A 56,529-nucleotide genomic window follows, 5' to 3' on the forward strand; every position below is an offset into this window, starting at 1 on the left:
CCACCCCGCGACCCCCGCGCCGACCCCCGGCGCTCCGCTGACCCGCCGCGAGGCCCGCGAGCGCGAGGGCCGCATCCGGCCCGCCGCTCCCGCGCAGCCCTCGGCTCCCGCCCCGGTGCACCCCGCCCCGGAGGGATCGTTCTCGTCCCGCCGCGACCGCCGCGAAGCGGAGGGGCACCGGCTCCGCACCGCGCCCGCCCGCCGCGGGGCCTCCTTCTTCCGCCCGTCCCCGCGCACGCTGGCGCTCGCCGTCTCCGGCGGGCTCGTCGTCGTGGCCGTCGCGTCGAGCCTGAGCCTCACCGTCGGCACCGGCTCCTCGGCCGAGTCGGCCACCGCGACGCCCTCCGCTGCTCCGACCTCGACCAGCGTCGCCGTGCTCCCCGCGACCACCGCCTCCGCCCGGGTCGTCCTCAGCTCCGTCTCCACCACCTCCGGCACCGTCGCCGGCGGCACGAGCGTGACGCTCGAGGGATCGAACCTGGACTCGGTCGCCACCGTCCGCTTCGGCGAGGCCGAGGGCAGCGTCGCGGTCGACAACCCCGACCAGATCACGGTCACCGCCCCTCCGGCCGACGGAGAGGCAGCGGGCGAGGTCCCGGTCGCCTTCTTCGACGCCGACGGTCAGGCCATCACGTTCGACGCGGTCACCGACTCCGCCGCGGCGGTCACCGTCGACGGGACCCCGGCCGACGCGGTGCAGCCGGCCGTCGACACGTCGGGCGCCGCGGAGGGCACGACGGCCGAGGCCTCGACCGACCTCGCCGCCCCGACCGCGACCGCCACTCCCAGCCCCGCCGCGACCGGCGTGCTCGCCAGCACGAAGGTCGTCGCCTCGGCGATCACCTTCGCCTACACGCCCGACCCGGCGATCGAGGCCGCGAAGGCCCAGGCCGCGCTGGACGCGAGCCGCCTGGCCTCGCAGCTCGACTACCTCTCCACCTACTGGAACGACTACAACTCGGCCCAGTACGGCGTGATCTCGGGCAACGACTGCGTCAACTTCACCTCGCAGTCGCTGATCGCCCGCGGCTGGGAGATGGACGGCGAATGGAGCTACTCCTCCTCCGGCGGGTACAGCTCCGCCTGGGCGTCGTCGACCGCGTTCAACGCCTACCTCGCCGCGCACCCCGAGCGCGCGACCGCGATCCCCGACTCCGAGCGGAGCCGGGTGAAGCCGGGCGACATCGTCCAGTTCGACTGGGACGGCTCGGGCGACTGGGACCACACGGGCGTCGTGACCAGCGTCGACGGTGACAGGATCCTCTACTCCTCGCACACCGCCGACAACCACGACCAGAGCATCGACGCGGCCTCCGCCGGCCGGATCATGTTCTGGGGCGTCTGACGCTCGACGCACCCGCTCCACGCACGACGACGGGGCCGCCACCGCTGATGCGGTGACGGCCCCGTCGAGGTTCCGGTCAGATCACTTCTTGAAGACGTCCTTGACGTCCTCGCCGACCTTCTTGGTGTGGGCCTTGGTCTGGTCGGCCTGGCCCTCGGCCTCGAGGCGCTCGTTGTCCGTCAGCTTGCCGACGGCCTCCTTGGCCTTGCCGACCAGGTTCTCGGCTGCGTTGCGGATCTTGTCGTCTGCACCCATGAGGGGCTCCTTCTGTTCGGTGTGACCATCCGCCGGCGGGCGCCGGGGAAGCTGCGGGACCGGGGTCAGGCGACCCGGTCCTCCTTGGAGAAGCCGGCCCGGGCGCTCGAGGCGACCTCGAGCAGGACCGGCAGGCGGGCGCCGAGGAGAGTGTCGAGAGCGTCGACCTCCTGGTGCACGGCGTCGACCACGGTGCGGGGCGAGACCCCGCCGCGGGGGAGGACGCGCACCTTCAGCGCGGTCTCGGAGCCGTGGCGGTAGGCCGCGACCGTGACGTCGAGGAGCTCCGTCCGCCCGGCGAGAGCCGTCTCGAGGACGTCCTCCGCGAAGCCGGTCGCGATCTCGATCCCTCCGGCGGGCGTGCCCTCGGCCTCGTCGCGGAGGACGGTGCCGGTGCGGCCGTGACCGTGGGCGAAGGCCATCACCAGCGCGAGGACGATGCCGAGGAGGCAGATCCCGACGACGGCGTAGAGCGGCCACAGGACGGCGGCATCGCTCCAAGCGGTGCCCTCCTCGGGGGAGAGGCGCGAGACCAGGGCCGCGCCCTCGCCGTCGGCGAAGGAGAGGACGGAGTCGCGGACCGGCTGCGAGACGGCGATCAGGACGGCTCCGGCGCTGACCAGCGCGAGCACGAGGCCCACGACGAGCAGGACGAGCCGGTTGACGAAGCGGTTGCTCGTGGTCATCAGATCCTCCCGGAGGTCGAGACGCGGACGGTGGAGCGCGGGGCGGGCTTCGCGCCGATGCGGGCGAGCTCCTCGTCGACGGCGCTCTGCACGGCGTCGCGGTCGACCGCGATGCCGGAGGCGGGGGTCACCTCGACCAGTGCGGTGCGCCGGCCGAGCGAGGCGCGGGTGTCCTCGCGGCGGGAGTGGGCGGCCGTGCGGGCTGCCCGAGCCAGGGAGGAGGCGATCACGCCGTCGTCCACGACCACGGCGAGGCGGTCGTCGTCCACGGTGTGGCGGGCCCGGGCCCCGGGCGCCAGTGCGAGCACCAGAAGGACCAGAGCGAGGACGCCCGCGCCGACGGCCACGCCGATGAGGGCGGGGTTCGCCAGCGACGCGACTCCGACGATCGCGCCCAGCAGGGCGGACGGTGCGGCGAGCAGGGGCGCGGCGCCGAGGATCGCGAGCACCGCCTCCGTGCCGACGTAGGCCGCGACCAGGGCGATGAGCACCAGGACGACGATCTGCGCGGCGGAGCGGGACTTGTGGGTCTCGCGACGGAGGTAGCGGCTGTAGCGGGTGTCGGGCGCCGACGGTGCGGGGCTCATGCGACTCTCCTCGTGCTTCGGGTGCGGGTGCCCGTGACCCGGATGTCGATCCGGCTGACGGTGCGCCCGGTCAGCGCCTCCATGCGGGAGGCGATGCGGGTGCGGTCGCCGTGCAGGCGCTCGAGCAGGGAGCCGCCGGCCGGGGCGGAGCCCGGCTCGACGACGACCGGCGCGGTCACCGCGAGGGCGAGGCCGCCCCGGTCGTCGGAGAGGCGGACGCGGATCGCGGAGACCTCCACGCCCAGCTCCTCGTGGACGATCGCCACGGCGGCGCGCTCGATGGAGCGGACGGTGATGGTGACGGTGCCCGCCACCGGCGATGCGGGACGCGTGTCGAGAGCGGTCACGGTGGGCTCCTAGCGGGAGGTGGTGCGGCCGCGGAACACGTCCACGAGGCTGCGCACGTCGAGGGTGCCGTCGGCGATGCGGGCGATCACGACGCCGAGAGCCATGAAGAGGGCGGTGAGGACGAAGCCCCAGAAGCCGAACATCAGGGCGGCGAAGGCCAGGATCGCGCCGACCACGACACCGAGCACGGTGCTGCGGCCGCCGGGGGCGGTGGGCGCGGGGCGCTGGAAGTCGCTCATCGGACGCGGCTCTCGGTGGCCTCGTCGTCCTTGTCGTCGCCGGGGATGTGCACGTCGACGACGGCGACGTTGATCTCGGAGACGGCCATGCCGACCAGCTCGGTGATGGCCTCGGAGACGGCGGCGCGGACGGAGTCGGCGACCTTCTGCATCGGCACGGGGTACTCGACGACGATGGTGACGTCGGCCGCGACCTGGGTCTCGCCGACCTCGACGCTCACGCCCTGGGCGTGGTCGGCGCCGCCGACGGCCTGGCGGATCGCGCCGAAGGCACGGGCGGCGTTGTTGCCGAGGGCGAAGACGCCGGGCACCTGGCGGGCCGCGATGCCGGCGACCTTGGCCACGACGCTGTCGTCGATGACCGTGGTGCCCTGGGCGGTGCCGGAGGTCCGGGAGCCGCCGAGGCTCGTGACCGTGTCGACGGAGGTCTTGTCGACGCGGGTGGTGGAGGGGGTGCGCGTGGTGTCGCTCATGAGGTCTCCTGGACGTCTCATCGGCTGCCGTTGCTGAGCAGACCGGGGTCGAAGGCCCGGCGGAAATCCGGTCGGGCTGTGCTTTCATGAGTGAGACGGAGCCCGGACGGCGTTCGTCACGGTGCTCGGCGGACTTTTTCCTGAGCGTCACCTGTAAGGCGGCCCGAGGCCGCGTGAGCGGAGAGGGAGGAGGCGCCGTGCCCGGACTGGAAGCGGCGAGCGACGCGCTGCTCGCCGAGCGCTCCGCCGAGGGCGACGTGCGCGCCTTCGAGGTGCTCGTCAAGCGGCACCAGTCGATCCTCCGCGCCTACGCCTGGCGCCTCACCGGCTCGCAGGCCGACGCCTCCGACGCCGTGCAGAACGCGCTGATCACGGTCTGGGCGCAGCTCCCGCAGCTCAAGGAGCCGGCGAGCGTGCGCAGCTGGATGATGCGGATCGTCAGCCGCTCCAGCGTCGACCTGCTGCGCCAGCGCCGCCCGACCGACGACGTCGACGCCGTGGAGCATCCCCCGGCCCGAGAGCCCGGCCCGTTCGAGGCCGCCGAGCAGAGCGACGCCATGCGGGCTCTCGCGCACGCCCTGTCCGAGCTGCCGGAGTCGCAGCGGCAGTGCTGGGTGCTGCGCGAGGTCGGCGGGGAGTCCTACAACGAGATCGCCGATCACCTCGGTCTCACGGTGACCGCCGTGCGGGGCAAGCTGGCCCGAGCGCGCGAGTCGCTGGTCGTGGCGATGGAGGACTGGCGATGAGGGAGCAGACGCGATGAACGCGGACCAGGGTCCCGGCGACGGGCCGGAGCGCGCGGGGGAGCACGACGTCGTGCTGCCGCCCGCGCTCGAGCAGGAGGCGGACGCTACGGAGCAGGAGGGCGACGGCATCGGCATCGACGAGCTGAGCGACTACCTCGACCGCGGGCGCACTCCGTACGACCCCGCCATCGAGGAGTCGCCGGAGCACCGGCGCACTCTGCGCGCCCTCGAGCGCGTGCGCGCCCTCTCCGGCGCGCTCATCGACGACGACGCCGCACGCCTGCCCGCGCCGGAGGAGAGCTGGTTCGGCTCGATCCTCACCCAGGTGCGCCGCGAGTCGCGGGCCGGACGCGACATCCCGCTGGCGAGCGTCCAGCCCGACGTGGCGCTCACGATCACCGAGGGAGCGGTCCGCGGACTCGTGCGCGAGGCGGGCGACAGCGTCGCCGGCGTGCTGGTCGGCCGCTGCCGCCTGGTCGGCGACATCGCCGAGCCGGGCGCGGAGGTCGTGGTGGAGCTGACGATCTCGGTCTTCTGGGGGGTGCCGATCGCCGAGGCGGCCCAGCAGGTGCGCGAGCGCGTGCACTCGCGGCTGCTGACCCAGACCGAGCTGCGGGTGTCGAGGATCGACGTCCGCGTGGAGGACGTCTACGTCCCCGGGACGGAGGAGTCGTGAGCGGCCTCGAGGCGGCGGCCCCGGTCGATCCGGTGTCCGCGCTCGCTGCGGAGCTGCGCGCCCTGGAGGGCGTCGCGACCCTGATGCCGGCCAGGCCCGAGGTGCGCGACGTGCTCGCGCACGCGGCGACGGCGCTGAGCGCGACCGGGATCGTGGTCGAGCCGCTGGGCACCGCGAGCGGCGGCACGTTCGCCGATCCGGTCCTGGTCCGCGTCGCGGGGGACGAGGTGTCCGTGGCCGTCGACCTCTGCGTGACCGCGGAGGCGTCCGCGCCGGACGTGGCGCGCGCGATCGGAGCCGCGGCTCGCGAGTGGTGCGTCCGGGTGCATCCGGAGCTGCGGCCGCGGGTGACCGTCCGGGTCGCCGCGATCGACTAGCCGGATCGGAGAGCGGGCGCGGCTGTCCGCACGCCGGGACGCCTCGCCGCGAGGAGCGGAGCCGGGACGGGCGCTCTCGTGCTTCTTCGGAGTGCACCGTGCCGACCGGAGCGACGGTGCTGCAGGGCGCCCGAGGCCTGTGTCCGCGCCGTCTCCCCCTGAGGAGCTCCCGCTCAGGCGCGCTCGGCGAGGAACGCGTCCGTCTCGGCCGCCGTCGGCGCGGACACCGCCGCTCCGGCGCGGGTGACCGAGATCGCCGCGGCCGCGCTCGCCCAGCGGGTGAGGGCGACCAGCTGCTCCGGATCGTCGAGCCGTGCTCCCGTGGCGGCGAGCCGGGCCGAGAAGGCGCCGCAGAAGGTGTCGCCGGCGCCGGTGGTGTCCACGGCCTCCACCCGGAAGGCCGGGGTGCGCACCGGCTCGCGGTCGCGGACCGCCACGACGACGCCGTCGGAGCCGAGGGTGACCAGCACGAGCGGCACCAGCGCGGTGAGGGCGGCGGCGAGCGCGTCGTCGTCGGTGGCGGTGATGCCGCGATCGGCGGCGAGCTCGCGGGCCTCGTGCTCGTTGACGATCAGCACGTCGAGCACCGCCAGCAGCTCCTCCGGCAGCGGGCCGATCGGGGCGGCGTTCAGGATCGACACCGTGCCGCCGGCGCGCGCGGCGCGGGCCGCCTCCGTCACCGTCGCTGTCGGGATCTCGAGCTGCATGAGCAGGGCGTCGGCCGCCGCCACCAGGGCCGACTCCTCTCCGGTCAGCCCGACCAGGGCGGCGTTCGCTCCGGAGTCGACGACGATCGCGTTCTCCCCGCGCTCGTCCACGGTGATCTGCGCGGTGCCGGTGCGGACGTCGCCGCGGCGGGCGCGCAGCTCCAGCGGCTCCTCGCCGAGGACCGCGGCGAGCCGGTCTCCCGCCGAGTCGCGTCCGAGGCTCGTGACGAAGACGGCGCCGGGCTCGGTCCGTGCGGCCGCGACGGCCTGGTTGAGTCCCTTGCCGCCCGGGAAGGTGCTCGCGTCGAGGGCGAGCACCGTCTCTCCGGGAGCGGGGATCCGGGCGACCCGGTGGACGTGGTCGAGGTTGGCGCTTCCGAGCACGAGGAGGGGCATGCCCTCGACGTTAGAGCACACGCAAGGGGGTCCGCCGCGGGCTCGGCCGCACCTACGGTGGGGGCATGGAAACTCGAATCCTCGGACGCACCGGCGCCCCCGTCTCCGTCGTCGGCCTCGGAACCTGGCAGCTCGGTGCCGACTGGGGGGACGTCGCCGAGACCGACGCCCTCGCCGTGCTCGACGCCGCAGTGGAGTCGGGGGTGACCCTCTTCGACACCGCCGACGTCTACGGCGACGGCCGCAGCGAGCGGACGATCGGCGCCTACCGCGCGGCGCACCCCGACGCGCAGGTCTTCGTCGCCACCAAGATGGGCCGTCGCGCGGAGCAGATCCCCGGCAACTACGTGCTCGACAACTTCCGCGCCTGGACCGACCGCTCGCGCGCCAACCTCGGCGTCGACACCCTCGATCTGGTGCAGCTGCACTGCCCGCCCACCTCCGTCTACTCCGACGACGCCGTCTACGACGCCCTCGACACCCTCGTCGCCGAGGGCGCGATCGCCGCCTACGGCGTCTCGGTCGAGCGCACGGAGGAGGCGCTGACCGCTATCGCCCGCCCGAACGTCGCGAGCGTCCAGATCATCCTGAACGCGTTCCGCCTCAAGCCGCTCGACGAGGTGCTGCCCGCCGCCCGCGAGGCCGGCGTCGGCATCCTCGCGCGCGTCCCGCTCGCCTCGGGCCTGCTCAGCGGCCGCTACACGACCGAGACCGTGTTCGCGCCGGAGGACCACCGCAGCTACAACCGCGACGGCTCCGCCTTCGACGTCGGCGAGACCTTCTCGGGCGTCGACTTCGCGACCGGCGTGGAGGCCGCGCAGGAGTTCTCCCGCCTCGCCGACGACCACGGCCTCGCCCCCGCGGCGGCCGCGCTCGCCTGGATCATCCAGCAGGAGGGCGTCACCTCGGTGATCCCCGGCGCCCGCTCGCCCGAGCAGGCCCGCGCCAACGCGGCCGCCGCCTCCGCCGCGCCCCTCGGCCCCGCCTTCATGGAGGCCGTGAACGCCCTCTACGACACCCACTTCCGCCCCACCGTCCACCCGCGCTGGTAGCCGGCCCTTTCCTCACCGCCGCTGAGTCGCCCGAGAAGGCTCGTTCTCCTGGGCGGGAACGAGCCTTCTCGGGCGACTGAGCGCAGCGCCTAGGAGTTCAGCGCCGCGTCCACGATCGTGCGCGCCTCGGCCTGGACCTCGTGCAGGTGGTCGAGGCCGCGGAAGCTCTCGGCGTAGATCTTGTAGACGTCCTCGGTGCCGGAGGGGCGCGCGGCGAACCAGGCGTCCTCGGTGACGACCTTGACGCCTCCGACGGCCGCGCCGTTGCCGGGCGCCTTCGAGAGCTTCGCGGTGATCTCGGACCCGGCGAGGGTCGTCGCCGCGATCGCGTCGCCGTCCAGCTTGCCGAGGGCCGCCTTCTGCTCCTTCGTCGCCACCGCGTCCACGCGCTCGTAGACCGGGTCGCCGAAGCGCTCGGTCAGCTCGCGGTAGAGCGCCGACGGGCTCTTCCCGGTGACCGCCACGATCTCGGAGGCGAGCAGCGCGAGGAGGATGCCGTCCTTGTCGGTGGTCCAGACGGTGCCGTCGAAGCGGAGGAACGAGGCGCCCGCGGACTCCTCGCCGCCGAAGCCGACCGAGCCGTCGACCAGCCCGGGGACGAACCACTTGAAGCCCACCGGGACCTCCCAGAGGCGCCGGCCCAGCGACTCCGCGACCCGGTCGATGATCGAGGAGGAGACCAGCGTCTTGCCGATCGCCGCGTCCTCGCGCCAGCCGGTGCGGTGGCGGTAGAGGTAGTCGATCGCGACGGCCAGGTAGTGGTTGGGGTTCATCAGCCCGCCGTCGGGGGTGACGATGCCGTGCCGGTCCGCGTCGGCGTCGTTGCCGGTGAGGATGTCGAAGTCGCCGGCGCGCGCGACCACCGAGGCCATCGCGCTGGGGGAGGACGGGTCCATCCGGATCTTGCCGTCCCAGTCGAGGGTCATGAAGCCCCAGGCCGGGTCGACCTCCCCGTTCACCACGGTCAGGTCGAGGCCGTGCATCTCGGCGATCAGCTGCCAGTAGTGCACGGAGGCGCCGCCGAGGGGGTCGGCCCCGATCCGCACGCCGGCCTTCCGGATCGCGTCGAGGTCGATGATGTTCGCCAGGTCCGCGACGTAGTGCGTGCGGTAGTCGTAGGTCTCGACCGCGGAGGGCTCGGCCGAGGTCACGCCGCGGTTGCCGTCGGCGATGAGCTCATTGGCCCGGTCGGCGATCCAGGTCGTCGCGTCGGAGTCGGCGGGGCCGCCGTGCGGCGGGTTGTACTTGAAGCCGCCGTCGCGGGGCGGGTTGTGCGAGGGGGTGACCACGATGCCGTCGGCCCGGTCGGTGTGCGCGGGGTCGTTGTTGTAGCGGAGGATCGCGTGGCTGAGCGCCGGGGTCGGCACGAAGTCGTCGAACTCGTCCACGAGCACGCGGACCTGGTTGCCCACCAGGACCTCGAGGGCGGTGGTGAGGGCCGGGCGGGAGAGCCCGTGCGTGTCGGCGCCGATGAACAGCGGGCCGGTGATGCCCTGCTCGGTCCGGTACTCGACGATCGCCTGGGTGACGGCGGCGATGTGGTCCTCGTTGAAGGCCGTGTCGAACGAGGATCCGCGGTGGCCCGAGGTGCCGAACACCACCTTCTGAGCCGGGTCGGAGACGTCCGGCTTCTTCTCGTAGTACGCCCTCACGAGGGCCTCGACGTCGATGAGATCGGAGGCCTGTGCCGGCTTCCCTGCGCGATCGGTCATGCGGTCCATAGTGGCAGTCCGGCCCCCTCCAGGGGTACCGCGGCTGGCTAGGCTTGCGCCATGCCCGACAGCGCCCCCGAGACCCGTGCCTACAGCTATCTCGGGCCCAGCGGCACGTTCACGGAGGCGGCCCTCGCGCAGGTCCCGGAGGCGCGCGGACAGCTGTGGCGCAGCGTCGCGAACGTGGGGGAGGCGCTCAGCGATCTGGTCACCGGACGCAGCGACGGTGCGGTGATCGCGATCGAGAACTCGGTCGAGGGCGGAGTGACGGCCGCGCAGGACGCGCTGGCGCGGATCCCGGGGCTGCGCATCGTCGGCGAGTACCTGGTGCCGGTGTCGTTCATCCTGGTCGGCCGCCCGGGGACGAGCCTCGAGGAGGTGCGCACCGTCGCCGCGCACCCCGTGGCCTACGGACAGTGCCGGGTGTGGCTCGACCGCGAGATCCCCAGCCACGAGCACCTGCCCGCCTCCAGCAACGTCCAGGCCACCGTCGACCTGCTGGGCGGATCTCCCGCGGACGCGGCCATCGCCCCTCCCGGGATCGTCGCCCACCACGACGTCGCGGTGCTGGCGGAGCGGATCGGCGACAACCCGAACGCCGTCACGCGCTTCGTGCACGTCTCGCGCTCGCACGCGCTGCCCGAGCCGACCGGCGCCGACAAGACCAGCGTGATCGCCGAGCTCCCGGCCGACCAGCCGGGCGCCCTGCTCGACATGCTCGAGCAGTTCGCGACCCGCGGGGTGAACCTGAGCATGATCCAGTCGCGGCCGATCGGCGACGCCCTCGGCCGGTACCGGTTCGTCATCGACCTCGACGGGCACGTCCAGGACGAGCGGGTCGCCGACGCGCTGATGGGGCTGCGGCGCTTCAGCCCGAAGGTGATCTTCCTCGGCTCGTATCCGCGCGCTGACCGCCGCCCGGTCACCTCCGTGCGACGCTACGACGACGAGGTGTTCCTCGAGGCCCGCGACTGGCTGCGCGGGATCCTCTCCCACGAGCCGGAGGTCGACGATGACCGGGGACGACGATGACGGGTCGCGACGATGACTGACGACGACGAACGGGTCGACCCGCGCTACGACCCGGCCTTCCAGCGCGGGTTCTCGGGACCGGCGGAGCGTCTGAGAGGCGACGAGCGGGCGTTCGCGAGGCCCGGCTCGGGTGCCGCCCCCGGCGCTCCCGCCGCCACGTCCGGAGCCGCCGCTCGTCCCGCGCTCCCGGAGTCGCGCGTGGTCCGCCCCGGCTCCTCGTCCGTGCCGGGACCGCGCCGCATCATGGCCCTGCCCGACATCGCCGGAGCCGCCGAGGGCCGGCGGTCGCACCGCCTCGGCGCCGAGACCGCGCCCGCACCCCTGTCGGAGCCGGCCGCCGACCCCGCTCCCGCAGCTCCCGCCGAGCCCGTGCGCGAGGCGCCCCTGCTGAGGAACCCGTGGCTCCTCGTGCTCCTGCTCGCCGGCCTCGCGGGGACCCTGATCGGCCTCGCGCTCCTCTACACCGGCTACTCCTCGCCGCCTCCGCCCTACTACGGTGACTCCGACGTGCCCTCGCCCGCGTGGATCCAGCGGCAGCTCCTCTACTACTCCTGCATCCCCCTGCTGGGCTGCCTGCCGGCGTCGCTGCTGCTGGCGGTCGGAGTGGCCGCGCTGCGGTGGCGCGGCGTCGTCGTGCGGCCCCGCGCCGAGGAGCCGCGCGAGTCCGCGCAGCTCCTCGAGGCCGAGGCTCAGACTCCGGACGCGCCGAAGAGCAGGCCGAGGAGGTAGGTCACCAGGGCCGCGCCGTAGCCGATCCCGAGCTGGCGCAGCGCCCGGGCCAGCGGCGGGGCGCCCGAGAGCAGCCCGACGACCGCGCCGGTGGCGAGCAGGGCGATGCCCACGAGCACGCAGGCGACGACCACCGCGGCGAGCCCCGTCAGGCCGAGCAGGTAGGGCAGCACCGGGATGATCGCGCCCGAGGCGAAGAAGCAGAAGCTCGACAGCGCCGCGCCCATGCCCGTGCCGATCGACTCGTGCTCGTCGACGTCGGGGTCTCCTGCGGGACCGCCCAGCGTGATGGGGGAGGTGACGGCGCCGCCGCGCAGGCCCGTGAAGACGGAGGCGGCACGCGCGTCGGCCTGCTCCTGGGTCATCCCGCGAGCGCGGTAGACGAGGGCGAGCTCGTTCGCGTCGACGTCCAGGTCGGGGACGATGCGGTTCGCGTCGAGGTCCGGGCTGGAGGCCGAGAGCAGCTCGCGCTGCGAGCGCACCGAGACGAACTCGCCCGCGCCCATCGAGAGGGCGCCGGCGAGCAGGCCCGCGATGCCCGTGAACAGGACGACGCCCGTCCCGACTCCGCTCGCCCCCACTCCGAGCACGAGGGCGAGGTTCGAGACCAGGCCGTCGTTCGCTCCGAAGACCGCCGCGCGGAACGTCCCGGAGAGGCGGTTGCGACCGCGCTCGGCGAGCCCGCGGACGACCTCGCCGTGGATCCGCTCGTCGGCGGCCATCGCCTCGGTGGCGTCGTCGTCGTCGGCGTAGGGGGAGCGGGCCTCGGCGCGCTGGATCAGGGCGAGGACGAACACGGAGCCGAAGCGGCGGGTGAGGAAGCCGAGGAAGCGCGTGCGGAGGTCCGGGCGGGGCGCGGGCTCCGCCGCGGAGCCGAGCAGCTCCCGCCAGTGCTCCTCGTGGCGGCCCTCGGCCACGGCGAGCGCGAGCAGGATCTCCCGCTCCTCGCCGGAGCGGCGGCCGGCCAGGTCGCGGTACACGGAGGCCTCGGCGAGCTCGTCGGCGAGGTAGCGGCGCCAGCGGCGCACCTGGGCGGGACTGGGACTGGGGGTGGGGGCGGTGGTCGCCATGCGATCTCCTGGCTCAGGTCCGCCGACCCGCGCGAGAGGACCGGTCAGGACGTGCGTCGACTGACCGAAGGTCTCGTTCGCCCCGGCCGGAGCCGGGGTGGAGCGCCGGGCCCGGATCGTCCCGGACCAGCATGTCGACGCGCCTCGTCGTCCGCTCGGCGGACGGTGGGAACTACTCCCCTTCGCGGGGACCACCGTAGCCGAGATCGGAGGGGAACGCCCGGCCGATCCGTGGGCCGCCGGGCGGACGTCCGCCCGGCCCGGGGCCGGAGCGGCGTCGAGGACGCTCGCGCCGGGTCAGAGCGAGGCGGTCGCCCGGGCGGCGCGGCGGGCCTGGCGCTCGTGCTCGGCGTCCAGGAGCGTGCGCGTGGCGGGGACCGCCAGGAACTCGACCAGGGTGTCCGTCTCCTCGACGATGCGCTCGGCGCGGTCGAGCGGGTCGGTGCGCAGGAGGCGGCGGGCGGCGGACGCGACGTGCGCCGGCTTCGCCGCCAGGGCGCGCACGCGCTCGTCGACGCGACCGGCGAGGTCGGCGCGCGGCACGACCTCGGTCACGAGCTGCCACTCCAGCGCCTCGGCCGCGCGGACCGGGCGGCCGGACAGCACGAAGTCCAGCGCGCGGCGGCGGCCGACGACGCGGGGGAGCGCGGCGGTGACTCCGACGTCCGGGACGAGCCCGACGTCGCCGTACGCGCTGAGGAAGAGGGCGGCGGGAGTCGCTATCACGATGTCGGCGGCCAGAGCGAAGGCGATGCCGGCGCCGGCGACCATGCCGTCGATCGCGCAGACGACGACGGCGCGGCTGTCCTCGAGCAGGCGGATGACCTGGGCGGTCGTGGTCGCGACGTCGCGCAGATAGTGGTCCGGGTGCTCGGACCCCATGATCGCCGAGATGTCGCCGCCCGTGCAGAACGCGCGGCCGGCCGCGGCGATCACGATGACGGAGCAGCCGGCGTCGGCGTCGAGGTCGGCGACGGTGCTCAGCAGCAATCGCGCGGTGCCGAGGTCGATCGCGTTGAGGGCGTCGGGGCGGTTGAGGGTGATCCGGGCGACGGAGCCGTCGCGCTCGAGGACGACGCCGGGGGTCGCGTCGATGAGGGGGGTGGCGTGCATGGGAGAGCCTTCAGGGGAGCAGGGGTGTCGAACGCGGGGGGACGTTCTCGGGGGACGACTCAGATTCGCAGCCGTCCGCGCGATCGGATGCCTCCTCGCGGCCGATGCTCAGCCGGCCCCGGGGGTACGCGCGGGCGGCGGCCCGTCCCGGCCCTCCTCTACACTGCTGGGGTGATTGATCCCGTACTTCTGCGCGAGAACCCGGACGTCCTGAAGCGCTCGCAGGAGGCGCGCGGCGACTCCGTCGAGCTGGTCGACGAGGCGCTCGAGGCCGACCGCGTGCGCCGTGCGGCGATCACCGAGGCGGAGCGGCTCCGGGCCGAGCAGAACGCCTTCGGCAAGACCGTCGCCAAGGCTCCGAAGGACGAGAAGGCGGCGCTCGTCGCCGAGGCCCAGCGCCTCGCCGCCGCCGCCAAGCAGGCCCAGCAGGAGGCGTCCGAGGCCGACGAGGCCTTCACCGTGCTGGTGAAGCGCATCGCCAACCCGATCATCGAGGGCGTCCCCGCGGGCGGCGAGGAGTCGTTCGAGCTCGTCAGGACGGTCGGCGAGCGCCCCGTCTTCGACTTCGCCCCGCGCGACCACCTCGAGCTCGGCGAGCTGCTGGACGGCATCGACATGCAGCGCGGCGCGAAGGTCAGCGGCGCGCGCTTCTACTTCCTCAAGGGCCTGGTCGCCCGCCTCGAGATCGCGCTGATGAACCTGGGCCTCGAGAAGGCGCTCGCCGCCGGCTTCACCCCGCTGATCACGCCGACCCTCGTGCGCCCCGAGATCATGGACGGCACCGGCTTCCTCGGCGAGCACGACGACGAGGTGTACCGCCTCCGCGACGACGACCTCTACCTCACCGGCACCAGCGAGGTCGCCCTCGCCGGCTACCACGCCGACGAGATCCTCGACCTCTCCGGCGGCGCGAAGCGCTACGCGGGCTGGAGCACCTGCTACCGCCGCGAGGCGGGCTCGGGCGGGCGAGACACCCGCGGCATCATCCGCGTGCACCAGTTCAGCAAGCTCGAGATGTTCGTCTACACCCTCCCCGAGGACGCCGAGGCGGAGCACGCGCGCCTCCTCTCGTACCAGGAGGACGTCCTGCAGAGCCTCGGCCTGCACTACCGCGTCATCGACACGGCGGCCGGCGACCTCGGCCAGAGCGCGGCGCGCAAGTTCGACGTGGAGGCGTGGGTCCCCACGCAGGAGACCTACCGCGAGCTGACGTCGACCTCGAACTGCACCACGTTCCAGGCCCGCCGCCTCGACACCCGCTACCGCACCGAGTCGGGGAGGACGGCTCCGGTCGCCACCCTCAACGGCACGCTCGCGACCACCCGCTGGATCGTCGCCCTCCTCGAGACCCACCAGCGGGCGGACGGCTCGGTGCTCGTCCCCGAGGCGCTGCGGCCCCACCTCGGCGGCCTCGAGGTGCTCGAGCCCGTCGCATGAGCGCGGCCCGCGCCTCCGGCCGCCGCCTCGTCGCCCTCGACATCGACGGCACCGTCATGCACGAGGACGGCACCATCACCCGCGCGGTGACGGACGCGATCACCCGCGTGGCCGCCCAGGGCGACGAGGTGATGCTCGCCACCGGGCGCTCTCCCTCCTCCACCCTGCCGGTCGTCGAGCGCCTCGGGATCTCGCCCGAGTACGTGATCTGCTGCAACGGAGCGGTCACGCTCCGCCGCGACGCGTCCGGCGCCTACGTCCCCGAGACGGTCGAGACCTTCGACCCGACGGAGGTCCTCGAGACCATCCGCCGCTCCCTCCCCGACGCGCACTACGCCGTCGAGGACGCGGACGGCGCCTTCTTCTACACCGAGGCGTTCCCGGGCGGTGCCGTGATGGGTGCCGAGACGACCCACGTCCCCTTCGAGGAGCTGCTCGGCCGGCTGTGCACCCGCGTCGTCGTGATCTCGCCCGAGACCGGGATCGAGGAGTTCACCTCTCTGGTCGAGGAGATGGGCCTGCACCAGGTCAGCTACGCGATCGGCTGGACCGCCTGGCTCGACATCGCCCCGCACGGCGTCAACAAGTCCACCGCGCTCGAGGTCGTCCGCGAGGAGCTGGGCATCGAGCGGAGCGACGTGGTCGCGCTGGGCGACGGCCGCAACGACATCGAGATGCTCACCTGGGCCGCCGCCGAGGGCGCAGGGCTCGCGATGGGCCAGGCGCCCGACGAGGTGCGGGCCGTGGCCTCCGCCGTGATCCCCTCGGTCCACCAGGACGGCGTGGCGGTCGCGCTCTCGGCGCTGCGCTGATCACGGTCCCGCGCGCTCGGCGGTTACTATCGGGTGTCGCTCCTGCGGGAGCGGCCGGGAGGGCTGTCCGAGCGGCCGATGGAGCCAGTCTTGAAAACTGGTGGGCGGAAACGTCTCGTGGGTTCGAATCCCACGCCCTCCGCCACGCCGTCCCGTTCTTCGCGTCGCTTCCCGCCGGCGCCGTCCGACGCCCGTCCTGGCGCGCGACGACGGAGGCCTGCCCGCTCTCCTTCGGAACGCGCCAGCCCTCTGTATAGGATTGCGCGACGCCCGGGATCGACGCCCGGCCCTCACCTCCGCACCACTGACGCCTCGACACCGGGAGACGGATGCGCCGCACGGGCCCTTCGACACAGACTCGCGACACTCCGCGCACGCCGCGCCCCTTCGTGCGGCACGGCCGCCAGAAGCGGCACACCCTCGCGCGGACCCTGGTGAAGGGAGCCGCCCTCGTGGGCGGTGTCGGTGTGGTCGCCTCGGTGTCGGTGGTCGCGATCGCGGCGACGCTGATCGTCCAGTCCGTGCAGCCCTCGGTCGACCTGCACCCGGGCGCGGCCGGCTCCAGCGTCGAGGCCGGAGGCGCCCCGGAGATCGGCGCACTGGAGGGCGGCTTCAACGTCCTCGTCGTCGGCAGCGACTCGCGGAAGGGCCAGGGCGACGCCTACGGCGACCCCGATGAGGAGACGAGCGTCCTCAACGACGTCAACATGCTGATGCACGTCTCGGCCGACCACAGCAACGCGACGGTCGTGAGCTTCCCCCGCGACATGTACGTCGACATCCCGGAGTGCGTGAACGCCGCCACGGGTGAGACGATCCCCGCCCGGTACGACACCAAGATCAACGAGGCGATGGGCAGCGACGTCAGCCTCGGCTGCGTGGCAGGGGTCGTCGAGGACCTCATGGGCGTCCGGGTCGACTACGGCGCGGTCGTGCAGTTCAACGGCGTGATCGAGATGTCGAACGCGGTCGGCGGAGTCGACGTCTGCGTCGCGACCGAGATCGCGGACCCCTACACGAACACCTACCTCGAGCCGGGCGTGCACTCGCTCGAGGGCATGGCGGCGCTGCAGTTCCTCCGCAGCCGCCACGGCATCGGCGACGGCAGCGACCTGACCCGCATCAGCAACCAGCAGGTCTTCCTCTCGGCGCTCGTGCGCCGGATCAAGAGCGCGGACACCCTCCTCAACCCGGTCGCGCTCTACGGTCTCGCGAAGGCGGCGCTCGGCAACATGACGCTCTCGACCGGTCTCGACAACGTGAACACGATGGTCCAGATGGGACTCGCGCTGAAGGACGTCGACCTCGCGGACGTCGTCTTCGCGCAGTACCCGACCGGGGCGACTCCGAGCGGAGTGGAGCCGGACCGCGCCGCGGGCGACGTCCTGGCGAGCGCCCTGCAGACCGATCAGCCGATCGCCATCACCGGCGGCACGGGCGCCGGCGCGACCGTGGAGGGCGAGGCGGCGGCTCCGGCCGACACCGCCGCTCCGTCGGGCCCGGCGACCGCGGATCCGCTGGCGACGGCCGAGGCGGCACCCGGCACTCCTGCAGCGACTCCCGAGGACGGATCCAAGGTTGCCCTGCCAGAATCGGTCACCGGCCAGAGCGCCGACCAGCAGACCTGCTCGGTCGGCTTCTTCGGCTGAGCCGAGGGCGGGCGGCACCACGGGTGCTCTCCACCTCGCGCGCTGACTCCGGACGACACGCGTCCCGCAGCCGAGAGAGAGTACGACCCGATGAGCGAACGCGCGTCCACCCGGACCACAGCAGCACGGCACGGCCGCCTGCGCCGCCCGAGCGGCGTGCGCTTCGCCGCACGCATCCTCGCGGCCTGCGTGGGTGTCGGCGTGCTCAGCGCGGTCTGCATCGTGGCGATCGCCGCCTCGCTGATCGCCGGGAGCGCGCGTCCGTCCGTCGACCTCGGGATCGACTCGGGCGGAGGCGACGTGCCCGAGATCGGGGCGATCGAGGGCGGCGTCAACATCCTGCTCGCCGGCAGCGACAGCGCCGACGGATCGGCCGCCGGGGCCTACGGCGAGCGTGCCGAGAACCTCAACGACGTCACGATGCTCATGCACATCTCGGCCGACCACTCGACCGTGGAGGTCGTCAGCTTCCCCCGCGACCTCTACGTCCCGATCCCCTCCTGCACCGACCCGGCCACTGGCGCCGTCTCGGACGCGGTGGACTCGGCGAAGATCAACACCTCGCTCGAGGCCGGCGGGCTGGCGTGCACCGTGCAGACGGTCGAGCAGCTGACCGGGCTCGAGATCCCCTACGCGGCGCTCATCCAGTTCGAGGGCGTCATCGAGATGTCGAACGCGGTCGGCGGAGTGGACGTCTGCGTCGCCACCCCGATCCAGGACGAGTACACGGGCCTGAACCTCGACGCGGGCACGCACACGCTCGTCGGCGCCGAGGCGCTGGCGTTCCTCCGCACCCGGCACGGCGTCGGCGACGGCAGCGACCTCACCCGCATCTCGAGCCAGCAGGTGTACCTCTCATCGCTGGTGCGCAAGGTGAAGAGCGCGTCGACGCTCTCGAACCCGGTGAACCTCTACGGCCTCGCGAAGGCGGCCGTCTCGAACATGCAGCTCTCGACCTCGCTCGAGAACGTGAACACCCTCGTGTCGATCGGCCTCGCGGTGAAGGACGTCGACCTCGCGAACGTGGTCTTCGTGCAGTACCCGACCTTCATCGACGGCAACGGCGTGTACCCGAGCGAGGACGCGGCGTCCGCGCTGAACGCGGCTCTCCTCGCCGACCAGCCGATCGCGCTGAGCGGCACCACCGGCGGCGGCTCGCAGTCGACGGGGGAGGAGCCCGGGGGGACCGGCGCTCCGGCGGCCACGGAGTCGCCGGCCACCGACGCCCCCGCGACCGACGCCCCCGCGACGAGCGCACCCGACGGGCCGGTCACCCTCCCGAGCGATGTCTCCGGGCAGACCGCGCAGCAGGAGACCTGCACGATCGGCCGGCCCCTGTCGGACCAGTAGGCGGCTTCTCGCCCTCCCGCGGAGGGGCGGGCGCCCGTGTCGCGAGGCCCTCGCGCGTGCGGTTATGATGGTCGTCGTGCGTCCGCCAGCGGGCGCTCAGGAGTCGTCGCATAGTCCGGTCGAGTGCACCACCCTGCTAAGGTGGAGAACCCTTTATTGGGTTCCGTGGGTTCAAATCCCACCGACTCCGCATCGTCCGAAGGCCCCGCTCAGGCGGGGCCTTCGTCGTTCCCGGCGGTGCCTGTGCCTGCCGCAGTACCGGCGTCTCCCGGCGGTGCCGGTGTCGCCGCAGTGCCGGGGTCTCGCGGTGCCGGAGCCCTCCGGCCGGCGCTCCGTCGCTCGCGCGCGGCGTCGGCGGCCCAGGCGACCCGACGCCCCGGCCGGCCGGGATCCGCCGCCGATCCGCCGGGCGGGTGCGCTCCCGGAGCGGCTACCCTGATCGGATGCCCAGCCCGATCCTCGACGCCCTGTCCGCCCCTCCCGCGCGGAGGGACGTCGCCTCGATCCGGGGTGCTCTCGCCGAGGTCGCGATCGGCGACTCGGTGCGCGTCCTCGTCCGCTCCCCGCGCTACGGCCTCTACGGGATCGAGGGGGTCGTCCGGCAGGCCGTCGGCGGCGAGCTCGTCGTCGCGGACGTCTTCCTCGGCACGGGGACCGAGATCCAGAGCATCGCCCTGGCTCCGGACGCTGACGAGGTCGGCGGGGAGCGCTCGGCCGAGGGACTCGAGCACGGGGATCCGGTGCGCGTGGCGTTCTCGACTCCGGCGCTCGGGTCGTTCACGATCACGGGCCCGCTGACGGCCGGCGGCCGCGACGGGTTCCTCCTCGTCGGCAGCTGGATCGTCGCGGACGGCGGCGAGCCCGGCCGCCACGTCGACCGCATCGAGCGCCTGACGGACGTCGGCGTGCACGAGAAGCACGTCCCCGGGCGCCGCTCCGCGGTCGAGGAGTAGCCCCTCAGCTCTGGCAGTGCGGGCACCAGTAGGTGACCCGCAGCTGCAGCTCGTCGTCGCCGAGCTCACCGCGCTCGATCGGAGTGCCGCAGCGCCGGCACGGCTTGCGGTCGCGGCCGTAGACCCAGAGCTGCTGGCCCGGGCGCAGGTTGCCGGTCGTCGTGCGCTCGATCCGCTCGCGGTTCACGGTGATGAGCCGCTTCGCGAGCGCGATGGTGCGCACGAGGTCGCCGCTCCCGCCGACCGGGCGCGTGGGCAGCACGCCGCGCAGGAAGCACAGCTCGGCGCGGTAGACGTTGCCGAGTCCGGCCATGATCCGCTGGTCGAGCAGCGCGAGCCCGATCGGCCGCTCCGGATCGGCGGACAGGCGTCGCAGCGCCTCGTCCGCGTCCCAGTCGGCGCCGAGCAGATCGGGGCCGAGGTAGCCGACCACGTCCTCCTCGGCCGAGCGCGGGACGATCTCGAGGAGCCCGAGCTCGAAGCCGACCGCCTGCCAGTCCTCGGTCTCGAGGACGATCCGGGCCTGGAACGCCGGCCGGTGCCACTTCGGCCGCTCGCCCTCGCCGCGGGCGTAGAGGTGCCAGCTCCCCTCCATCTTGAGGTGGGAGTGGATCAGCGCGTCGCCGACCCGCATCAGCAGGTGCTTGCCGCGGGGGACGACCTCGTCGATCGTCTCGCCGGTGAGGTCGACCGTCGCGTACTTCGGCACGCGGACGTCGCACCGGGTCAGGACCTCGCCGTCCAGCGCCTCGGCGAGGTTGTGGGCGGATCGGTAGACGGTGTCACCCTCGGGCACGCGGGCTCCCTCCGGCGCTCACGAGCGCATCCTCAGGCCGCGCGGATTCGCGACGAAGCCGGCGGCGACGAGGGCGTCGCCGAAGGGCGTGCCGAGCGCGAAGACCCCGTCGATCTTCTCGACGGTCAGCTTCTCGACCCCGCGGGAGCGGACCAGCTGCGAGAGGGCGCCGGCCGCGTCGGCGAGGGCCGCCTCGTCGGCGGTGAAGGTGAGGGCGGTCTTGCCGCCGCGCTCGAGGTAGACCGCGAGCGCTCCGTCGACGACGGCGACCAGCGCGCCGGCCTTCCGACCGGGGCGGTGCCCCTCGCCCTGCGGCCACGGCAGAGCGGCGCCGAACGGATTGGCGGGGTCGGTCGCCGCCAGCGCGAGCACCGGTCGTGAGCGCTCCTGCGCCTCGTCCTGCGGGGCGAACGTGCGGAGCCGGTCGACGCTGCCGGCTGTGCCGAACTGCGCTGCTCCCAGCTTCTCGATGAAGTAGCCCCTCCGGGCGCGGCCCTGCTGCTCGAAGCCGCTCAGCACCTTGTAGGCGAGGGCGAAGCCGCCCAGGACGCCCTCGGCCTGCACGGAGCCGCGGGTGACGATCCCGTACCGCTCGAGCAGCGTCTCGCCGAGCGCGTGCCCGCGGATCGTCGCGTCCGACTCCGCGAGCGGCACGATCGACCAGCGGCCGCCGGCGGTCGGCGGCCCCACGCGGGTGGCCATCGTGGGGCGGGCGGTCATCCGGCCCCGGGGCGCGCGGGCGCGGGCGGGGGCGCGCGGCTGGCGGTGCGCGCCGCCGGTCGAGCCGACGAGGGTGCGCAGCGGCGCCAGGGTGTCGTTCGTGACGAGCCCGGCCCAGACCAGCTCCCACAGGGCCTCGACGAGGCCCGCGTCGTCGGTGGAGCCGACCGCGTCGGAGAGCTGGCGGAAGAAGTAGCCGCCGCCCGAGCCGAGCACGCCGACGATCTCCTGCTGGAGCTCGGTCAGGGTCACGGAGTCGGCGGCGGGGACGGGGAGGGTCAGCCCTGCCGTGTCGGCGAGATGGAGGCTCACCCAGCCGTCGTTGCCGGGCAGGGTGCCCGCGCCGGCCCAGAGGACCTCGCCGGTCGCGGTGAGCTCGTCGAGCATCGCGGGGGAGTAGTCGCGCACCCGGGCGGGCAGGATCAGCGACTCCCAGGCGGACGCGGGGATGGGCGCGCCGGCCAGCTGGTCGATCACGGAGGCCACGCCGTCGATGCCGCGGAGCGAGCCGCCGACGTGCTGCCAGGCGGGGAGGAAGCGGGCGTACGCGGCCGCGTCCACCGGCTCCACCTCCTTGCGGAGCGCGGCGAGAGAGCGGCTGCGCAGGCGGCGCAGCACCTCGGCATCGCACCACTCGGTCCCGGTGCCGGTGGGGCGGAACTCGCCCTCCGAGACGCGGCGCTCGCCCGCGAGGCGGCGCAGGGTGTCGGTGACGACCGCGACTCCGAGGCCCAGGCGGGTGGCGACGGCGGCGGCGGTGAAGGGGCCGTGGGTGCGCGCGTAGCGGGCGACGAGGTCGCCGAGCGGATCGCGGACCGGGTCGATGAAGGCGACGGGGACGCCGATCGGCAGGGGCACGCCGAGAGCGTCGCGGAGCCGGGAGGCGTCCTCCATCGCGGCGTACCGCTGCTCACCGCCGAGGCCCACGGGCAGGACGCGCTTGGCCTTCACGAGCGCGGCCACGTCGGCCTCGAGCACCGCGCGCTCGATCGCGGGCGCCTTCGCGACGTCCGCCGAGGCGACCGATTCGTCGACCAGGCGCTCCCCGAGCTCGTCGAGCGTCAGCGGGCCGAGCAGCCGGAGCAGGTCGGCGGCGCCCTCGAGCCCGCGGAGGCGGCGCTCGGGCTCGACGCGCTGCAGCTCGCGCTCGATCTGCGCGAGGACGGCCGGGTCGAGCAGCTCGCGCAGCTCCGCCCGGCCGAGCAGCTCGCCGAGGAGCGTCGCGTCGACCGAGAGCGCCGCGGCACGGCGCTCGGCGAGCGGGCTGTCGCCCTCGTACATGAAGGCCGCGACGTAGCCGAAGAGCATGGACCGCGCGAACGGACTGGCGGTCGGCGTCTCGACCTCGAGGATCCGCAGCTCGCGCCCGTCCAGCCGCGCGGCGAGCCGGAGCAGCGCGGGCAGGTCGTAGACGTCCTGGAGGCACTCGCGGACGGTCTCGAGGATGATCGGGAAGGTCGGGTAGGTGCGGGCGACGTCGAGCAGCTGCGCCGCCCGCTGCCGCTGCTGCCAGAGCGGGGAGCGCTTGCCCGGGTTGTACCTCGGGAGCAGGAGCGCCCGCGCCGCGCACTCGCGGAACCGGGCGGCGAAGAGGGCGGAGCCGCCGACCTCGCTCGTGACCAGCTGCTCCAGCTCCTCGCGCTCGAACAGGAACAGCTCGGAGCCCGGCGGCTCCGACTCCGTGTCGGGGATCCGCACGACGATGCCGTCGTCCCCGGCCATGGCCGCTCCGTCGACGCCGTGCCGCTCGCGGACGCGGGCGCCGATGGCGAGCGCCCACGGCGAGTGCACCTGCATCCCGTACGGGGAGTGCAGCACCAGCCGCCAGTCGCCCAGCTCGTCGCGGAAGCGCTCGAGCACGAGGGTGCGGTCGTCCGGGATCTGCCCGGTGGCCAGGCGCTGCTCGTCGAGGAAGGAGAGAAGGTTGTTGGTCGCGTACTCGTCGAGCCCGGCCGCCGTGCAGCGCTCGCGGGCCGTCTCGGGGGCGGCGGCGCCCACCTCGCGGGTGAACGCCCCGATCGCCTCGCCGAGCTCGGCGGGGCGCCCCTGCGAGTCGCCCTTCCAGAACGGGAGGCGCCCGGGCTCGCCGAACGCCGGCGTCACGATCACGCGGTCGTAGGTGATCTCCTGGATGCGCCAGCTGGTGGCTCCGAGCGCGAAGACGTCGCCGACGCGGGACTCGTAGACCATCTCCTCGTCGAGCTCTCCGACGCGGTTGCCGGTCGAGCCCGGCTCGCCGACCATGAACACGCCGAAGAGCCCGCGGTCGGGGATGGTGCCGCCGCTGGTGACGGCGAGGCGCTGGGCGCCGGGCCGGCCGGTGAGCGTGTTCGCGTCGCGGTCCCAGACGAGGCGCGGCCGCAGCTCCGCGAACTGGTCGGAGGGGTAGCGGCCCGAGAGGAGGTCGAGGGTCGCCTCGTAGGCGGAGCGGGGCAGGGACACGAAGGGGGCGCTGCGGCGGACGGTGTCGAACCAGTCGTCCACGTCGAGGCTCTCGAGGGCGGTCGCGGCGACGGTCTGCTGCGCGAGGATGTCGAGCGGGTTCGCGGGGACGGCGATCGCCTCGATCAGGCCCGAGCGCATCCGCTCCGTCGTCACGGCGGAGTGGAGAAGGTCGGCCCGGTGCTTGGGGTAGAAGGACCCGCGCGAGACCTCGCCGACCTGGTGGCCGGCTCGACCCACGCGCTGCAGGGCGCTCGCGACCGAGGGCGGCGTCTCGACCTGGACGACGAGGTCGACCGCGCCCATGTCGATCCCCAGCTCGAGGCTCGAGGTCGCGACCACGCAGCGCAGGCGGCCGGACTTCAGGTCGTCCTCGATGATCGCGCGCTGCTCCTTGCTCACCGAGCCGTGGTGGGCGCGGGCGAGCAGCGGCTCCTCGTCGGGCGCGGACTGCCCGCTGCCGCTCGTGCCCCCGGCCGCTCCCATCGCCTCGGCCGGGGAGCGGCGGACGGAGGAGGAGGCCGCCTCGGCGAGCAGTGCCCCGACGGCGACGGGCTCGCCCGCCTCGCGCGCCCGCTCCCCGGCGAGCTCGCGGCGCTCGGCGTAGATCTCGTTGAGCCGGGCGGTCAGCCGCTCGGCGAGACGGCGGGAGTTCGCGAAGACGATGGAGGAGGTGTGCGCGAGGACCCGGTCGACGATCGACTCCTCGACGTGCGGCCAGATCGACCCGCTCTGCGGACCGGTGGCCCCCATCGTCGATCCGTCCTGCGGAGCCGCCGTCCCCAGCTCGGACATGTCCTCGACCGGGACGACGACGCTGAGGTCCCACTGCTTCTCGGACGCCGGAGCCACGATCGCGACCGGGGAGCGGCCGGCGAGGAACCGGGCCACCTCCTCGCGCGGGCGCACCGTCGCCGAGAGGCCGATGCGCTGCACCGGCTTCGGGAGCAGGGCGTCGAGCCGCTCGAGGGAGACGGCGAGGTGCGCCCCGCGCTTGGTCGACGCGACCGCGTGGACCTCGTCGACGATGACCGTCTCGACGCCGCGGAGCGACTCGCGCGCCGCCGAGGTGAGCATGAGGTAGAGCGACTCGGGGGTCGTGATCAGGATGTCCGGCGGCGTCTTCTGCAGCACGCGCCGCTCGGCGGCGGGCGTGTCTCCCGACCGCACCCCGACGGTGACCGTGGCCGGCGCGCTGCCGATGCCCTCGGCGCTCAGCCGCAGCGCCGTCTGGGTGACGCCGACGAGCGGCGAGCGGAGGTTGCGCTCGACGTCGACGCCGAGAGCCTTCAGCGGCGAGACGTAGAGCACGCGCGTGCGGTGCTGCGGATCCTCCGGCGGCGGGCCCTGCACGAGCCGGTCGATCGCCCAGAGGAAGGCCGAGAGCGTCTTGCCGGAGCCGGTGGGAGCGACCACGAGGGCATGCGCTCCACTCGAGATGGCCGACCAGGCGCCCTCCTGGGCGGCGGTCGGCGCCGGGAACGCGCCCTCGAACCACGCGCGCGTGGCGGGGGAGAAGCGCTCGAGGACGTCCGGCATGCACCCATCCTCCCTGCCACCTCCGACATTGCCGGGGCCGCGGCCCGGGGGCGAGCCCTTGACGCGGGGGAGTCCGCCCGTCAGGCGAAGCCGAGACGCACGAACGTGCCGATGTCGGCGAGCTCGGCCTGCCCGACTCCGTGGGCGACGCCCTCGTAGACCCGGGCGTCGAGCGCCGTGTGCTCCGGGAACCAGGCCGCCGCGTCCCGCACGAGCTCCTCCGGGATCACCGTGTCGAGCGTCCCGCGGCCCCAGAACACCGGCGGACGCTCGCGGGCGAGCCGCTCGTCCGCGTCGTCGCCCTCGGCGAGCGGGACCACGAACCCGGACAGGGCGACCGCGAAGGCGAAGCGGCCCGGCGCGCGCCGCAGCAGCTGCACCGCCAGCGCGGCGCCCTGGGAGAAGCCCAGCAGCCCCACCGGTCCCGGGTGCTCCAGACCGTCGAGCCACTCGATCACACCGGCCGCCGCCGCCTCGACGGCCTCGGGATCGGCCCGCGGCTCGTCCGGTACCAGCGGGACCCGGAGGGGCCACCACGCGTTCGCCCCGCCGCCCAGGGCGAGAGGCGCCCGGAGGGATGCGAGGACCGGCTCCAGCGGCAGGTAGGCGCCGAGCGAGAACAGGTCCCCCTCGTGCGAGCCGTAGCCGTGCAGCAGCACCAGGAGGGGCCTGCCGACGCGGTCGCGCTCGGAGGAGGACCACAGCACCGCGTTCGCGTCGATTCCCATCGCACCATCATCCCCCTGAGTACGGGATCGCCGCCGCCGGTCGGAACACCAGCCGCGAAGGGTGAGAATGGCTGCATGAGCGTGCGCACCCCTGACCCGAACTCCGGGTGGCTGTCCGACGACGAACTCGCCGAGATCCGCCGGCGGCTCCCGCTGCTGTACGTGGAGGCCGTGCCCGTCCGGGTCGACGGGCTCGGGCAGGTCACCGAGGTCGGCGTGCTCCTGCGCGCGACCCCCTCCGGCCAGATCACCCGCACGATCGTCTCGGGCCGCGTGATGTACGGCGAGACGCTGCGCGACGCGCTGTTCCGCCACCTCGAGAAGGATCTCGGCCCGATGGCCTTCCCCCTCCTCCCCGCGAGCCCGCTCCCCTTCCACGTCGCCGAGTACTTCCCGATGCCCGGCATGGGACCGTTCACCGACGACCGCCAGCACGCGGTCTCCCTCGCCTACGTCGTTCCCGTCACCGGCACCTGTGACCCCCGCCAGGACGCCCTCGAGCTCACCTGGATGACCCCCGACGAGGCCTGCTCCGACGCGATCTCCGCCGAGATGGAGGGCGGGCGGGGCGCGCTGATCCGCGCCGCGCTCGCTTCCGTCGGCCGCCTGTCCTAGCGGCGCGGATCGGCCGCGGCGCTCCCTTCTGCGCGCCGATAGGGGCGCGCCGCGGTCGGCTCGCAAGCATGGCGGGCCGGCTGGAGCGTCGGGCGTCCGCCTGGACCGATCCGCCGGCACGCGACCCGGCCGTTCGGCTCGTGGATCCGGCGTCCACGGGACCTCTCTGACCGGGCGAGGAGAGGCGGCGCCCCTGCCCGACGACGGCGCAGCAGGGAATCGCCTGATCAGGACGCGGTGAGGACTTCCGGAGCTCCCTGCGCGGGACTCCGCTCGAAGAGGTGAAGCGTGAACGTCGAAGGGCCGGGGCCCGCGACCAGTAGTCGCGGGCCCCGGCCCTTCGTGATGTCGGCGCTCTGATCAGGACGAGCGCTGAGGTGCGATCACCGAACGCTCAGCCCCGGTCGCGACACGCTCTGCGCGCCGCGACCGTCCTTGAAGCCGACCGCGGTGCGCCGCTACGCGGCGCACAAAACGGTTCAGCCCTGCGCGCGGCGGCCGCCGCGGCGGGCGCCGCCGCCGGCGGACTCGCGGGCGGGAGCGGCCGAGGCGGCTCCGCCGGTCGCGGTGCTGTAGAACGAGCGCGATCCGCCCGAGGTCGAGGGGGCGCCGGCGGCCGAGCGGCTGCGGCCTCCGCGGGCGCCGCCGCGGGCGGGTCCCTCGGCGGCGGTGCGGTCGCGGCGGGGGCGGTCGCCTCCGCCGGTCGCGGCACCCGTCGCGCGTCCGCCGCGGGGTGCGGCGGTGCCCTCGGTGCGGGCCGCGCGCTTGCGCTGCGCGTTGGCGCCCTGCGAGCGTCCGCCCTGCGACTGGCCGCGGACGGGCTCGACGACGGCGCTGGGGGTGACGTACGGAGCGACGTCGCCGACGAGCTTCGCGACGGCGGCCGAGTCGGCCGTCACCTGCTGGGGCGCGACCTGGATCGCGGCCTTGCGGAGGAGGGTCTTCACGTCGCTGCGCTGCGTGGGCAGGACGACGGTGACGACGTCTCCCTCGCTGCCGGCGCGGGCGGTGCGGCCCGAGCGGTGCAGGTACGCCTTGTGCTCCATCGGCGGGTCGACGTGGATGACGAGCTCGACGTCGTCGACGTGCACGCCGCGGGCGGCGACGTCGGTGGCGACGAGGACCTTGACGGTGCCGGCGCCGAACGCGGCGAGGTTCCGGTCGCGGGCGACCTGCGAGAGGTTGCCGTGCAGGTCGACCGCGGGGATGCCCTGGCCGGTGAGCTGCTTGGCGAGCTTCTTCGCGTGGTGCTTGGTGCGCATGAAGAGGATGCGGCGGCCGGTGCCGGACGCGAGGGTCTTCACGAGCGCGTTCTTGGCGTCGAGGCCGTCGACCTCGAACACGTGGTGGGTCATCAGCGCGACGGGTGAGTTGGCCTCGTCGACCGAGTGGAGCACCTCGTTCTGGAGGTACTTCTTGACCAGCTTGTCCACGCCGTTGTCGAGCGTCGCGGAGAACAGCAGGCGCTGCCCGCCACGGGGGGTCTTGTCGAGGATGCGCGTGACGACCGGCAGGAAGCCGAGGTCGGCCATGTGGTCGGCCTCGTCGAGCACGGTGATCTCGACGGCGTCGAGGTTCACGAAGCCCTGCTTCATCAGGTCCTCGAGGCGGCCCGGGCAGGCCACGACGATGTCGACGCCCTGCTTGAGCGCGGCGACCTGGCGCTGCTGCGAGACGCCTCCGAAGATCGTGGTGGTGACGATGCCGTAGGCGTCGGCGAGGGGCTGCATCGCGGCGGTGATCTGCGTGGCGAGCTCGCGGGTCGGCGCGAGGACGAGTCCGAGCGGGCGTCCGGGGCGGCGGCGCCCGCCGGCGAGGGAGCCGCCGAGGCGGGCGATCATCGGGATGGAGAAGGCGAGGGTCTTGCCGGAGCCGGTCTTGCCGCGGCCGAGGACGTCGCGTCCGCCGAGCGTGTCGGGCAGCGTGTCGACCTGGATCGGGAAGGGCTCGGTGATGCCGCTCGCGGTGAGCGCGGCCACGAGGGGGGCCGGCACGCCGAGGGCGCTGAAGGAGAGGGGGGTGTTCGACATGGAGTGGTGCCTTTCGGGGGCATCATGCCGATCGAAGACGCGCAGGCGGTGGCCGGGGGCGCGGGTGATCGGCGTTCGGGCGAAGGTGACGGTGGTCACATCCGTTCGCCGTACGATTCGGTGCGCGCGGCCGGGGGCCTCATGCACGTGCGCCAGATGGTCGGGACGGATCCTCGACGGTCAGAGTCCTAGGGGACAAGGGGCGTTCTACGACGCGGGGGAGCGCAGTCGCTGCGCTCGCACCATCCCACTCTAGTGGATGCCGATCCATCCGCGCATCGCGGCCTGCACGCGGGAGCCGTCGCGGTCGCTCAGCTTGGTCCCGACGAAGTCGCCCGCCCAGTCCGAGGTCTGCACGCGGAAGGCCGGTTCCGGGTCGCGCAGGGTCTTCAGGATGACGGCGGCGATGTCGGACGGGTCCTGCGCGTGGGTCGAGGAGAAGGACGACGCGGCGCGGTCGAGGTAGGCGCCGAGCGCCGGCGCGTAGGGGCCGGCCTGCGCGAGCATCGCCGCCGCGTCGATGCCGACGTTCTCGACGAAGCTGCTGCGGACCGCTCCCGGCTCGATCAGCGACACGTGGACGCCGACGGAGGCGGCGACCGGGGCGAGCGCCTCGAAGAACCCCTCGACCGCGAACTTCGCCGCGCAGTAGTCCTCGTTGAACGGCTGCCCGATCGCGCCGCCGACGCTCGAGACGGTGGCGATGCGGCCGCGGGACGAGCGCAGCATCGGCATCGCGGCGCGGGTGACCGCGACGGTGCCGAAGAAGTCGACCTCCATCACGCGGCGCAGCTCCTCCGGATCCTCCAGCTCGAGGGTGCCGAGGTGGCCGGCTCCGGCGTTGTTCACGAGGGCGTCGAGACCGCCGAGCTCCTCCTCCACGGCGCGGAGGCAGCCCGCGACGGAGTCCGCGTCGGTCACGTCGAGCGCCCGCAGGTCGAGCTCGACGCGTGCCTCGGCGGCGGCGGCGCGCAGGCCCTCCGCCCGCTCCGGATCCCGCACGGTGGCGACCACCCGCCAGCCCGCGCGCGCGGCCTCGATCGCGGTGGCGCGGCCGATGCCGGTGGAGGTTCCGGTGACGAGGAGGACGGGACGGGGCATGCGGCTTTCCTGCTTTCCGGCGCACGACGGCGCCGCCCGGAGGCTATCGGCCGCCCCTCCGAGAACGTCCAGGGTCGGTGTCAGCCCCGGTAGCGCTCGCCGACCGGCACCTCGACCGGCAGCCGGTTGCCCGCCTGGGCGAGCGGGCAGGCCCAGGCCGGGTCGTAGGCGCAGGAGGGGTTGTAGGCGAAGTTGAAGTCGAGGACCAGCGTCCCCGGGGCGGAGCCCGGACCGAGGTCGGCGCCCTTCACGGTGTCCAGGAGGTAGCGGCCACCGCCGTAGGTGCCGCCGGGTGTCCCCGCGAGGGCGTCCTTGACCGGCAGGAACAGGCCTCCGCCGTAGGACGCGAGGCGCCAGACGTCGAGGCTGCCGGCGTCCGGCACCTCGACCGTGCCGATCAGCTCGAAGGGGACGGTGCCGTCGGTGCCGGTCTCCACGTCCATCCGCCGCGCCTCCTCGGCGGGGGCCACCTCGAGCTCGAAGCGCCAGGCCGCGTCGTAGGGCGCGATCGGCAGCGAGCGGAAGTGCGCACGGTCGGCCGGGAGGAGGGGGGTGGAGGGGTGCTGCGCGAAGAGCGCGTTGCGCCCGCGGATCCAGGACGCGTGCGCGGCGAGCAGGTCCACGTTCGAGAGCCGGCGCACCTCCGCGTAGAGGGCCTGGACGTGGCGGCGCCAGTCCGACACCTCGACCGCGGTCGTGAGGCGGCGGCGGGGCGAGACGCCGTCGTCGTCCTGCTCCTCCTCGTCGGCGGAGGGCCACTGGAGGCGCAGGAGCTCCGAGCGCGACAGCTCGGTCTCCTCCTCGGCGACGCCGTCGGGGCTCATGCGGCGGACTCCCCGCGCGGGCGGGCGTCGGCACCGAGATCGTGGCGCCAGGACGGGGCGAGGGAGCGGATGCGGATGCCGCGCCACTGCCAGAACGCCCACATCGACGGCCAGAGCGCGGCCGAGGCGAGGCCCGCCGAGAACTCGAGGCGGTCGCGGAAGAGCGTGCGCCCGTCGGGGAGCGGGGCGACGGCCATGCGGTGGTCCCACGCGGTGATCAGGCAGAGGGAGCCGGTGAGGGGCCCGCCGCTGTCGCGCAGGATCCGCACGTCGGGCATCGAGGGGACGCGGCGGTAGGAGAGGTCGATCTCCTGCGCGCCCATCGGCACGATCCCGAGGGCGTCCATCGCGACCTCGTGGGAGCCGAGCCCCCAGGTCGGGCGGAAGCCGCCCTCGTCCAGCGACGCGGCGGTCAGGAGCGGGGACATCACCTCCCGGAACACGGCCGGACTCTGCAGGGCGCGCCAGGCGGAGTCGGCGTCGGTGTCGAGCACGTGCTTGAGCATCACCTTCACGAGGGACATCCTCCTCCGCCCTCCCCTGCGCGGGAACCGGGTGCGCGCGGAGCCCCGGACGTGTATGCGCCTCCGGTGCTCGCTACCGTGTCAGGGTGACCGCTCCCGCCGCCTCCGTCGACCAGTCGACCTACCAGATCCGCTTCGAGTGGGGGGCCCGCGCCCTCCGCGTGCTCGCCCCCGCCCACGTCACGGTGCTCGTCGACGCTCTGCCCGGAGGCGAGAGCCCCGACCTCGGGGGAGTGGAGGGCCGCGTCGTCCGCGCGGGCCTGGCCGACCGCTCGGCCGTCGCCCGCTGGATCCTGGAGCGCCAGCACGAGAACGGCGGGCGCACCAGCGTCAACGTGATCGCACTCGGCGACGTCGACGACAGCGGAGCGGCGCGGTTCGCGATGGAGGACCAGCTGGCGGCCGGCGCCGTCGTCGACGCGCTCATCGGGCTGGGCATCGACCACGTTTCGCCCGAGGCCGCGGTGGCCTGCGCGTCCTACGAGGGCCTGCGCCGGGCGTGCGCGCATCTGCTCACCGCGTCCGAGTCCGGCCGCCTGCTCGCCGCCGAGGGGCGGGCGGACGAGGTCCGCGCCGCCGCCCGGGTCGACGCCGTCGACGAGGTGTCGGTCCTCCGCTGACCCGCCGCTCCGGCGGGCGCGGCCTCCGAGCGGTGCAGGGCGTCCGCGGAGCGCACAAGCCCCTGCGGATCCGAGCCGCCGCCTCGACCACTCGCCCGCCCCCGGCGTAGCGTTCGGCGGAGGCGGTCCCTCCGCCCCCCGCCCCGACCGAAAGCTGGCCCGCATGAAAGCCGTCCTCAACGACGTCGTCCTCGCCGACGCCCCCGACTCCGACCTGATCTCGATCGAGGGCAACTGGTACTTCCCGCCGTCGAGCATCGCCGAGGGCGTGCTCGTCGAGAGCCCCACGCCCTACACCTGCCCGTGGAAGGGCGAGTGCCAGTACTTCTCGGTGCAGACCGGCGACGGCCTGCAGAAGGACAAGGCCTGGTCGTACCCGCACCCCTACCCGACGGCGTTCGACCGCGTCGGCAAGGACTTCTCGGGCTACGTCGCCTTCGACCGCTCGGTCCGCGTCTCCGACTGACCCGTCCCGCCGCGGTGCCGCTCCCGGTGCCGCGGCGGTGCGTCAGCCGCGCGGGGCGGCGGCGCGCGCCCGGTACGCCCGGACCTTCGACCGGTTCCCGCAGCGCTGCATCGAGCACCAGCGGCGCGAGCCGGCGCGGGACGTGTCGAGGTAGAGCATCCGGCACTCCGGATCCGCGCAGCGCCGCAGCCGTCCGGTCGCGGCCGGACCCAGCAGCCCCACGGCCTCCCGGGCGATGGACGCGAGCGCCTGCCTGCCCGCCGCGTGGAGCCGTCCGGCCTGCCGCGATCCGCCGCTCAGCACCGGCGGGATGTCGGGCATCGCCGCGACCAGGTTGACCACGTCGACGTCGCGCGGGTCGAGCGCGGTGCCGGCCTCGGCCGCGACGGCCAGCCGGGCGATCGCGCCCCGGAGCATCAGCGCGTCGTCCAGGCGCGCGTCCCGGCTCTCGGGGCCGACCGCCTCGAAGCGCTCGGCGAGCCAGGCGGCCAGGGCGGCGTCGGAGTCGAGGTGCTCGGCCGCTCCCGGAGGCAGTGCTCCGGTCGTGGCGAAGTCGAGCGCGAGGCTTCCGGAGTCGAACCACCAGCGCCGGCCGTCGGCCTCGGGGAGCCACTGCCCGGCGACCGACGTGCGCCCGCCGTGCGGGGCCTCGTCCGGGGTCACGGCGCCGGGACCGGTCGGCGCCGCCACTGGATCGCGTTCGCGGGCTCGAACCGGCGCGCGCAGCGGCCGCAGGCCAGGGGCCGGGTGGGCCGGCGATGGCGGTAGAAGAGGTGTCCGCCCGGGCAGGTGCCGACCCACGGCGCGAGCTCGTCCGCGGTCGGGTTGCTGTGGGTGCGCGATCCCGTGTAGCCGAGCCGTGCCGCGATCCGCCGCCACTGCGGTCCGTGCCCGGCGTCGGGCCCCGCGAGCGCGTGAGCGACCTCGTGCAGGAGTGTCTGCCGGACCTCCTCGTCGCTCCAGCGGGCTGCGAGGTGGCGCGAGACCGTGATCCGGCGGCGCGTCCAGTGGCAGGCGCCGCCGCGGGTGCGCGCGTGGTCGAGCGCGAAGGACCAGGAGGGGTCGAGGTGCTCCTCGATCAGCGCGTCGGCCCAGCGGGCCACGTCCTCGAGGTCGGCCACCGGTGGCGCTGCCTAGGACTCGTCGCCGTCGGCGCGGCGGCGGCCGCGGGCGGTGCCGTCGGTGCGGGCCTCGCGGTCGGTCCCGTCCTGGAACTCGGAGGCGGCGGCGTAGCCCAGGCGCGCGACCTCGAGCTCCTCCTCGGGGACCCCGACGCGCTCGCCGAGGGCGGTCGCGGCGTCGAAGTCGCGCATCGCCCGGCCGTACTCGCCCAGCTCGAAGAAGGTGAGGCCGCGGTGCTTGAGCGCGAAGGAGTGCTCGAGGTGCCACTCGTGCGTGCGGGCCTCCTCGACGCAGAGCGCGAGCTCCGAGAGGGCCTCGTCGGTGCGGCCCCGCAGCTGCATGAGGCGGGCGCGGCGGACGCGGGCGGTGAGCAGCTCGGCGCGGTCGCCGGAGAAGCGGGTGCGGCGGACGGCCTCGTTCGCGAGGTCCCACGCCTCGTCGACGCGCCCGAGCAGGCGCAGCAGCTCCGCCTTCTCGGTGAGCGCGGCGAGGCTGCGCAGCGCGCCGACCTCCTCCAGGCGCTCCTGGGCGGCGTCGACGTCGATCTCCTCGTGGAGGGTCGCGGGGTCGTGGCGGATGATGATGCTCAGGGCGATGCTTCCTCGTGGAGTGCGGATCCGGATCGTCGCGCGCGGCGGACGAGAGGACGGTCGGGGTCGCTGACCCCGGCATCGAGTGTACCGGCGGGTCCCCGGACGGCGCCCCGACGCGCGGCCCGGGTCAGCCCCGTCGCACCTGGAAGATGCTCCGCGCCGGCAGCGGCGACGGGGTGGCGGTCTCGTCCGTGACGACGAGGGCGCCGGCGATGAAGTTCTCGAGCTCCCGCCCCTGCACCAGCTTGGAGGGCGCTGGGTCGGAGGCGAGGCGCCGCGGCAGGCCGTCGAGCGGCAGCGGATCGGCCGAGGCGAGCATCACCACGTTCCCGAAGCGCTTGGCCTTGAGCATCTGGGTGTCGGTCATGATCGCGGTGTGCGCGAAGACGGAGGCGAGCGTCGCGGCCTGGGCGCGGGCGAAGGCGAGCGCGCCGCCGTCGGCCACGTTCACCGCGACCAGGCCGCCGGGGGCGAGCAGCGGCGCGATCGCCCCGTAGAACTCGGCGCTGGTCACGTGCGCGGGAGTGCGCGCGCCCGAGAAGATGTCGACGACGACCACGTCGACCGTGCCGCGCAGCCCGGGCGGCAGCTTGCCGAGCACCTCGCGGGCGTCGCCCTGGCGGATGCGGATCTGCGCCCCGCGGGGGAGCGGGAGCGCCTCGCGCACCAGCTCGACCAGAGCGCCCTCGATCTCGACGACCTGCTGGCGCGAGCTCGGCCGGGTCGCGGCGACGTAGCGGGGGAGGGTCAGCGCTCCGGCGCCCAGGTGGAGCGCCGTGACGCTCTCGCCCTCGGGGGCGACGAGGTCGATCGCGTGGCCGATCCGGCGGACGTACTCGAAGGAGAGGTGCGTCGGATCCGCGAGGTCGACGTGCGACTGCGGAGTGCCGTCGACGACCAGGGTCGCCGCCTCGGGCGAGTGCCGGTCGGGCTCGATCCGCGCGGTGTACCCGCTGGCGAGCACGGCGCGGGGGTGCTCGGAGTCGTCTCCGCGTCGGCGGCCGGTGCGTTCCTGCATCCGACCAGTCTGCCGCGGCGGCGGGACGGCTAGGCTCCGCGCCGGGCCCGGTCGGATCGATCCGGGAGGCCGTGGCCTCGTATACCGGACCCCGCGGGGCGGCGCAAGCATCCGCACTTGCGCGGCGTGGCGCGATGCGGCTATATTCGTACTTTGCGCTCCCGAGTACCCATGCCCTCATATCGCGGTCGGCAGGTCACCGGAACCCGGCATCAGATGGTGGATGCCGTTGCCACACTCTAGCCCCGCCCCCAAGACCGAGTCGCCTCGGTCTGCACGGCGTGCGGGCAGGGGTGGCGGCCCGTCCGGCGGGAGCCCACTCCACACATCCCACAGATTGAGACCCGCGAGGGTCTACGGAGGTTCCTTCCTTGGCTGCTGCGTCCACCGCGACCACCACCTCACCCAAGAACGGACGCGGAGCTTCGCGTCTCTCGTTCGCCAAGATCAGCGACACCCTGACCGTTCCGGATCTGCTCGCGCTGCAGACCGAGAGCTTCGACTGGCTCGTCGGCTCGGAGGCGTGGAAGACCCGCGTCGCCGAGGCGAAGGCCGCCGGCCGGGAGGACCTCCCCGCCAACTCCGGCCTCGACGAGATCTTCGAGGAGATCTCCCCGATCGAGGACCTCAGCGAGACGATGCAGCTGAGCTTCACGAACCCGTACCTCGAGCCCGAGAAGTACACGATCGAGGAGTGCAAGGAGCGCGGCAAGACCTACGCCGCTCCGCTGTACGTCGAGGCCGAGTTCATGAACCACCTCACGGGTGAGATCAAGACCCAGACGGTCTTCATGGGCGACTTCCCGCTGATGACCGAGAAGGGCACGTTCATCATCAACGGCACCGAGCGTGTCGTCGTGTCCCAGCTCGTGCGCAGCCCCGGCGTCTACTTCGAGCGCCAGCAGGAGAAGACGTCCGACAAGGACATCTACTCCGCCCGCGTCATCCCGAGCCGTGGAGCCTGGCTCGAGTTCGAGATCGACAAGCGCGACCAGGTCGGCGTGCGCATCGACCGCAAGCGCAAGCAGTCGGTCACCGTGTTCCTCAAGGCCCTCGGCCTGACGAGCGAGGAGATCCTCGAGCAGTTCGCCGGCTACGAGTCGATCGAGCTGACCCTCGAGAAGGACAACATCCTCACCAAGGAGGACGCCCTCCGCGACATCTACCGCAAGCTCCGTCCGGGCGAGCAGGTCGCCGCCGAGGCCGCCCGCGCGCTGCTGGACAACTTCTACTTCAACTCCAAGCGCTACGACCTCGCGAAGGTCGGCCGTTACAAGATCAACCGCAAGCTCGGCATCGACAAGGCGCTGTCCGACTCGGTGCTCACGGTCGAGGACATCATCGCGACCATCAAGTACCTGGTCGCCCTGCACGACGGTCGCACCGCCCTCCCCGGCGTGCGCGACGGCGAGCCGGTCGAGCTGCGTCTCGACGTCGACGACATCGACCACTTCGGCAACCGCCGCATCCGCGCGGTCGGCGAGCTGATCCAGAACCAGGTCCGCACCGGACTGTCCCGCATGGAGCGCGTCGTCCGCGAGCGCATGACCACGCAGGACATCGAGGCGATCACCCCGCAGACCCTGATCAACGTGCGCCCCGTCGTCGCCGCGATCAAGGAGTTCTTCGGGACCAGCCAGCTGTCGCAGTTCATGGACCAGAACAACCCGCTCGCGGGTCTGACCCACAAGCGCCGCCTGTCGGCGCTCGGCCCCGGCGGACTCTCCCGTGAGCGCGCCGGCGTCGAGGTCCGCGACGTCCACCCCTCGCACTACGGCCGCATGTGCCCGATCGAGACCCCGGAAGGCCCGAACATCGGCCTGATCGGATCGCTCGCGTCCTTCGCGCGCATCAACTCGTTCGGCTTCATCGAGACCCCGTACCGCAAGGTCGTCGACGGCACCGTCACCTCGCAGATCGACTACCTCACCGCGTCCGAGGAGGACGAGTACCTGGTCGCCCAGGCGAACGCCCCCCTCACGAAGGACTTCCGCTTCGCGGAGGGCAAGGTCCTGGTCCGCCCCAAGGGCGGAGAGGTCGAGCTCGTCGACGCCGAGCGCGTCCACTACATGGACGTCTCGCCGCGCCAGATGGTCTCGGTCGCGACCTCGCTGATCCCGTTCCTCGAGCACGACGACGCGAACCGCGCGCTCATGGGCGCGAACATGCAGCGTCAGGCCGTCCCGCTGCTGCGCAGCGAGTCGCCCGTCGTCGGAACCGGCATGGAGGGCTTCGCGGCCATCGACGCCGGCGACGTCATCACCGCCGACAAGGCCGGTGTCGTCCAGGAGGTCTCCGCCGACTCCGTCACCGTCCAGCTGGACGAGGGCGGCACGCAGACCTACTTCCTCCGCAAGTTCGACCGCTCCAACCAGGGCACCTCGTACAACAACCGCGTGGTCGTCTCGGCCGGCGAGCGCATCGAGGTCGGCGAGGTCGTCGCCGACGGCCCCGCCACCGAGAACGGCGAGCTCGCGCTGGGCAAGAACCTGCTCGTCGCGTTCATGCCGTGGGAGGGCCACAACTTCGAGGACGCGATCATCCTCAGCCAGAACCTGGTGAAGGACGACGTCCTCTCCTCGATCCACATCGAGGAGTACGAGGTCGACGCCCGCGACACCAAGCTCGGCAAGGAGGAGATCACCCGCGACCTCCCCAACGTCAGCCCGGAGCTCCTGGCCGACCTGGACGAGCGCGGCATCATCCGCATCGGCGCCGAGGTCCGCCCCGGCGACATCCTCGTCGGCAAGGTCACGCCCAAGGGCGAGACCGAGCTCTCGGCCGAGGAGCGCCTGCTCCGCGCGATCTTCAACGAGAAGAGCCGCGAGGTCCGCGACACGTCGCTGAAGGTGCCCCACGGCGAGCAGGGCACGATCATCGGCGTCAAGGTGTTCGACGCGCAGGACGGCGACGACGAGCTCGGCTCGGGCGTCAACCAGCGCGTGGTCGTCTACATCGCCCAGAAGCGCAAGATCACCGAGGGCGACAAGCTCGCCGGCCGCCACGGCAACAAGGGCGTCATCTCGAAGATCCTGCCGGTCGAGGACATGCCGTTCCTCGCCGACGGCACCCCGGTCGACATCGTCCTCAACCCGCTCGGCGTCCCCGGCCGCATGAACTTCGGCCAGGTCCTCGAGATCCACCTCGGGTGGATCGCGAAGCAGGGCTGGAAGGTCGAGGGTCAGCCGGAGTGGGCCGCGCGCCTGCCCGAGCACGCCCGCGAGGCGGCGCCCGGCACCAAGGTCGCGACCCCCGTCTTCGACGGCGCGGCGGAGGAGGAGCTCGCAGGGCTCCTCGACTCCACCACCCCGACGCGCGACGGAGAGCGCCTGATCGGCTCGTCCGGCAAGACGCAGCTGTTCGACGGCCGCTCCGGGGAGCCCTTCCCGGACCCGGTCTCGGTCGGCTACATGTACATCCTGAAACTGCACCACCTCGTCGACGACAAGATCCACGCGCGCTCGACGGGCCCGTACTCGATGATCACCCAGCAGCCGCTCGGTGGTAAGGCGCAGTTCGGCGGACAGCGCTTCGGCGAGATGGAGGTGTGGGCCCTCGAGGCCTACGGCGCCGCCTACGCCCTCCAGGAGCTCCTCACCATCAAGTCGGACGACATCCTCGGCCGAGTGAAGGTGTACGAGGCCATCGTCAAGGGCGAGAACATCCAGGAGCCCGGCATCCCGGAGTCCTTCAAGGTCCTCATCAAGGAGATGCAGTCCCTGTGCCTGAACGTCGAGGTCCTCTCGGCCGACGGCACCGCGGTCAGCCTGCGCGACACCGATGACGAGGTCTACCGCGCCGCGGAAGAGCTCGGCATCAACATCTCCTCCCGGTTCGAGTCGTCCTCCGTCGACGACATCTGATCCGCGCCAGCATCTGACGACCTCCCGTCTCTGACGAGACACCCTGTTTTCCGACAAGGAGAAAACATTGCTCGACGTAACCACTTTCGATGAGCTGCGCATCGGCCTCGCAACGGCCGATGACATCCGTCGCTGGTCGCACGGTGAAGTGAAGAAGCCCGAGACCATCAACTACCGCACCCTGAAGCCCGAGAAGGACGGCCTGTTCGGCGAGCAGATCTTCGGTCCCTCTCGCGACTGGGAGTGCTCCTGCGGCAAGTACAAGCGAGTCCGCTTCAAGGGCATCGTCTGCGAGCGCTGCGGCGTCGAGGTCACCAAGTCCTCGGTCCGCCGCGAGCGGATGGGCCACATCGAGCTCGCCGCCCCCGTCACCCACATCTGGTACTTCAAGGGCGTCCCCTCGCGCCTCGGATACCTGCTGGACATGGCGCCGAAGGACCTCGAGAAGGTCATCTACTTCGCGGCGTACATGATCATCGACGTGGACGACGACGGCCGTCACGCCGACATGCCCGGCCTGGAGAACGAGCTCCGGCTCGAGATCAAGACCCTCTCGGACCAGCGCGACTCCCGCATCGCGGACCGTCTGGCGCGCCTGGAGACCGACCTCGCCGCCCTGGAGGCGGAGGGCGCCAAGAGCGACCAGAAGCGCCGCACCAAGGACGGCGCCGAGAAGGAGATGGGCCAGATCCGCAAGTCCTTCGACGAGGACATCGCGCGGCTCGAGAGCGTGTGGGAGCAGTTCCGCACCCTCAAGGTCGGCGACCTCAAGCCCGAGGACGCGGTCTTCAACGAGCTCGTCGACCGGTACGGCGTCTACTTCGAGGCCTACATGGGCGCCGAGGCGATCAAGAAGCGCCTCGAGCAGTTCGACCTCCAGGCCGAGGCCGAGACGCTGCACCTGCAGATCGCCGAGGGCAAGGGTCAGAAGAAGATCCGCGCCATCAAGCGCCTGCGCGTCGTCAACTCGTTCCTCGCCACCGGCAACTCGCCGGCCGCGATGGTCCTCGATGTCGTCCCGGTCATCCCGCCGGAGCTGCGCCCGATGGTGCAGCTCGACGGAGGCCGGTTCGCGACCAGCGACCTGAACGACCTCTACCGTCGCGTGATCAACCGCAACAACCGACTCCGCCGCCTGCTCGACCTCGGTGCCCCCGAGATCATCGTGAACAACGAGAAGCGCATGCTCCAGGAGGCGGTCGACGCCCTCTTCGACAACGGCCGCCGCGGCCGCCCCGTCACCGGAACCGGCAACCGCGCCCTGAAGTCCCTGAGCGACATGCTCAAGGGAAAGCAGGGTCGCTTCCGCCAGAACCTGCTGGGCAAGCGCGTCGACTACTCGGGACGCTCGGTCATCATCGTCGGCCCGCAGCTCAAGCTGCACCAGTGCGGTCTGCCCAAGCAGATGGCGCTGGAGCTGTTCAAGCCGTTCGTGATCAAGCGCCTGATCGACCTGTCGCACGCGCAGAACATCAAGGCCGCCAAGCGCATGGTGGAGCGCTCGCGCCCGCAGGTGTGGGACGTGCTCGAGGAGATCATCCGCGAGCGCCCCGTCCTGCTGAACCGTGCGCCCACGCTGCACCGTCTCGGCATCCAGGCCTTCGAGCCCCAGCTGGTCGAGGGCAAGGCGATCCAGCTGCACCCGCTCGTCTGCGCCGCGTTCAACGCGGACTTCGACGGCGACCAGATGGCCGTCCACCTGCCGCTGTCCGTCGAGGCCCAGGCCGAGGCGCGCATCCTGATGCTCGCGTCGAACAACATCCTCAAGCCCTCGGACGGCCGTCCGGTCACCCTGCCCACGCAGGACATGATCATCGGCCTCCACCACCTGACGACGATCCGCGAGGGCGCCGCCGGCGAGGGCCGCGCGTTCTCCTCCGTCTCGGAGGCGATCCTCGCGAAGGACCAGGGCTCGCTGCACCTGAACTCGAAGGTCAGGATCCGCATGTCGGACGTGTACTTCGCGCAGGGTCAGGCACCCGAGGGCGTCGAGATCGACGAGAACGGCAAGGTCACCGCGCCGGTCCTCCTCGAGACCACGCTCGGCCGCGCCCTCTTCAACGAGGCGCTGCCGGTCGACTACCCCTACTTCGAGCAGGTCGCCGACAAGACGACCATCTCCGGGATCGTCAACGACCTCGCGGAGCGCTACCCGAAGGTGGAGGTCGCCGCCTCCCTCGACCGGATCAAGGACGCAGGCTTCTACTGGGCCACCCGCTCGGGTGTCACCGTGGCGCTGTCCGACATCCTCACGCCTCCGTCGAAGCCCGAGATCATCGCGGGCTACGAGAAGAAGGCCGCGAAGGTCGAGTCCGAGTACGACAAGGGTCTGACCACTCAGGCCGAGCGCCGCCAGGAGCTCGTGAAGATCTGGACAGAGGCGACCGACGAGGTCGCCAAGGCCATGCGCGCGAACTTCCCGACGGACAACACCATCAACCGCATGGTCACCTCCGGCGCCCGCGGCAACTGGCTGCAGGTGCGCAACATCGCCGGCATGCGAGGCCTGGTGAACAACCCGAAGGGCGAGATCATCGCCCGACCGATCATCTCCTCGTACCGCGAGGGCCTGTCGGTCGCCGAGTACTTCATCGCCACGCACGGTGCCCGCAAGGGCCTGGCCGACACCGCGCTGCGCACCGCGGACTCGGGCTACCTGACGCGTCGACTCGTCGACGTCTCGCAGGACGTCATCATCCGCGAGGAGGACTGCGGCACCTCGAAGGGCCTCGACCTGCCGATCATGCTCCAGGACGCCACCGGCGCCTGGATCAAGGACTCCAACGTCGAGAACTCCGTCTACGCCCGCTCGCTCGCCACCCCGGCGTCGAACGAGGCCGGCGAGCTCGTCGCCGAGGCCGGCGAGGACGTGGGCGACGTGCTCATCGAGAAGCTGGTCGGAGCGGGCGTGCGCCACATCAAGGTGCGCTCCGTCCTGACCTGCGAGTCCGCCGTCGGCGTCTGCGCGGCCTGCTACGGCCGCTCGCTCGCCACCGGCAAGCTCGTCGACATCGGAGAGGCCGTCGGCATCATCGCGGCCCAGTCGATCGGCGAGCCCGGCACGCAGCTCACGATGCGCACCTTCCACACCGGTGGATCGGCCTCGGCCGACGACATCACGCAGGGTCTTCCCCGCGTGCAGGAGCTCTTCGAGGCCCGCACCCCCAAGGGCGCGTCGCCGATCGCGGAGGCCGCCGGCCGGATCACCATCGAGGACACCGACCGTGCCCGCCGCGTCATCCTCCAGCCGGACAACGGCGACGAGGCGGTCATCTACCCGGTGCTCAAGCGCTCGCAGCTCCTCATCGAGGACGGCCAGCACGTCGAGCTCGGGCAGCAGCTGCACGTCGGAACGGTCGACCCCAAGGAGGTCCTGCGCGTGCTGGGCGTCCGCGAGGTCCAGAAGCACCTGGTGGGCGGCGTCCAGGGCGTCTACCGCTCGCAGGGTGTGCCGATCCACGACAAGCACATCGAGGTCATCGTGCGTCAGATGCTCCGCAAGGTCACCGTGGTCGACCACGGCGACACGGAGCTGCTGCCGGGCGAGCTCGTCGACCGCTCGCGCTACAGCGAGGTCAACCGTGCGGCTCTGACCGAGGGCAAGCGGACCGCGTCCGCCCGCCAGGAGGTCATGGGCATCACCAAGGCCTCGCTCGCGACGGAGTCGTGGCTGTCGGCCGCGTCCTTCCAGGAGACCACCCGCGTCCTCACGCAGGCGGCCATGGAGGGCAAGCGCGACCCGCTGATGGGCCTGAAGGAGAACGTGATCATCGGAAAGCTGATCCCGGCGGGAACCGGTCTGCCCAAGTACCGGAACGTGTCGGTCGAGGCGACCGAGGAGGCGAAGGCCGAGCGGTACCCCAACCGCATCTTCGCCGACGACGCCGCGTTCAGCGACGCCGACCTCTCGTTCGTCGACTTCGACTCGTTCTCGAGCGACGGCTACGAGCCGGGCAACTACAGCTGATCCAGGTGAGCTGAACGATCGAAGGCCCCGTCGGGACACCGGCGGGGCCTTCGTCGTCCCCGGCCCGCGGTCACCCGCACGGGGGGCCGCCCGTTCGCGACGAGCGGCCTTCCCCGCAGGAGCGGGGTGATTGACTCGATGCGTGCTCGTCGGGTCGAGCCTGTACCCGTTCCCCGTCCTGGTCGCGGCACGTGAGGAAACGCGCGGATGAGACTCGTGATCGTCGTGCTGGCCGCACTGCTCGTGGTGGTCGGCGTCGTCGTGGTGCCCGCGGGGCGGGCGGAGGCGGCCGAGGCGGTCGCACCCTCGTCCTGCGGGGTCGCGGAGCTGGCTCCCGTGCTCGCGGGCGACGACGTCCGGCCGCGCTCCGCCGCCGCGCTGGTCCCCATCGTGATGCTGCACGGCTGGCTGGGCACGGCGACGCACGACGCCGACCGCACAGGGGCCTTCTCCCATCTCGTCGACATGGTGTCGTCGGAGTCGGCGACCGCTCCGCTCGACGCTCCCGAGCCGTCCCTCCTCGGCCGGCTGCAGCAGATCGACGGCGCCGCGGTCTACACCTTCGATTACCGCCGGCTCGCCGCGCGCTGGGTCACCGATCCGGGGATCAGCGACGCGCTCGCCTCCTCGATCGCCTGCCTCGTCTCCGCGACCGGGCACCGCGCCGTCGTCGTCGCGCACTCGATGGGAGGGCTCGCCGCCCGCCAGGCGCTGAGCGGCTCGGTCGACGGGACCGCCGTCGCCTCGATGGTCTCGTCCGTCCTCACCTTCGGCACCCCGAACACGGGATCCGACGTCGCGGAGCGCCTCGGACGGATGGTCGACGACTCCGGTCAGGTCAGCCCCGCGGTGATCGCAGGACTGGACCCGCAGAGCCGGCTGAGCGTCTCGGCGATGCTCGCCTCCTGCGGGGACGCCGTCTCGGAGGACGCCGAGCACGCGGGGGAGTGCACGGGAGTGCCGATGATCGACGCTCTCGCCTCGGCGGCGGGCAAGGGCCTGCGGACGGGATCCACCGAGCTCGGCTCCCTGCCGCCCTGGCCCGCCGGTGTGCACGTGACGGCGCTGGTGGGTGACATCCAGGTGACCGCCGCGGTGGCGCTCGGCCTCGCCAGCGCCCCGGTCGACCTCGGCGACATCATGGTCGCGACCGGATCGGCGACGGCCGGAGTCGACGACTACGTGGTCTCGACCTGCCGCTACACCTACCTCGCCGCAGCGGACGTGCCGTCCCTCGTCGCCGAGCTCTCGCCGTTCGCGCGGCTCGGCGACGCTCTGCGCTTCGCGAAGCTCGTGGTCGACGTCGACGCGAGCCCGTGCCACCACGCGCGGCTGACCCGGAACGTCGATCTCGTCGAGCACGCCACCGGCGTCGTGTCGGACGTCGTCGCGGGCGAGCTGTCCGCTCCGCACGCCTCTCGAGCGCAGACCGCGGCGAGGGCGCTCCCGGCGGCGGAGGAGTCCCGGAGGCGGTCCTCGTGACCGGTCGGCGGACGCCGCCGAGGAGACACCATGTCGCGTCATTTGACGGACGTCTGTCGGGAAGCATACGGTCGAACCGGCCCATGGGGAGGCCGCCTGGGGGACAGGCAGCGCGGCCCGCGCGGCACCCGAGCCGCATGCGCGGGCCGCGCCCGTCTCCGATCTCCTCTCACGTTCCGCCCTCCCTCCGGGTACGCTCTGCTGGACAGCAGATGTCGGAGACTCCCTCCGTGCATCCCGGCGCCGGAGGCCTGATGAGCGACGACCCCCTCGATGCGGAGGAGTCGGCGCGTCCTCCCCGCCTGACCCGCGAGCAGGTCCGCACCCGCCTGCTGGACGCCGCTCTCGCAGTCGTCCGCGCCGAGGGCCTGCGCGTCGGAGTCGCCCACCTGCCCCTCGAGGACGTCATCCGCTCGGCGGGTGTTCCGCGCAGCACCGTGTACCGGATCTGGCCCACCCGCCAGTCGTTCTACGACGAGCTGATCGCCGCGATCCCGGAGAGGGTCCTCGCCACCCGCCTCGACCAGCCGTCCCTGCGGGCCGGGAACTCCCACCTCCACCGCAGCCTCGACCCCGAGCCGACCCCGGCGCAGCGCCGCGAGGCCCTGACCGCCTCCGTCCGGGTCGCCGTCGACGCGAACGTCGACAACGTCTTCTCGTCGCAGCACTGGCGCAACTTCATCGCGCTCGCCGGCGCGGTGGGATCGCACGAGGAGCCGGCACGGACCGCCATCGGATCCGCTCTGCGGTCCCGCCAGCTGCACTTCATCGACAACATGGCGAAGTACTACGAGCACACCCTCGCCGAGGCGGGGCTCCGGCTGCGCCCGGACCGCGGCTCCGCCGCTCTCGCCTCCGCCGTCTCGGCCCTGATCGAGGGGCTGTGCATCGCGCGGATCGCGGCACCGGAGCTGGTGACCGGCCCGCTCGACCCGGCCGATCCCGAGGGGCCGTCGCTGGCGGTGGTGTCGGTGCTGCTGCTGATCGACGGGTTCACCGAACCGGACGAGTGATCCGGGTCGCGGGGTCCGCTCAGTCCTCCGCGACCGGCTCCAGCATCCCGTCGACGATCGAGCGGATCGTCCAGGCCGCCAGAGTCCACTCGACCGGCTCGCCGTCGAGGCCGGGGGCGGTCACCGGAGCGTCGAGGTCGTCGTCGAGGAGCCGGCCGCGGTGCGCGAGCCCGTCGATCACGATCGCGGTGAGGTGGGCGAGCTGGAGCGTCGTGAATCCCGGGCGCATCGTCCCGCCGAAGACCTGCAGCGTCTCCTCGTAGAAGTCGCGCATCCGGCGCGTGAGCATGCCCTCGATCCGCTTCGCCGTGGCGCGCACGGCGTCGCGCGCAGGCCCCTCCTCCATCGAGAAGGTGCAGGCGAGCAGTGCGTTGTACGACGACCAGTCGGCGGAGCGGCGGAGCGACTCGGCATTGGCCCGCGCCCCGATGCGGATGGTCTCCCAGGCGACCCGGCGGCGGCCGGCGGCCGTGGAGAGCAGATCGGTGGAGCGCTCGTAGACCTCGCGCATCTCCTGCTGGGCCTCGGGATCGGCGCCCTCCGCGTACCGGTCCCGCACGAAGACCTCGCCGACCAGGTCGGCCACGAACTCCTCACGCGTGCTCCAGATCCGGTAGACGGAGCTGCGCGGCACGCCGGCCAGGCGGATGTACTCCTCCATGGGCAGGTGCGCGAAGCTCACCGTGAGGCCGTGGTCGGAGACGACGTCGCGCGCCGTGGCGATCATGCGGCTGCGGACCTGCTCCGCGGGGATCCTCCGGGCCCGCCGGGAGCCCTCTGCGCTGTCGTCCATGGAGAGGGACACTAGCCGGAGACGGTGCCGCGGGTGGTCCTCCACGCGCTCCGTGAGCCGATCCGGAGCGCTCTGGGGGCGTCCTCCCACTGAGACGGAATGTCCCATCACGTGCACGACGACGTCGCGGACCGCTACGGTGCAGCCGGGGCGGACCCGAACCTGCCCCTGCTAGGGGACCCCCGTGACCGGATTCGATCGGTTCACGCTGGCCGTCGTCGACGGACCAGCGATCGAGCGCGCCGCGCTGCAGGCGCTGCTCGCGCAGCTGCTGCCGCAGTTCTCGCACGACGAGGAGGGCGTCGACCGCATCGCGGTCCTCGACCTGGACGGCGTGCCCGGCGAGGAGGTGGCCGACACCCTCGAGCGTGCGGCGGCCCGGACCGTCGGCCTCGTCGTGCTCTCCTCCTCCGACTCCCTGGAGCCGGTGCGGGCCGTGCTGCGACGGGATAGGGCGGCCTACGTCTGGAAGGGCGACGACCCCAGCGAGCTCGCGGCGGCGGTCGTCTCGGTCGCCTCCGGCCGGACCTGGATCTCGGACACCGCCCGCCACCGGCTCGTGCACGGGCGCGAGGAGCGCCGCCCGGTGCTGAGCCCGCAGGAGAGCCGGGTGATGCGCGCCTACGGAGCGGGTGCCGCGGTCCGCACCGTCGCGGTCGACCTCAGCGTCGCCGAGCACACCGTCCGCACCTACATCAAGCGGATCCGCGCCAAGTACCTCGAGACCGGCGTCACTCTCGACTCACGGGTCGACTTCTACCGCCACCTCGGCGACCACGACGTCGCCATCCGCCGCGGCGGAGACCGGGTGCGGGCCGGCGTGCAGCAGGCGGCCGGCGACGTGGTCGGCGAGCGCCGAGCCTGAGGCGAGCAGGATCGCGTTCCCGCCGGTGCGCCCCTCGACGAAGGCGGTCGATCCGACCGCTGCGGTGACCGGGAGCAGCTCCCGGACGACCCCGCGCAGGCGGTCCAGCCTCCGGTGGTCGGCGTCGTCGGCGACGTTGACCGCGAGGAGCCCGTCGGCGCCGACCCGGGCGGCGAGCGGAGCGAGGACGGACGCGCGGTAGAACGCCTCCGGGATCTCGTCCCCGTCGTAGACGTCGAGCACGACGAGGTCGGCGCTCCAGGGCGGCAGGGGCCCTGCGGCGTCGGCCGTGAGGAGTCGGACGCGCGCGTCGCGGGGGAGCGGCGCGTGCTCGAGCACGAACTCCACGAGTCCCGCCGCGCTCTCCACCGCGAGCTGCTCGGAGCCCGGCCGGGTCGCGGCGACGTACCGGGCCAGGGCCAGGGCTCCGGCTCCGAGGTGCAGCACGCGCAGCGGCTCGCCGGGCGGGGCGGCGGCGTCGACCACCGCGCCGAGGCGCGCGAGGTACTCGAGGTGCAGAGCACGGGGATCGCCCGGATCGATCAGCGACTGCTCCGCGCCGTCGACCGTGAGCAGCAGCGCCTCCGGCCGCACGGGATCCGGCCCCAGCACAGCTGTGCGGCCTCCCGGCAGCAGGAGGGACGGAGGCATCCCGTCACGCTAGCGCTCCTCGCGCGATCCGCCCCGCCGCCGCTACGGTGACAGGCATGGCCGCCCTGATCCTGCTCGACGTCGACGGCGTCCTGAACCCCTCCGTCCGCAGCGATCGCGCCTCGGGCTCGCACCGCCTGGAGCTCGAGCCCGAGCGGGCGGCGCTCGTCGCCCGCCTGGCCGCGGTCGGCACGATCGTGTGGGCCACGACCTGGCCGCCGAGATTGACGCGGGTCCTCGCCCAGGACCTCGGGCTGCCGGCGGGCACGGAGGCGATCGTCTTCGACGGCGGCCTCCCGCGCGACCCGCGGTTCCCGGGCCGGACGGGCAAGCTCCAGCCCGTCGCGGTGTGGTTGGAGGCGGCCGCCGAGCGCGGCGCGATCGACGCCGTGGTGTGGATCGACGACAACCTCCACGAGGACGCCTACGACTGGGCCCGCGAGCAGAGCACCCCCTTCCACCTGGTGCGTCCGGAGTCGGCGGCGGGCCTCACGAGCGACGAGGTCGCCGGTGCCGAGCACTTCCTGGCCGGACTCCCGGCGTCACACGGCGACATCCGGGAATAGGGCCGCCCCCTCCACTGGTTATCGTCACTCCGGGCGGTTCCGCCGAGCAGCGGTCCGCCCCGGGACGACCCGTCCCCTCGTCGATCCCCGCGCCGCATCCGGCGCAGCGGGACCGCCACGACTCCGTGATGCACCGAAGGACAACACCGTGACCCTCTCCGCCCGCACCTCCCTGCGCGTCCTGCTCGGCACGACCGCCGCCGCCGCCGCCCTGGTCCTCGCCGGCTGCGCGCCCGCCTCGACCGACGACGTGGTCTCCGGCTCGAGCGGCGAGGGCACCGCATCCGCGAGCTCCGGCCTGACCCTGGCCGAGGTCGAGGACTCGGGGAAGCTCACCATCGGCACCGAGGGCACCTACCCGCCCTTCTCCTTCCACGCCGACGGTGGGACCGGAGCCCTCACCGGCTACGACGTCGACGTGATCACCGCCGTGGCCGAGAAGCTGGGCGTCGAGCCCGACTTCCAGGAGACGCAGTGGGACGCGATGTTCGCGGGCCTGGACGGAGCGCGCTTCGACGTGATCGCGAACCAGGTCTCGATCAACGACGAGCGCGAGGCGAAGTACGACTTCTCGGAGCCGTACTCGGTCAGCCCCGGCGTCGTGATCGTCCCCTCGAGCGACACCTCGATCACCGACCTCGCCGGCCTCTCCGGCAAGACCACTGCGCAGTCGCTCTCGAGCAACTGGTACACCGTCGCGCAGGAGAACGGCGCCGAGGTCGAGGGCGTCGAGGGCTGGGCGCAGGCCATCGCCCTCGTCGAGCAGGGCCGCGTCGACGCGACCGTGAACGACCGCCTCACCTGGCTCGACTGGTCCACGACCTACCCCGACCAGGCCGCGGGCCTCAAGGTCGCCGTCACCACCGACGACACCTCCGAGAGCGCCTTCACCTTCCCGAAGGGCTCGGACGACCTCGTCGAGGCCGTCGACTCCGCCCTCGACGAGCTGCGCGAGGACGGCACCCTCGCCTCCATCTCCGAGCGCTACTTCGGAGCCGACGTCTCCCAGTAGCCCCACCCCGAGGCGGCTCCTCCCCTTCCGGGAGGGGCCGTCTCGTGCGTGAGCGGCCCCGACGCGGGGGAGCGGCGGAGCGGCTCAAGCAGCGGGTCCGCCCGCAAGGGCGCCCGCCCCGGCGCGAAGCGTGCCAGCATTCCCCAGGAGGCGGACACGATCCGTCCCCGACGCCACCACCCGATCGAGCCGACCGCGGATCCTCCCGCGAAGGCGGGAGAACACAATGGACCTCGTCCTCCGGTCGTTCTGGCCGATCCTCTCCGGGGGCATCGTCGGGACGATCCCGCTCGCGCTGGCGAGCTTCGCCATCGGGCTCGTGCTCGCGCTGGCGGTCGCCCTGATGCGGCTCTCGCGGGTGCGGATCCTCTCCTGGATCGCGCGCGCCTACATCTCCGTCATCCGGGGCACGCCGCTCCTGGTGCAGCTGTTCGTGATCTTCTACGGGCTGCCGAGCCTCGGACTGAAGATCGACCCCTGGCCCAGCGCCACCATCGCGTTCGCCCTCAACGTGGGCGGCTACGCGGCGGAGGTGATCCGCGCGGCGATCCTCAGCGTCCCGAAGGGGCAGTGGGAGGCGGCGCACACGATCGGCATGAGCCGCTCGCTCTCGCTGCGGCGCATCATCCTCCCGCAGGCCGCGCGCGTCTCCGTCCCGCCGCTGTCGAACACCTTCATCTCACTGGTGAAGGACACCTCGCTGGCCTCCCTCATCCTGGTGACCGAGCTCTTCCGGCAGGCGCAGAAGATCGCCACCGCGTCGAGCGAGTTCATGCTCCTCTACCTCGAGGCCGCTCTGATCTACTGGCTCATCTGCCTGGTGCTCTCCAGCGGCCAGGGCCTGCTCGAGAAGCGATTGGACCGCTATGTCGCCCGCTGACACTCCGACCGACGCGCGGCCCGTGCTCACGGCCCGCGGCCTCCGCAAGTCGTTCGGCGGGGTGGAGGTGCTGCGCGGCATCGACCTGGAGGTCCGCCGCGGCGAGGTCGTCGCCCTGATCGGGCCCTCGGGCTCGGGCAAGACCACCGTCCTGCGCTCGCTGAACAGCCTCGAGGTGCCGGACGGCGGGGTGGTCGAGCTCGCCGACGGCAGCGTCCTCGACTTCGACCGCGGCGTCGGACGGAAGGCGCTGACCGGGCTGCGCGACCACTCCGCGATGGTCTTCCAGCACTTCAACCTCTTCCCGCACCTGACCGTCCTCCAGAACGTGACGGAGGGGCCGCTGCGAGTGCAGCGCCGTCCCGCGTCCGAGGTGGTCCCGGAGGCGGAGCGCCTGCTCGAGCGCGTCGGCCTCGGCGGCCGGGGGAGCGCCTACCCCTTCGAGCTCTCCGGCGGTCAGCAGCAGCGCGTGGGCATCGTCCGGGCGCTCGCGCTGCGGCCCGATCTGCTCCTCTTCGACGAGCCCACCTCGGCGCTGGACCCGGAGCTGGTCGGCGACGTGCTCTCGCTGATGCGGGAGCTGGCGGGGGAGGGCTGGACCATGCTCGTCGTGACGCACGAGCTCGAGTTCGCCCGGCAGGTGGCCTCGGAGGTCGTCTTCATGGCCGACGGCGTGGTCGTCGAGCGGGGCGCCCCTGCGCAGATCCTCCGGGAGCCGCGCGAGCCGCGCACCCGGCAGTTCCTGCACCGCCTCCTCCACCCGCTCGAGTAGACGGTCGGCGCTGTCCCCCGTCGACGGGGAGCCGCGCGGCGCACCGGGCGCGGCGGAAGGCGTGCCTATGCTGTCCGGGTGACCTGGAGCAGCGACGCCGAGACCACGCGGATCCCCTCCGCGACCGAGACGTCCGGCGGAACCGGACCCCAGCCGACCCGGGAGTACGTCTGGCCCGAACCCGTGACGGGCCGGCAGCCGACCGTCGAGCCCGTCGCCCCGGCCGTCGCGGCGTCCGCCCCCAGCGCCCTCGGGCCGGTCGAGGCCGAGCCCGAGCCGGTCCGGCGCTCCGGCAACCGCCTCGCGGGCCTCGCGCTCGCCCTCCTGACGACCGCGGTCTTCGCCGTCCTGTACCTCGTCGCCCTGACGGCGATCCGCCTCCTCGTCGACCGCGTCGGCGGCGACCCGGTCGTCCTCGCGCTCGACGCTGCGCCGACCGCGCTCTTCCTCGCCCCGGTGGCCGCGTTCCTGGTCGGCCTGGCGCTGATCGTGCTGGTCGTGAATCGCGCGGGCTGGTGGGCCTACGTCCTCGGCGGCTTCCTCGTCGCCCTCCTCACGGCCGCGGCCGCGCTGGTCGGCGGCTGGAGCGCCGTCGGACCGCTCGCCCTGCCGATCGACCGCTCCCTCGCGTTCGACTACGTCCGCGATCCCGCCGTCCTCGCGGCGGTCCTCGCCGCCGGCGTCCTCGGCCGGGAGGCGAGCGTCTGGGGCGGCGCCGCGATCGCGGGCCGCGCCCGGGGCGTCAAGCGCCGCAACGCCGAGCGCGAAGCGGCCGCGCAGTCGTGACTCCGGAGGGGCAGGGGCAGGGGCAGGGCCGCGGAGCCGGCCTGGGCTACGGCCTCGCGCTGGCCGGCTTCGCCGCGTTCCTCTACCTCGCCCTGGTCGTCTGCGCGTTCGGGGTCCTCAGCCTCCTGCTGGACCAGGACGTCGTGCCCGAGCGCGACGCCGGTCCGCTGCTGGGGCCGGTGTCGGTGGCGGTCTGCGTCGTCGCCGTGCTGGTCGCGATGGTGACCCTCGCCGCTCGTCCTGCCGTCCACCGCGTCCTCGGCCCGTCGCTGCTGACCGGGGTCGTCGTCTACCTGCTCTTCCTCCTCACCGGCGGAGCGCTCTACGGGCTCGGCCGCCAGGAGCCGGGGGAGATCCTCGGCTGGATCCTCGACCACGCCCCCACTGTCTTCGCGATCGCGACCGGCGTGCTCGCGGCGGCCGTCCAGCTCGTGTTCCTCCTGCTCCTGGCCCGTCGCGACGCCGGCGGCCGCAGCCCCCACTGGGGCTGGGAGGGCGACGAGCGGGAGTGACGGCGGAGTCCCGGCGCGGCTCGTCGCGGCGCTGCGGCATCTCCCAGGGCGAACGCCGCTCGGTTGACCGGCCCCGTCACTCCCCGTAATGTTCTTCGGGTGTGCGCTTTGCCGTGCGCTCGTGTCGTGCCTCCGGGTCGATGCGGTCGCCGCACTTCGCTCCACCGGGTCCGCGAGGATCCGCGGGTTCGTCCGATCGGGCGGCCCCCACGGCATACCCCTCACCCTCCCGGTCCCGCTCGCGGGGCCGCGGGGTGCGTCGGGTCCAGATGAACTCGGCCGTTCCCGGAGACGGGAGGGCCGAATGTCGACCATCGATCCGCTGTCACCGTGCAGCATTCAAGGAGCAAAACCAGTGCCAACGATTCAGCAGTTGGTCCGCAAGGGACGCACGCCGAAGGTCACCAAGACCAAGGCGCCCGCCCTGAAGGCCAACCCCCAGCAGCGCGGCGTCTGCACGCGCGTCTACACGACCACGCCCAAGAAGCCGAACTCGGCCCTCCGCAAGGTGGCCCGCGTCAAGCTCTCCAACGGCACCGAGGTCACCGCCTACATCCCCGGCGAGGGCCACAACCTGCAGGAGCACTCGATGGTGCTCGTGCGCGGCGGTCGCGTCAAGGACCTCCCCGGTGTCCGCTACAAGATCGTTCGCGGCGCCCTGGACACCCAGGCCGTCAAGAACCGCAAGCAGGCTCGCAGCCGGTACGGCGCGAAGATGGAGAAGAAGTAATGCCTCGTAAGGGCCCCGCTCCCAAGCGCCCCGTCGTCGCAGACCCCGTCTACGGCGCCCCCATCGTCAGCCAGCTCGTCAACAAGATCCTCCTGGACGGCAAGAAGGGCCTCGCCGAGCGCATCGTCTACGGTGCCCTCGAGGGCGTCGCCGGCAAGAACGGCCAGGACGCGGTCGTCACCCTCAAGAAGGCGCTCGACAACGTCCGCCCGACCCTCGAGGTCCGCAGCCGCCGCGTCGGCGGCTCGACCTACCAGGTCCCGGTCGAGGTCAAGCCCCACCGCGCCAACACCCTCGCGCTCCGCTGGCTCACCAGCTACGCGAAGGCCCGTCGCGAGAAGACGATGACCGAGCGTCTCATGAACGAGATCCTCGATGCGTCGAACGGTCTGGGCGCCGCTGTCAAGCGTCGCGAGGACACCCACAAGATGGCCGAGTCGAACAAGGCCTTCGCGCACTACCGCTGGTAGCGCACCCCGCGGCCGCCTCCGGGCGACCGCGACCACCGGGCCCGCGGCGTCACCGCTGCGGGCCCGGTCCCGGCGGCGGATCGCCCGATCCCCGCGACCGGGCGACCGCCACCACCAGAATCCCAGCCATTCGGCCATGAACCCGGTGCGCTGGCTCCATCACCTATCGGAGGAACTCCGTGGCACAAGATGTGCTCACCGACCTGAACAAGGTCCGCAACATCGGCATCATGGCCCACATCGATGCCGGCAAGACCACCACCACCGAGCGCATCCTGTTCTACACGGGTATCACGCACAAGATCGGCGAGGTCCACGACGGCGCCGCGACGATGGACTGGATGGCGCAGGAGCAGGAGCGCGGCATCACGATCACGTCCGCCGCGACGACCTGCTTCTGGAACAAGAACCAGATCAACATCATCGACACCCCCGGTCACGTCGACTTCACGGTCGAGGTCGAGCGCTCGCTCCGCGTCCTCGACGGCGCCGTCGCCGTCTTCGACGGCAAGGAGGGCGTCGAGCCCCAGTCCGAGACCGTCTGGCGTCAGGCCGACAAGTACGACGTCCCGCGCATCTGCTTCGTCAACAAGATGGACAAGCTCGGCGCCGACTTCTACTACACGGTCGACACGATCATCAAGCGCCTCGGCGCGAAGCCGCTGGTCATCCAGCTGCCCATCGGCGCGGAGTCCTCCTTCGAGGGCGTCGTCGACCTGGTCGAGATGCGCGCGCTCACGTGGCGCGGCGACTCGAAGGGTGACGTCGCGCTCGGCGCGAAGTACGAGATCGAGGAGATCCCGGCCGACCTCGCCGACAAGGCGGCGGAGTACCGCGAGAAGCTCCTCGAGACCGTCGCGGAGACCTCCGACGAGCTGCTCGAGAAGTACTTCGGCGGCGAGGAGCTCACCGTCGCGGAGATCAAGGGCGCCATCCGCAAGATGACCGTCAACTCCGAGATCTACCCGGTGCTCTGCGGCTCGGCGTTCAAGAACCGCGGCGTCCAGCCGATGCTCGACGCTGTCGTGGACTACCTCCCCTCCCCGCTCGACGTCCCCGCCATCGAGGCGCACGACGTCCGCGACGAGGAGAAGGTCATCATGCGCCACGCGGACTCGACCGAGCCCTTCTCGGCGCTCGCGTTCAAGGTCGCCGTGCACCCGTTCTTCGGCCGCCTGACCTACGTCCGCGTCTACTCGGGCAAGCTCGACTCCGGCGCTCAGGTCATCAACTCGACCAAGGGCAAGAAGGAGCGCATCGGCAAGATCTTCCAGATGCACTCCAACAAGGAGAACCCGGTCGACTCGGTCACCGCCGGCCACATCTACGCCGTCATCGGCCTCAAGGACACCACCACCGGTGACACCCTGAGCGACCCGGCCGCGCAGGTCGTGCTCGAGTCGATGACCTTCCCGGAGCCCGTCATCGAGGTCGCCATCGAGCCCAAGACGAAGGCGGACCAGGAGAAGCTCGGCACCGCGATCCAGAAGCTCGCGGAGGAGGACCCCACCTTCCGCACCGAGCAGAACCAGGAGACCGGTCAGACGGTCATCAAGGGAATGGGCGAGCTGCACCTCGACATCCTGGTCGACCGCATGAAGCGCGAGTTCAACGTCGAGGCCAACGTGGGCAAGCCCCAGGTCGCGTACCGCGAGACGATCCGCCGCACGGTCGAGAAGTACGACTACACCCACAAGAAGCAGACGGGTGGCTCCGGCCAGTTCGCGAAGGTCCAGATCACCATCGAGCCGATGGAGGTCGAGGCCGACAAGACCTACGAGTTCGTCAACGGCGTCACCGGTGGCCGCGTCCCGCGCGAGTACATCCCCTCCGTCGACGCGGGCATCCGCGACGCCATGCAGGTCGGCGTGCTCGCCGGCTACCCCATGGTCGGCGTGAAGGCGACCCTGGTCGACGGAGCGGCGCACGACGTCGACTCCTCCGAGATGGCGTTCAAGATCGCCGGCTCGATCGCGTTCAAGGAGGCCTCGCGCAAGGCGCAGCCGGTCCTCCTCGAGCCGCTCATGGCCGTCGAGGTCCGTACTCCCGAGGAGTACATGGGCGACGTCATCGGCGACATCAACTCGCGTCGCGGGATGATCCAGTCGATGGAGGACGCCACCGGCATCAAGGTCATCCGGGCCAACGTCCCGCTGTCCGAGATGTTCGGCTACATCGGAGACCTGCGCTCGAAGACCTCGGGCCGCGCCGTCTACTCGATGACGTTCGAGACCTACGCCGAGGTCCCCAAGGCCGTGGCCGAGGAGATCGTCCAGAAGAACAAGGGCGAGTAGCTCCGCCCCTGGGCCGTCGCCGTTCCCCGGAACGGCGGCGGCCTGGTAGTGTCGTGCGGGTTTGCTGCCGAGTGCAGCGCGCCCCCTGTCGCAGCGGGACGGCCGCACGACCACTGCCGGTAACATACGTACACAAAACCCCCGCAAGTCCTCCTGTCCTCGTGCCGCCCCGTGCGGCCGCCCGGATGCGGATGCTTGCACCTAAGTCCTGAGGAGGACCCACAGTGGCTAAGGCCAAGTTCGAGCGGACCAAGCCGCACGTCAACATCGGAACCATCGGTCACGTCGACCACGGAAAGACCACGCTCACCGCGGCGATCTCGAAGGTTCTGGCGGACAAGTTCCCGTCCGCGACCAACGTCCAGCGTGACTTCGCGTCGATCGACTCCGCTCCCGAGGAGCGCCAGCGCGGCATCACGATCAACATCTCGCACGTCGAGTACGAGACGCCGAAGCGCCACTACGCGCACGTCGACGCCCCGGGTCACGCCGACTACATCAAGAACATGATCACCGGCGCGGCCCAGATGGACGGCGCGATCCTCGTGGTCGCCGCCACCGACGGCCCGATGGCTCAGACCCGTGAGCACGTCCTCCTCGCCAAGCAGGTCGGCGTCCCCTACCTCCTCGTCGCGCTGAACAAGGCCGACATGGTGGACGACGAGGAGATCCTGGAGCTCGTCGAGCTCGAGGTCCGCGAGCTCCTCTCGTCGCAGGGCTTCCCCGGCGACGACGCCCCCGTCGTGCGCGTCTCCGGCCTCAAGGCCCTCGAGGGCGACGACACCTGGACCCAGTCGATCCTCGACCTGATGGACGCGGTCGACGAGTCCATCCCGGACCCGGTGCGCGACAAGGACAAGCCGTTCCTCATGCCGATCGAGGACGTCTTCACGATCACCGGTCGTGGAACCGTCGTCACCGGCCGTGCGGAGCGTGGAACCCTCGCTCTGAACTCCGAGGTCGAGATCGTCGGCATCCGCCCGACGCAGAA

At 72.7% G+C, this 56,529-nt stretch carries 52 protein-coding genes and 2 tRNA genes (1 of these 54 only partly in view); 32 read left to right on the plus strand and 22 right to left on the minus strand.

Going from position 1 to position 56,529, the window contains the following annotated elements; translation table 11 throughout:
- On the plus strand, positions 1–1,345 hold a 1,345-nt coding region (locus C5D50_RS07645), incomplete at its 5' end, for an amidase domain-containing protein (RefSeq protein ID WP_104288981.1).
- 81 nt (positions 1,346–1,426) lie between these two features.
- On the opposite strand, the gene C5D50_RS07650 is transcribed toward C5D50_RS07645, so the two are convergent.
- The 6 genes from C5D50_RS07650 to C5D50_RS07675 all read right to left on the minus strand — a co-directional run bounded on the left by C5D50_RS07650 (position 1,427) and on the right by C5D50_RS07675 (position 3,933).
- Positions 1,427–1,600, minus strand: a complete 174-nt coding sequence (locus C5D50_RS07650) for a CsbD family protein (protein ID WP_104226788.1) — start codon at positions 1,598–1,600, stop codon at positions 1,427–1,429.
- A 65-nt stretch (positions 1,601–1,665) separates the two neighbouring features.
- On the minus strand, positions 1,666–2,286 hold the full coding sequence (locus C5D50_RS07655) for a hypothetical protein (protein WP_104283206.1): 621 nt from the start codon (positions 2,284–2,286) through the stop codon (positions 1,666–1,668).
- Entirely contained in the window at positions 2,286–2,873 is a 588-nt protein-coding gene (locus C5D50_RS07660; RefSeq protein ID WP_104226787.1) for a DUF6286 domain-containing protein, read from the minus strand. Before C5D50_RS07660 ends, C5D50_RS07655 begins: the two co-directional genes overlap by 1 nt.
- Entirely contained in the window at positions 2,870–3,220 is a 351-nt protein-coding gene (locus tag C5D50_RS07665; RefSeq protein WP_104283207.1) for a hypothetical protein, read from the minus strand. Before C5D50_RS07665 ends, C5D50_RS07660 begins: the two co-directional genes overlap by 4 nt.
- Before the next feature lie 9 nt (positions 3,221–3,229).
- Complete coding sequence (locus tag C5D50_RS07670; RefSeq protein ID WP_104224954.1) at positions 3,230–3,460, minus strand: DUF2273 domain-containing protein; 231 nt, start codon at positions 3,458–3,460, stop codon at positions 3,230–3,232.
- A complete protein-coding gene (locus tag C5D50_RS07675) occupies positions 3,457–3,933 on the minus strand; it encodes an Asp23/Gls24 family envelope stress response protein (protein ID WP_104226785.1) in 477 nt (158 codons plus the stop codon). The genes C5D50_RS07670 and C5D50_RS07675 overlap by 4 nt, the downstream gene beginning before the upstream one ends.
- A 197-nt stretch (positions 3,934–4,130) precedes the next feature.
- Here C5D50_RS07675 and C5D50_RS07680 point away from each other — a divergent pair, with 197 nt between their 5' ends.
- Genes C5D50_RS07680 through C5D50_RS07690 form a run of 3 tightly spaced genes read left to right on the plus strand, consistent with a single transcriptional unit; the run spans position 4,131 to position 5,732 of the window.
- Entirely contained in the window at positions 4,131–4,679 is a 549-nt protein-coding gene (locus C5D50_RS07680) for an RNA polymerase sigma factor (RefSeq protein WP_104224956.1), read from the plus strand.
- 13 nt (positions 4,680–4,692) lie between these two features.
- Complete coding sequence (locus C5D50_RS07685; RefSeq protein ID WP_104233947.1) at positions 4,693–5,355, plus strand: Asp23/Gls24 family envelope stress response protein; 663 nt, start codon at positions 4,693–4,695, stop codon at positions 5,353–5,355.
- Positions 5,352–5,732, plus strand: a complete 381-nt coding sequence (locus C5D50_RS07690) for a hypothetical protein (RefSeq protein WP_104283208.1) — start codon at positions 5,352–5,354, stop codon at positions 5,730–5,732. Before C5D50_RS07685 ends, C5D50_RS07690 begins: the two co-directional genes overlap by 4 nt.
- Before the next feature lie 173 nt (positions 5,733–5,905).
- Here C5D50_RS07690 and C5D50_RS07695 read toward each other — a convergent pair whose 3' ends face one another.
- On the minus strand, positions 5,906–6,835 hold the full coding sequence (locus tag C5D50_RS07695) for a ribokinase (RefSeq protein WP_104283209.1): 930 nt from the start codon (positions 6,833–6,835) through the stop codon (positions 5,906–5,908).
- A 65-nt stretch (positions 6,836–6,900) separates the two neighbouring features.
- Here C5D50_RS07695 and C5D50_RS07700 point away from each other — a divergent pair, with 65 nt between their 5' ends.
- Positions 6,901–7,887, plus strand: a complete 987-nt coding sequence (locus C5D50_RS07700; protein ID WP_104250898.1) for an aldo/keto reductase — start codon at positions 6,901–6,903, stop codon at positions 7,885–7,887.
- An 89-nt stretch (positions 7,888–7,976) separates the two neighbouring features.
- Here C5D50_RS07700 and pgm read toward each other — a convergent pair whose 3' ends face one another.
- Positions 7,977–9,599 carry a phosphoglucomutase (alpha-D-glucose-1,6-bisphosphate-dependent) gene (pgm, locus tag C5D50_RS07705; protein WP_104283211.1) on the minus strand — a complete coding sequence of 541 codons (1,623 nt, stop codon included), beginning with the start codon at positions 9,597–9,599 and terminating at the stop codon, positions 7,977–7,979.
- Between the two features lie 60 nt (positions 9,600–9,659).
- Between pgm and pheA the strand changes: the two genes are divergently transcribed.
- Both pheA and C5D50_RS07715 read left to right on the plus strand, forming a co-directional pair.
- Positions 9,660–10,631: a prephenate dehydratase gene (pheA, locus tag C5D50_RS07710; protein WP_104247578.1), complete on the plus strand. Its 972-nt coding sequence runs from the start codon at positions 9,660–9,662 to the stop codon at positions 10,629–10,631.
- 12 nt (positions 10,632–10,643) lie between these two features.
- Positions 10,644–11,360 (plus strand): hypothetical protein, encoded by a 717-nt coding sequence (locus C5D50_RS07715; protein WP_104283210.1) that lies wholly within the window; start codon positions 10,644–10,646, stop codon positions 11,358–11,360.
- On the opposite strand, the gene C5D50_RS07720 is transcribed toward C5D50_RS07715, so the two are convergent.
- Complete coding sequence (locus C5D50_RS07720; protein WP_104288982.1) at positions 11,321–12,430, minus strand: VIT1/CCC1 family protein; 1,110 nt, start codon at positions 12,428–12,430, stop codon at positions 11,321–11,323. The genes C5D50_RS07715 and C5D50_RS07720 overlap by 40 nt on opposite strands.
- Before the next feature lie 297 nt (positions 12,431–12,727).
- On the minus strand, positions 12,728–13,543 hold the full coding sequence (locus C5D50_RS07725) for an enoyl-CoA hydratase/isomerase family protein (RefSeq protein ID WP_104238091.1): 816 nt from the start codon (positions 13,541–13,543) through the stop codon (positions 12,728–12,730).
- A gap of 171 nt (positions 13,544–13,714) precedes the next feature.
- Here C5D50_RS07725 and serS point away from each other — a divergent pair, with 171 nt between their 5' ends.
- The 7 genes from serS (at position 13,715) to C5D50_RS07760 (ending at position 19,744) form a co-directional block, all read left to right on the plus strand.
- Positions 13,715–14,980 (plus strand): serine--tRNA ligase, encoded by a 1,266-nt coding sequence (serS, locus tag C5D50_RS07730; RefSeq protein ID WP_104283213.1) that lies wholly within the window; start codon positions 13,715–13,717, stop codon positions 14,978–14,980.
- Entirely contained in the window at positions 14,977–15,792 is an 816-nt protein-coding gene (locus tag C5D50_RS07735) for an HAD family hydrolase (RefSeq protein WP_104247582.1), read from the plus strand. The genes serS and C5D50_RS07735 overlap by 4 nt, the downstream gene beginning before the upstream one ends.
- Before the next feature lie 57 nt (positions 15,793–15,849).
- Positions 15,850–15,937 (plus strand) — tRNA-Ser (locus C5D50_RS07740).
- Positions 15,938–16,226: 289 nt separating this feature from the next.
- Positions 16,227–17,441 carry an LCP family protein gene (locus tag C5D50_RS07745; protein WP_258059448.1) on the plus strand — a complete coding sequence of 405 codons (1,215 nt, stop codon included), beginning with the start codon at positions 16,227–16,229 and terminating at the stop codon, positions 17,439–17,441.
- A gap of 90 nt (positions 17,442–17,531) precedes the next feature.
- Positions 17,532–18,791 carry an LCP family protein gene (locus tag C5D50_RS07750; protein WP_104283214.1) on the plus strand — a complete coding sequence of 420 codons (1,260 nt, stop codon included), beginning with the start codon at positions 17,532–17,534 and terminating at the stop codon, positions 18,789–18,791.
- A 99-nt stretch (positions 18,792–18,890) separates the two neighbouring features.
- Positions 18,891–18,981 (plus strand) — tRNA-Ser (locus C5D50_RS07755).
- Between the two features lie 253 nt (positions 18,982–19,234).
- Positions 19,235–19,744 carry a hypothetical protein gene (locus tag C5D50_RS07760; protein WP_104233937.1) on the plus strand — a complete coding sequence of 170 codons (510 nt, stop codon included), beginning with the start codon at positions 19,235–19,237 and terminating at the stop codon, positions 19,742–19,744.
- 4 nt (positions 19,745–19,748) lie between these two features.
- Here C5D50_RS07760 and C5D50_RS07765 read toward each other — a convergent pair whose 3' ends face one another.
- The 3 genes from C5D50_RS07765 to C5D50_RS07775 all read right to left on the minus strand — a co-directional run bounded on the left by C5D50_RS07765 (position 19,749) and on the right by C5D50_RS07775 (position 25,969).
- On the minus strand, positions 19,749–20,540 hold the full coding sequence (locus C5D50_RS07765; RefSeq protein WP_104226773.1) for a DNA-formamidopyrimidine glycosylase family protein: 792 nt from the start codon (positions 20,538–20,540) through the stop codon (positions 19,749–19,751).
- A gap of 18 nt (positions 20,541–20,558) precedes the next feature.
- Entirely contained in the window at positions 20,559–25,241 is a 4,683-nt protein-coding gene (locus C5D50_RS07770; protein WP_104288983.1) for an ATP-dependent helicase, read from the minus strand.
- A gap of 80 nt (positions 25,242–25,321) precedes the next feature.
- Positions 25,322–25,969, minus strand: a complete 648-nt coding sequence (locus C5D50_RS07775; protein ID WP_104260904.1) for an alpha/beta hydrolase — start codon at positions 25,967–25,969, stop codon at positions 25,322–25,324.
- 75 nt (positions 25,970–26,044) lie between these two features.
- Here C5D50_RS07775 and C5D50_RS07780 point away from each other — a divergent pair, with 75 nt between their 5' ends.
- Positions 26,045–26,584, plus strand: a complete 540-nt coding sequence (locus C5D50_RS07780; protein WP_104225113.1) for an NUDIX hydrolase family protein — start codon at positions 26,045–26,047, stop codon at positions 26,582–26,584.
- Between the two features lie 479 nt (positions 26,585–27,063).
- On the opposite strand, the gene C5D50_RS07785 is transcribed toward C5D50_RS07780, so the two are convergent.
- The 4 genes from C5D50_RS07785 to C5D50_RS07805 all read right to left on the minus strand — a co-directional run bounded on the left by C5D50_RS07785 (position 27,064) and on the right by C5D50_RS07805 (position 31,063).
- Positions 27,064–28,614 carry a DEAD/DEAH box helicase gene (locus C5D50_RS07785; protein WP_104283217.1) on the minus strand — a complete coding sequence of 517 codons (1,551 nt, stop codon included), beginning with the start codon at positions 28,612–28,614 and terminating at the stop codon, positions 27,064–27,066.
- Between the two features lie 252 nt (positions 28,615–28,866).
- The gene (locus C5D50_RS07795) at positions 28,867–29,715 is read right to left on the minus strand and encodes an SDR family NAD(P)-dependent oxidoreductase (protein WP_104283218.1); all 849 of its coding nucleotides are present in this window, start codon (positions 29,713–29,715) and stop codon (positions 28,867–28,869) included.
- 80 nt (positions 29,716–29,795) lie between these two features.
- A complete protein-coding gene (locus C5D50_RS07800) occupies positions 29,796–30,539 on the minus strand; it encodes a DUF1684 domain-containing protein (protein WP_104260906.1) in 744 nt (247 codons plus the stop codon).
- A complete protein-coding gene (locus tag C5D50_RS07805; RefSeq protein WP_258069584.1) occupies positions 30,536–31,063 on the minus strand; it encodes a hypothetical protein in 528 nt (175 codons plus the stop codon). The genes C5D50_RS07800 and C5D50_RS07805 overlap by 4 nt, the downstream gene beginning before the upstream one ends.
- Positions 31,064–31,149: 86 nt before the next feature.
- Between C5D50_RS07805 and C5D50_RS07810 the strand changes: the two genes are divergently transcribed.
- Together C5D50_RS07810 and C5D50_RS07815 are read left to right on the plus strand one after the other, a co-directional pair.
- Positions 31,150–31,683: a 2-phosphosulfolactate phosphatase gene (locus C5D50_RS07810; RefSeq protein WP_104226768.1), complete on the plus strand. Its 534-nt coding sequence runs from the start codon at positions 31,150–31,152 to the stop codon at positions 31,681–31,683.
- Positions 31,684–31,846: 163 nt separating this feature from the next.
- Entirely contained in the window at positions 31,847–32,149 is a 303-nt protein-coding gene (locus tag C5D50_RS07815; protein ID WP_104224584.1) for a DUF427 domain-containing protein, read from the plus strand.
- Positions 32,150–32,191: 42 nt separating this feature from the next.
- Here the strand turns inward: C5D50_RS07815 and C5D50_RS07820 are convergent, their stop codons facing one another.
- The 4 genes from C5D50_RS07820 to C5D50_RS07835 all read right to left on the minus strand — a co-directional run bounded on the left by C5D50_RS07820 (position 32,192) and on the right by C5D50_RS07835 (position 34,882).
- Positions 32,192–32,812: a CGNR zinc finger domain-containing protein gene (locus C5D50_RS07820; protein ID WP_104283231.1), complete on the minus strand. Its 621-nt coding sequence runs from the start codon at positions 32,810–32,812 to the stop codon at positions 32,192–32,194.
- Positions 32,809–33,270, minus strand: a complete 462-nt coding sequence (locus C5D50_RS07825; RefSeq protein ID WP_104250885.1) for a SprT-like domain-containing protein — start codon at positions 33,268–33,270, stop codon at positions 32,809–32,811. The genes C5D50_RS07820 and C5D50_RS07825 overlap by 4 nt, the downstream gene beginning before the upstream one ends.
- Positions 33,271–33,282: 12 nt before the next feature.
- Positions 33,283–33,612: a hypothetical protein gene (locus C5D50_RS16570; RefSeq protein WP_181027192.1), complete on the minus strand. Its 330-nt coding sequence runs from the start codon at positions 33,610–33,612 to the stop codon at positions 33,283–33,285.
- Between the two features lie 379 nt (positions 33,613–33,991).
- Positions 33,992–34,882: a spermidine synthase gene (locus C5D50_RS07835; protein ID WP_104283220.1), complete on the minus strand. Its 891-nt coding sequence runs from the start codon at positions 34,880–34,882 to the stop codon at positions 33,992–33,994.
- Positions 34,883–35,253: 371 nt separating this feature from the next.
- Here C5D50_RS07835 and rpoB point away from each other — a divergent pair, with 371 nt between their 5' ends.
- The 4 genes from rpoB (at position 35,254) to C5D50_RS07855 (ending at position 45,207) form a co-directional block, all read left to right on the plus strand.
- A complete protein-coding gene (gene rpoB / locus C5D50_RS07840) occupies positions 35,254–38,745 on the plus strand; it encodes a DNA-directed RNA polymerase subunit beta (protein WP_104224581.1) in 3,492 nt (1,163 codons plus the stop codon).
- 67 nt (positions 38,746–38,812) lie between these two features.
- A complete protein-coding gene (locus tag C5D50_RS07845) occupies positions 38,813–42,712 on the plus strand; it encodes a DNA-directed RNA polymerase subunit beta' (RefSeq protein ID WP_104224580.1) in 3,900 nt (1,299 codons plus the stop codon).
- 207 nt (positions 42,713–42,919) lie between these two features.
- Positions 42,920–44,194: a triacylglycerol lipase gene (locus C5D50_RS07850; RefSeq protein ID WP_104283222.1), complete on the plus strand. Its 1,275-nt coding sequence runs from the start codon at positions 42,920–42,922 to the stop codon at positions 44,192–44,194.
- A 254-nt stretch (positions 44,195–44,448) separates the two neighbouring features.
- Positions 44,449–45,207 carry a TetR/AcrR family transcriptional regulator gene (locus tag C5D50_RS07855; RefSeq protein WP_146086904.1) on the plus strand — a complete coding sequence of 253 codons (759 nt, stop codon included), beginning with the start codon at positions 44,449–44,451 and terminating at the stop codon, positions 45,205–45,207.
- Positions 45,208–45,226: 19 nt separating this feature from the next.
- Here C5D50_RS07855 and C5D50_RS07860 read toward each other — a convergent pair whose 3' ends face one another.
- Positions 45,227–46,000, minus strand: coding sequence for a TetR/AcrR family transcriptional regulator (locus C5D50_RS07860; RefSeq protein WP_146082148.1), 774 nt, complete (start codon positions 45,998–46,000; stop codon positions 45,227–45,229).
- Between the two features lie 184 nt (positions 46,001–46,184).
- On the opposite strand from C5D50_RS07860, the gene C5D50_RS07865 reads away from it, so the two are divergent.
- From C5D50_RS07865 to tuf, 11 genes are all read left to right on the plus strand, one after another.
- A complete protein-coding gene (locus C5D50_RS07865; protein WP_104283225.1) occupies positions 46,185–46,865 on the plus strand; it encodes a LuxR C-terminal-related transcriptional regulator in 681 nt (226 codons plus the stop codon).
- A 707-nt stretch (positions 46,866–47,572) separates the two neighbouring features.
- Positions 47,573–48,082: an HAD domain-containing protein gene (locus C5D50_RS07870; protein WP_104233923.1), complete on the plus strand. Its 510-nt coding sequence runs from the start codon at positions 47,573–47,575 to the stop codon at positions 48,080–48,082.
- 148 nt (positions 48,083–48,230) lie between these two features.
- Positions 48,231–49,094, plus strand: coding sequence for an amino acid ABC transporter substrate-binding protein (locus C5D50_RS07875; RefSeq protein ID WP_374953121.1), 864 nt, complete (start codon positions 48,231–48,233; stop codon positions 49,092–49,094).
- A gap of 226 nt (positions 49,095–49,320) precedes the next feature.
- Complete coding sequence (locus C5D50_RS07880; protein ID WP_104224574.1) at positions 49,321–49,974, plus strand: amino acid ABC transporter permease; 654 nt, start codon at positions 49,321–49,323, stop codon at positions 49,972–49,974.
- Positions 49,961–50,746: an amino acid ABC transporter ATP-binding protein gene (locus tag C5D50_RS07885; protein WP_104283226.1), complete on the plus strand. Its 786-nt coding sequence runs from the start codon at positions 49,961–49,963 to the stop codon at positions 50,744–50,746. The genes C5D50_RS07880 and C5D50_RS07885 overlap by 14 nt, the downstream gene beginning before the upstream one ends.
- Before the next feature lie 78 nt (positions 50,747–50,824).
- Positions 50,825–51,532 carry a hypothetical protein gene (locus C5D50_RS07890; protein ID WP_104283227.1) on the plus strand — a complete coding sequence of 236 codons (708 nt, stop codon included), beginning with the start codon at positions 50,825–50,827 and terminating at the stop codon, positions 51,530–51,532.
- The gene (locus C5D50_RS07895; protein WP_104283228.1) at positions 51,529–52,044 is read left to right on the plus strand and encodes a DUF6121 family protein; all 516 of its coding nucleotides are present in this window, start codon (positions 51,529–51,531) and stop codon (positions 52,042–52,044) included. Before C5D50_RS07890 ends, C5D50_RS07895 begins: the two co-directional genes overlap by 4 nt.
- Before the next feature lie 355 nt (positions 52,045–52,399).
- Complete coding sequence (gene rpsL / locus C5D50_RS07900; RefSeq protein WP_011186743.1) at positions 52,400–52,774, plus strand: 30S ribosomal protein S12; 375 nt, start codon at positions 52,400–52,402, stop codon at positions 52,772–52,774.
- Positions 52,774–53,244 (plus strand): 30S ribosomal protein S7, encoded by a 471-nt coding sequence (rpsG, locus tag C5D50_RS07905; RefSeq protein ID WP_068251443.1) that lies wholly within the window; start codon positions 52,774–52,776, stop codon positions 53,242–53,244. Before rpsL ends, rpsG begins: the two co-directional genes overlap by 1 nt.
- A gap of 179 nt (positions 53,245–53,423) precedes the next feature.
- Positions 53,424–55,538: an elongation factor G gene (gene fusA / locus C5D50_RS07910; protein WP_104224571.1), complete on the plus strand. Its 2,115-nt coding sequence runs from the start codon at positions 53,424–53,426 to the stop codon at positions 55,536–55,538.
- 224 nt (positions 55,539–55,762) lie between these two features.
- A protein-coding gene (tuf, locus tag C5D50_RS07915; RefSeq protein WP_104224570.1) for an elongation factor Tu crosses the window boundary here: on the plus strand, positions 55,763–56,529 show its 5' portion. The gene runs 427 nt beyond the window's last position; the window shows 767 of its 1,194 coding nt (coding positions 1–767); it begins with the start codon at positions 55,763–55,765; the stop codon falls past the right edge of the window.

Origin of the sequence: Rathayibacter sp. RFBD1, from assembly GCF_002932915.1 — a bacterium.
Taxonomy (GTDB): domain Bacteria; phylum Actinomycetota; class Actinomycetes; order Actinomycetales; family Microbacteriaceae; genus Rathayibacter.

What these genes read in the sequence shown, in the direction of transcription:
- C5D50_RS07695 (WP_104283209.1), bottom strand. Translation starts at nt 6,835, where the DNA reads ATGCCCCTCCTCGTGCTCGGAAGCGCCAACCTCGACCACGTCCACCGG.
- C5D50_RS07715 (WP_104283210.1), top strand. Translation starts at nt 10,644, where the DNA reads ATGACTGACGACGACGAACGGGTCGACCCGCGCTACGACCCGGCCTTC.
- C5D50_RS07670 (WP_104224954.1), bottom strand. Translation starts at nt 3,460, where the DNA reads ATGAGCGACTTCCAGCGCCCCGCGCCCACCGCCCCCGGCGGCCGCAGC.
- C5D50_RS07780 (WP_104225113.1), top strand. Translation starts at nt 26,045, where the DNA reads ATGAGCGTGCGCACCCCTGACCCGAACTCCGGGTGGCTGTCCGACGAC.
- C5D50_RS07685 (WP_104233947.1), top strand. Translation starts at nt 4,693, where the DNA reads ATGAACGCGGACCAGGGTCCCGGCGACGGGCCGGAGCGCGCGGGGGAG.
- C5D50_RS07775 (WP_104260904.1), bottom strand. Translation starts at nt 25,969, where the DNA reads ATGGGAATCGACGCGAACGCGGTGCTGTGGTCCTCCTCCGAGCGCGAC.
- C5D50_RS07750 (WP_104283214.1), top strand. Translation starts at nt 17,532, where the DNA reads ATGAGCGAACGCGCGTCCACCCGGACCACAGCAGCACGGCACGGCCGC.
- C5D50_RS07770 (WP_104288983.1), bottom strand. Translation starts at nt 25,241, where the DNA reads ATGCCGGACGTCCTCGAGCGCTTCTCCCCCGCCACGCGCGCGTGGTTC.
- C5D50_RS07850 (WP_104283222.1), top strand. Translation starts at nt 42,920, where the DNA reads ATGAGACTCGTGATCGTCGTGCTGGCCGCACTGCTCGTGGTGGTCGGC.
- C5D50_RS07760 (WP_104233937.1), top strand. Translation starts at nt 19,235, where the DNA reads ATGCCCAGCCCGATCCTCGACGCCCTGTCCGCCCCTCCCGCGCGGAGG.
- C5D50_RS07660 (WP_104226787.1), bottom strand. Translation starts at nt 2,873, where the DNA reads ATGAGCCCCGCACCGTCGGCGCCCGACACCCGCTACAGCCGCTACCTC.
- pgm (WP_104283211.1), bottom strand. Translation starts at nt 9,599, where the DNA reads ATGACCGATCGCGCAGGGAAGCCGGCACAGGCCTCCGATCTCATCGAC.
- C5D50_RS07700 (WP_104250898.1), top strand. Translation starts at nt 6,901, where the DNA reads ATGGAAACTCGAATCCTCGGACGCACCGGCGCCCCCGTCTCCGTCGTC.
- C5D50_RS07885 (WP_104283226.1), top strand. Translation starts at nt 49,961, where the DNA reads ATGTCGCCCGCTGACACTCCGACCGACGCGCGGCCCGTGCTCACGGCC.
- C5D50_RS07735 (WP_104247582.1), top strand. Translation starts at nt 14,977, where the DNA reads ATGAGCGCGGCCCGCGCCTCCGGCCGCCGCCTCGTCGCCCTCGACATC.
- rpsG (WP_068251443.1), top strand. Translation starts at nt 52,774, where the DNA reads ATGCCTCGTAAGGGCCCCGCTCCCAAGCGCCCCGTCGTCGCAGACCCC.
- C5D50_RS07835 (WP_104283220.1), bottom strand. Translation starts at nt 34,882, where the DNA reads ATGCAGGAACGCACCGGCCGCCGACGCGGAGACGACTCCGAGCACCCC.
- C5D50_RS07870 (WP_104233923.1), top strand. Translation starts at nt 47,573, where the DNA reads ATGGCCGCCCTGATCCTGCTCGACGTCGACGGCGTCCTGAACCCCTCC.
- C5D50_RS07860 (WP_146082148.1), bottom strand. Translation starts at nt 46,000, where the DNA reads ATGGACGACAGCGCAGAGGGCTCCCGGCGGGCCCGGAGGATCCCCGCG.
- C5D50_RS07855 (WP_146086904.1), top strand. Translation starts at nt 44,449, where the DNA reads ATGAGCGACGACCCCCTCGATGCGGAGGAGTCGGCGCGTCCTCCCCGC.
- C5D50_RS07795 (WP_104283218.1), bottom strand. Translation starts at nt 29,715, where the DNA reads ATGCCCCGTCCCGTCCTCCTCGTCACCGGAACCTCCACCGGCATCGGC.
- C5D50_RS07815 (WP_104224584.1), top strand. Translation starts at nt 31,847, where the DNA reads ATGAAAGCCGTCCTCAACGACGTCGTCCTCGCCGACGCCCCCGACTCC.
- C5D50_RS07725 (WP_104238091.1), bottom strand. Translation starts at nt 13,543, where the DNA reads ATGCACGCCACCCCCCTCATCGACGCGACCCCCGGCGTCGTCCTCGAG.
- C5D50_RS07655 (WP_104283206.1), bottom strand. Translation starts at nt 2,286, where the DNA reads ATGACCACGAGCAACCGCTTCGTCAACCGGCTCGTCCTGCTCGTCGTG.
- C5D50_RS07880 (WP_104224574.1), top strand. Translation starts at nt 49,321, where the DNA reads ATGGACCTCGTCCTCCGGTCGTTCTGGCCGATCCTCTCCGGGGGCATC.
- C5D50_RS07650 (WP_104226788.1), bottom strand. Translation starts at nt 1,600, where the DNA reads ATGGGTGCAGACGACAAGATCCGCAACGCAGCCGAGAACCTGGTCGGC.
- C5D50_RS16570 (WP_181027192.1), bottom strand. Translation starts at nt 33,612, where the DNA reads ATGCAGCTGCGGGGCCGCACCGACGAGGCCCTCTCGGAGCTCGCGCTC.
- C5D50_RS07785 (WP_104283217.1), bottom strand. Translation starts at nt 28,614, where the DNA reads ATGTCGAACACCCCCCTCTCCTTCAGCGCCCTCGGCGTGCCGGCCCCC.
- C5D50_RS07675 (WP_104226785.1), bottom strand. Translation starts at nt 3,933, where the DNA reads ATGAGCGACACCACGCGCACCCCCTCCACCACCCGCGTCGACAAGACC.
- C5D50_RS07800 (WP_104260906.1), bottom strand. Translation starts at nt 30,539, where the DNA reads ATGAGCCCCGACGGCGTCGCCGAGGAGGAGACCGAGCTGTCGCGCTCG.
- C5D50_RS07720 (WP_104288982.1), bottom strand. Translation starts at nt 12,430, where the DNA reads ATGGCGACCACCGCCCCCACCCCCAGTCCCAGTCCCGCCCAGGTGCGC.
- C5D50_RS07805 (WP_258069584.1), bottom strand. Translation starts at nt 31,063, where the DNA reads ATGTCCCTCGTGAAGGTGATGCTCAAGCACGTGCTCGACACCGACGCC.
- pheA (WP_104247578.1), top strand. Translation starts at nt 9,660, where the DNA reads ATGCCCGACAGCGCCCCCGAGACCCGTGCCTACAGCTATCTCGGGCCC.